General features: G+C 65.4%; 60 protein-coding genes, 1 tRNA gene and 1 riboswitch (1 of these 62 only partly in view). Of the genes, 33 read left to right on the forward strand and 28 right to left on the reverse strand.

Annotated features, from left to right (window positions below; all coding sequences use genetic code 11):
* The 8 genes from ATI53_RS01335 to ATI53_RS01370 form a co-directional block, all read right to left on the reverse strand.
* Positions 1-202: transposase (locus ATI53_RS01335; RefSeq protein ID WP_249033394.1), on the reverse strand; the 202-nt coding region annotated here is incomplete at its 3' end.
* Between the two features lie 364 nt (positions 203-566).
* The gene (locus ATI53_RS01340) at positions 567-1,331 is read right to left on the reverse strand and encodes an ABC transporter ATP-binding protein (RefSeq protein ID WP_009506784.1); all 765 of its coding nucleotides are present in this window, start codon (positions 1,329-1,331) and stop codon (positions 567-569) included.
* Complete coding sequence (locus ATI53_RS01345) at positions 1,328-2,185, reverse strand: ABC transporter ATP-binding protein (RefSeq protein WP_111549653.1); 858 nt, start codon at positions 2,183-2,185, stop codon at positions 1,328-1,330. Before ATI53_RS01345 ends, ATI53_RS01340 begins: the two co-directional genes overlap by 4 nt.
* A gap of 55 nt (positions 2,186-2,240) precedes the next feature.
* Positions 2,241-3,152: an ABC transporter permease gene (locus ATI53_RS01350; RefSeq protein WP_009506782.1), complete on the reverse strand. Its 912-nt coding sequence runs from the start codon at positions 3,150-3,152 to the stop codon at positions 2,241-2,243.
* Complete coding sequence (locus ATI53_RS01355) at positions 3,149-4,210, reverse strand: ABC transporter permease (RefSeq protein WP_111549562.1); 1,062 nt, start codon at positions 4,208-4,210, stop codon at positions 3,149-3,151. The genes ATI53_RS01350 and ATI53_RS01355 overlap by 4 nt, the downstream gene beginning before the upstream one ends.
* A gap of 55 nt (positions 4,211-4,265) precedes the next feature.
* Positions 4,266-5,870, reverse strand: a complete 1,605-nt coding sequence (locus ATI53_RS01360; RefSeq protein WP_009506780.1) for an ABC transporter substrate-binding protein — start codon at positions 5,868-5,870, stop codon at positions 4,266-4,268.
* A gap of 57 nt (positions 5,871-5,927) precedes the next feature.
* Positions 5,928-6,983 carry a dipeptidase gene (locus ATI53_RS01365; RefSeq protein ID WP_205912120.1) on the reverse strand — a complete coding sequence of 352 codons (1,056 nt, stop codon included), beginning with the start codon at positions 6,981-6,983 and terminating at the stop codon, positions 5,928-5,930.
* Between the two features lie 65 nt (positions 6,984-7,048).
* Positions 7,049-8,461 carry a hypothetical protein gene (locus ATI53_RS01370; protein WP_009506778.1) on the reverse strand — a complete coding sequence of 471 codons (1,413 nt, stop codon included), beginning with the start codon at positions 8,459-8,461 and terminating at the stop codon, positions 7,049-7,051.
* A 313-nt stretch (positions 8,462-8,774) separates the two neighbouring features.
* On the opposite strand from ATI53_RS01370, the gene phnC reads away from it, so the two are divergent.
* The 5 genes from phnC to ATI53_RS01395 all read left to right on the forward strand — a co-directional run bounded on the left by phnC (position 8,775) and on the right by ATI53_RS01395 (position 13,875).
* Positions 8,775-9,599 (forward strand): phosphonate ABC transporter ATP-binding protein, encoded by an 825-nt coding sequence (gene phnC / locus ATI53_RS01375; RefSeq protein ID WP_111549563.1) that lies wholly within the window; start codon positions 8,775-8,777, stop codon positions 9,597-9,599.
* A 24-nt stretch (positions 9,600-9,623) separates the two neighbouring features.
* Positions 9,624-10,523: a phosphonate ABC transporter substrate-binding protein gene (phnD, locus tag ATI53_RS01380; protein WP_009506776.1), complete on the forward strand. Its 900-nt coding sequence runs from the start codon at positions 9,624-9,626 to the stop codon at positions 10,521-10,523.
* A gap of 73 nt (positions 10,524-10,596) precedes the next feature.
* Complete coding sequence (gene phnE, locus ATI53_RS01385; protein ID WP_111549564.1) at positions 10,597-11,466, forward strand: phosphonate ABC transporter, permease protein PhnE; 870 nt, start codon at positions 10,597-10,599, stop codon at positions 11,464-11,466.
* On the forward strand, positions 11,463-12,761 hold the full coding sequence (gene phnE, locus ATI53_RS01390) for a phosphonate ABC transporter, permease protein PhnE (RefSeq protein ID WP_009506774.1): 1,299 nt from the start codon (positions 11,463-11,465) through the stop codon (positions 12,759-12,761). Before phnE (ATI53_RS01385) ends, phnE (ATI53_RS01390) begins: the two co-directional genes overlap by 4 nt.
* A gap of 229 nt (positions 12,762-12,990) precedes the next feature.
* The gene (locus ATI53_RS01395; RefSeq protein ID WP_009506773.1) at positions 12,991-13,875 is read left to right on the forward strand and encodes an SHOCT domain-containing protein; all 885 of its coding nucleotides are present in this window, start codon (positions 12,991-12,993) and stop codon (positions 13,873-13,875) included.
* Positions 13,876-13,916: 41 nt separating this feature from the next.
* Here ATI53_RS01395 and ATI53_RS01400 read toward each other — a convergent pair whose 3' ends face one another.
* Complete coding sequence (locus ATI53_RS01400) at positions 13,917-15,098, reverse strand: alpha-D-ribose 1-methylphosphonate 5-triphosphate diphosphatase (RefSeq protein ID WP_111549565.1); 1,182 nt, start codon at positions 15,096-15,098, stop codon at positions 13,917-13,919.
* A gap of 75 nt (positions 15,099-15,173) precedes the next feature.
* A complete protein-coding gene (gene phnF / locus ATI53_RS01405) occupies positions 15,174-15,893 on the reverse strand; it encodes a phosphonate metabolism transcriptional regulator PhnF (RefSeq protein WP_009506771.1) in 720 nt (239 codons plus the stop codon).
* Positions 15,894-16,018: 125 nt separating this feature from the next.
* Here phnF and phnG point away from each other — a divergent pair, with 125 nt between their 5' ends.
* From phnG to ATI53_RS01420, 3 genes are read left to right on the forward strand one after another with little or no spacing between them, the layout of a single operon-like run.
* Positions 16,019-16,453, forward strand: coding sequence for a phosphonate C-P lyase system protein PhnG (gene phnG, locus ATI53_RS01410; RefSeq protein WP_009506770.1), 435 nt, complete (start codon positions 16,019-16,021; stop codon positions 16,451-16,453).
* Complete coding sequence (phnH, locus tag ATI53_RS01415) at positions 16,453-17,022, forward strand: phosphonate C-P lyase system protein PhnH (RefSeq protein WP_009506769.1); 570 nt, start codon at positions 16,453-16,455, stop codon at positions 17,020-17,022. The genes phnG and phnH overlap by 1 nt, the downstream gene beginning before the upstream one ends.
* Positions 17,022-18,110: a carbon-phosphorus lyase complex subunit gene (locus ATI53_RS01420; protein WP_009506768.1), complete on the forward strand. Its 1,089-nt coding sequence runs from the start codon at positions 17,022-17,024 to the stop codon at positions 18,108-18,110. Before phnH ends, ATI53_RS01420 begins: the two co-directional genes overlap by 1 nt.
* Before the next feature lie 2 nt (positions 18,111-18,112).
* Here ATI53_RS01420 and ATI53_RS01425 read toward each other — a convergent pair whose 3' ends face one another.
* Positions 18,113-18,295: a hypothetical protein gene (locus ATI53_RS01425; RefSeq protein WP_111549566.1), complete on the reverse strand. Its 183-nt coding sequence runs from the start codon at positions 18,293-18,295 to the stop codon at positions 18,113-18,115.
* 59 nt (positions 18,296-18,354) lie between these two features.
* Between ATI53_RS01425 and ATI53_RS01430 the strand changes: the two genes are divergently transcribed.
* The 4 genes from ATI53_RS01430 (at position 18,355) to phnN (ending at position 21,278) form a co-directional block, all read left to right on the forward strand.
* Entirely contained in the window at positions 18,355-19,227 is an 873-nt protein-coding gene (locus ATI53_RS01430; protein WP_111549567.1) for an alpha-D-ribose 1-methylphosphonate 5-phosphate C-P-lyase PhnJ, read from the forward strand.
* Positions 19,224-19,994 (forward strand): phosphonate C-P lyase system protein PhnK, encoded by a 771-nt coding sequence (gene phnK, locus ATI53_RS01435; RefSeq protein ID WP_111549568.1) that lies wholly within the window; start codon positions 19,224-19,226, stop codon positions 19,992-19,994. The genes ATI53_RS01430 and phnK overlap by 4 nt, the downstream gene beginning before the upstream one ends.
* A gap of 64 nt (positions 19,995-20,058) precedes the next feature.
* Positions 20,059-20,742 carry a phosphonate C-P lyase system protein PhnL gene (phnL, locus tag ATI53_RS01440; RefSeq protein ID WP_034453477.1) on the forward strand — a complete coding sequence of 228 codons (684 nt, stop codon included), beginning with the start codon at positions 20,059-20,061 and terminating at the stop codon, positions 20,740-20,742.
* Positions 20,739-21,278, forward strand: a complete 540-nt coding sequence (gene phnN / locus ATI53_RS01445; RefSeq protein ID WP_009506763.1) for a phosphonate metabolism protein/1,5-bisphosphokinase (PRPP-forming) PhnN — start codon at positions 20,739-20,741, stop codon at positions 21,276-21,278. The genes phnL and phnN overlap by 4 nt, the downstream gene beginning before the upstream one ends.
* Here phnN and ATI53_RS01450 read toward each other — a convergent pair.
* Positions 21,260-21,955, reverse strand: a complete 696-nt coding sequence (locus tag ATI53_RS01450; RefSeq protein ID WP_111549569.1) for a DUF1045 domain-containing protein — start codon at positions 21,953-21,955, stop codon at positions 21,260-21,262. The two genes, phnN and ATI53_RS01450, sit on opposite strands and share 19 nt — an antisense overlap.
* A 44-nt stretch (positions 21,956-21,999) precedes the next feature.
* Between ATI53_RS01450 and ATI53_RS01455 the strand changes: the two genes are divergently transcribed.
* Positions 22,000-23,175 carry an alpha-D-ribose 1-methylphosphonate 5-triphosphate diphosphatase gene (locus tag ATI53_RS01455; protein WP_009506761.1) on the forward strand — a complete coding sequence of 392 codons (1,176 nt, stop codon included), beginning with the start codon at positions 22,000-22,002 and terminating at the stop codon, positions 23,173-23,175.
* A 226-nt stretch (positions 23,176-23,401) separates the two neighbouring features.
* Here ATI53_RS01455 and hisH read toward each other — a convergent pair whose 3' ends face one another.
* The 4 genes from hisH to fabA form a co-directional block, all read right to left on the reverse strand.
* Positions 23,402-24,037, reverse strand: coding sequence for an imidazole glycerol phosphate synthase subunit HisH (gene hisH, locus ATI53_RS01460; RefSeq protein ID WP_111549570.1), 636 nt, complete (start codon positions 24,035-24,037; stop codon positions 23,402-23,404).
* 14 nt (positions 24,038-24,051) lie between these two features.
* Positions 24,052-24,843 carry an enoyl-ACP reductase FabI gene (locus tag ATI53_RS01465; RefSeq protein WP_009506759.1) on the reverse strand — a complete coding sequence of 264 codons (792 nt, stop codon included), beginning with the start codon at positions 24,841-24,843 and terminating at the stop codon, positions 24,052-24,054.
* A gap of 22 nt (positions 24,844-24,865) precedes the next feature.
* Positions 24,866-26,095 (reverse strand): beta-ketoacyl-ACP synthase I, encoded by a 1,230-nt coding sequence (fabB, locus tag ATI53_RS01470; protein ID WP_111549571.1) that lies wholly within the window; start codon positions 26,093-26,095, stop codon positions 24,866-24,868.
* A 354-nt stretch (positions 26,096-26,449) separates the two neighbouring features.
* Positions 26,450-26,959: a bifunctional 3-hydroxydecanoyl-ACP dehydratase/trans-2-decenoyl-ACP isomerase gene (gene fabA / locus ATI53_RS01475; RefSeq protein ID WP_111549572.1), complete on the reverse strand. Its 510-nt coding sequence runs from the start codon at positions 26,957-26,959 to the stop codon at positions 26,450-26,452.
* A gap of 215 nt (positions 26,960-27,174) precedes the next feature.
* Here fabA and irrA point away from each other — a divergent pair, with 215 nt between their 5' ends.
* Together irrA and ATI53_RS01485 are read left to right on the forward strand one after the other, a co-directional pair.
* Positions 27,175-27,594, forward strand: a complete 420-nt coding sequence (gene irrA, locus ATI53_RS01480; protein ID WP_009506756.1) for an iron response transcriptional regulator IrrA — start codon at positions 27,175-27,177, stop codon at positions 27,592-27,594.
* Between the two features lie 69 nt (positions 27,595-27,663).
* Positions 27,664-28,350: an FAD-binding oxidoreductase gene (locus ATI53_RS01485; RefSeq protein WP_111549573.1), complete on the forward strand. Its 687-nt coding sequence runs from the start codon at positions 27,664-27,666 to the stop codon at positions 28,348-28,350.
* A gap of 33 nt (positions 28,351-28,383) precedes the next feature.
* Here the strand turns inward: ATI53_RS01485 and ATI53_RS01490 are convergent, their stop codons facing one another.
* Positions 28,384-29,274 carry a hypothetical protein gene (locus ATI53_RS01490; RefSeq protein ID WP_111549574.1) on the reverse strand — a complete coding sequence of 297 codons (891 nt, stop codon included), beginning with the start codon at positions 29,272-29,274 and terminating at the stop codon, positions 28,384-28,386.
* A 153-nt stretch (positions 29,275-29,427) separates the two neighbouring features.
* Here ATI53_RS01490 and miaB point away from each other — a divergent pair, with 153 nt between their 5' ends.
* The 4 genes from miaB (at position 29,428) to ATI53_RS01510 (ending at position 33,021) form a co-directional block, all read left to right on the forward strand.
* Positions 29,428-30,735, forward strand: coding sequence for a tRNA (N6-isopentenyl adenosine(37)-C2)-methylthiotransferase MiaB (miaB, locus tag ATI53_RS01495; RefSeq protein ID WP_009506753.1), 1,308 nt, complete (start codon positions 29,428-29,430; stop codon positions 30,733-30,735).
* Between the two features lie 298 nt (positions 30,736-31,033).
* On the forward strand, positions 31,034-31,567 hold the full coding sequence (locus ATI53_RS01500; protein ID WP_009506752.1) for an OmpA family protein: 534 nt from the start codon (positions 31,034-31,036) through the stop codon (positions 31,565-31,567).
* 11 nt (positions 31,568-31,578) lie between these two features.
* Positions 31,579-31,887, forward strand: coding sequence for a hypothetical protein (locus tag ATI53_RS01505; protein ID WP_009506751.1), 309 nt, complete (start codon positions 31,579-31,581; stop codon positions 31,885-31,887).
* A gap of 153 nt (positions 31,888-32,040) precedes the next feature.
* Positions 32,041-33,021, forward strand: coding sequence for a PhoH family protein (locus ATI53_RS01510; RefSeq protein WP_009506750.1), 981 nt, complete (start codon positions 32,041-32,043; stop codon positions 33,019-33,021).
* A 54-nt stretch (positions 33,022-33,075) separates the two neighbouring features.
* On the opposite strand, the gene ATI53_RS01515 is transcribed toward ATI53_RS01510, so the two are convergent.
* A complete protein-coding gene (locus ATI53_RS01515; RefSeq protein WP_170134507.1) occupies positions 33,076-33,456 on the reverse strand; it encodes a hypothetical protein in 381 nt (126 codons plus the stop codon).
* A 60-nt stretch (positions 33,457-33,516) separates the two neighbouring features.
* Entirely contained in the window at positions 33,517-33,687 is a 171-nt protein-coding gene (locus tag ATI53_RS23140; RefSeq protein WP_170134508.1) for a hypothetical protein, read from the reverse strand.
* A gap of 306 nt (positions 33,688-33,993) precedes the next feature.
* Between ATI53_RS23140 and ybeY the strand changes: the two genes are divergently transcribed.
* The 8 genes from ybeY (at position 33,994) to ATI53_RS01560 (ending at position 42,313) form a co-directional block, all read left to right on the forward strand.
* Positions 33,994-34,479, forward strand: coding sequence for an rRNA maturation RNase YbeY (gene ybeY, locus ATI53_RS01525; RefSeq protein ID WP_009506747.1), 486 nt, complete (start codon positions 33,994-33,996; stop codon positions 34,477-34,479).
* Between the two features lie 60 nt (positions 34,480-34,539).
* Positions 34,540-35,508 (forward strand): hemolysin family protein, encoded by a 969-nt coding sequence (locus ATI53_RS01530; RefSeq protein WP_009506746.1) that lies wholly within the window; start codon positions 34,540-34,542, stop codon positions 35,506-35,508.
* Positions 35,501-37,033, forward strand: coding sequence for an apolipoprotein N-acyltransferase (gene lnt, locus ATI53_RS01535; RefSeq protein ID WP_111549578.1), 1,533 nt, complete (start codon positions 35,501-35,503; stop codon positions 37,031-37,033). The genes ATI53_RS01530 and lnt overlap by 8 nt, the downstream gene beginning before the upstream one ends.
* Before the next feature lie 37 nt (positions 37,034-37,070).
* A riboswitch (SAM-SAH riboswitch) is annotated at positions 37,071-37,119 on the forward strand.
* 3 nt (positions 37,120-37,122) lie between these two features.
* Entirely contained in the window at positions 37,123-38,301 is a 1,179-nt protein-coding gene (gene metK, locus ATI53_RS01540; protein ID WP_009506744.1) for a methionine adenosyltransferase, read from the forward strand.
* Positions 38,302-38,398: 97 nt separating this feature from the next.
* A complete protein-coding gene (gene trmB / locus ATI53_RS01545) occupies positions 38,399-39,112 on the forward strand; it encodes a tRNA (guanine(46)-N(7))-methyltransferase TrmB (protein ID WP_009506743.1) in 714 nt (237 codons plus the stop codon).
* 162 nt (positions 39,113-39,274) lie between these two features.
* Positions 39,275-40,621 carry a 3-phosphoshikimate 1-carboxyvinyltransferase gene (gene aroA, locus ATI53_RS01550; RefSeq protein ID WP_111549579.1) on the forward strand — a complete coding sequence of 449 codons (1,347 nt, stop codon included), beginning with the start codon at positions 39,275-39,277 and terminating at the stop codon, positions 40,619-40,621.
* Between the two features lie 82 nt (positions 40,622-40,703).
* Positions 40,704-41,324: a (d)CMP kinase gene (locus ATI53_RS01555; protein WP_009506741.1), complete on the forward strand. Its 621-nt coding sequence runs from the start codon at positions 40,704-40,706 to the stop codon at positions 41,322-41,324.
* Positions 41,321-42,313 carry an aldo/keto reductase gene (locus ATI53_RS01560; RefSeq protein WP_111549580.1) on the forward strand — a complete coding sequence of 331 codons (993 nt, stop codon included), beginning with the start codon at positions 41,321-41,323 and terminating at the stop codon, positions 42,311-42,313. The genes ATI53_RS01555 and ATI53_RS01560 overlap by 4 nt, the downstream gene beginning before the upstream one ends.
* 34 nt (positions 42,314-42,347) lie before the next feature.
* Here ATI53_RS01560 and mdoH read toward each other — a convergent pair whose 3' ends face one another.
* From mdoH to ATI53_RS01570, 3 genes are read right to left on the reverse strand one after another with little or no spacing between them, the layout of a single operon-like run.
* Positions 42,348-44,126 carry a glucans biosynthesis glucosyltransferase MdoH gene (gene mdoH / locus ATI53_RS01565; RefSeq protein ID WP_009506739.1) on the reverse strand — a complete coding sequence of 593 codons (1,779 nt, stop codon included), beginning with the start codon at positions 44,124-44,126 and terminating at the stop codon, positions 42,348-42,350.
* Positions 44,127-44,128: 2 nt separating this feature from the next.
* On the reverse strand, positions 44,129-44,299 hold the full coding sequence (locus ATI53_RS23145; protein ID WP_170134509.1) for a hypothetical protein: 171 nt from the start codon (positions 44,297-44,299) through the stop codon (positions 44,129-44,131).
* Positions 44,296-45,882, reverse strand: a complete 1,587-nt coding sequence (locus tag ATI53_RS01570) for an OpgD/OpgG family glucan biosynthesis protein (protein WP_034453444.1) — start codon at positions 45,880-45,882, stop codon at positions 44,296-44,298. The genes ATI53_RS23145 and ATI53_RS01570 overlap by 4 nt, the downstream gene beginning before the upstream one ends.
* Before the next feature lie 537 nt (positions 45,883-46,419).
* Here ATI53_RS01570 and rpsA point away from each other — a divergent pair.
* From rpsA to ATI53_RS24320, 5 genes are all read left to right on the forward strand, one after another.
* Positions 46,420-48,096, forward strand: coding sequence for a 30S ribosomal protein S1 (rpsA, locus tag ATI53_RS01575; RefSeq protein ID WP_009506736.1), 1,677 nt, complete (start codon positions 46,420-46,422; stop codon positions 48,094-48,096).
* Between the two features lie 315 nt (positions 48,097-48,411).
* Positions 48,412-48,693 (forward strand): integration host factor subunit beta, encoded by a 282-nt coding sequence (ihfB, locus tag ATI53_RS01580; RefSeq protein WP_009506735.1) that lies wholly within the window; start codon positions 48,412-48,414, stop codon positions 48,691-48,693.
* Positions 48,694-48,702: 9 nt separating this feature from the next.
* Positions 48,703-49,053, forward strand: coding sequence for a LapA family protein (locus tag ATI53_RS01585; protein ID WP_009506734.1), 351 nt, complete (start codon positions 48,703-48,705; stop codon positions 49,051-49,053).
* Positions 49,054-49,141: 88 nt separating this feature from the next.
* Positions 49,142-49,810 (forward strand): phosphoribosylanthranilate isomerase, encoded by a 669-nt coding sequence (locus ATI53_RS01590; RefSeq protein ID WP_009506733.1) that lies wholly within the window; start codon positions 49,142-49,144, stop codon positions 49,808-49,810.
* A 195-nt stretch (positions 49,811-50,005) separates the two neighbouring features.
* Positions 50,006-50,368 (forward strand): transglutaminase-like domain-containing protein, encoded by a 363-nt coding sequence (locus ATI53_RS24320; protein ID WP_111549581.1) that lies wholly within the window; start codon positions 50,006-50,008, stop codon positions 50,366-50,368.
* On the opposite strand, the gene ykgO is transcribed toward ATI53_RS24320, so the two are convergent.
* Together ykgO and ATI53_RS01605 are read right to left on the reverse strand one after the other, a co-directional pair.
* Complete coding sequence (ykgO, locus tag ATI53_RS01600; protein ID WP_007792261.1) at positions 50,349-50,474, reverse strand: type B 50S ribosomal protein L36; 126 nt, start codon at positions 50,472-50,474, stop codon at positions 50,349-50,351. The genes ATI53_RS24320 and ykgO overlap by 20 nt on opposite strands.
* A 115-nt stretch (positions 50,475-50,589) precedes the next feature.
* A tRNA-Val gene (locus tag ATI53_RS01605) sits at positions 50,590-50,664 on the reverse strand.
* Positions 50,665-50,876: 212 nt separating this feature from the next.
* On the opposite strand from ATI53_RS01605, the gene ATI53_RS01610 reads away from it, so the two are divergent.
* Positions 50,877-51,743 carry an N-formylglutamate amidohydrolase gene (locus tag ATI53_RS01610; RefSeq protein ID WP_009506729.1) on the forward strand — a complete coding sequence of 289 codons (867 nt, stop codon included), beginning with the start codon at positions 50,877-50,879 and terminating at the stop codon, positions 51,741-51,743.
* A 4-nt stretch (positions 51,744-51,747) separates the two neighbouring features.
* Here ATI53_RS01610 and lpxK read toward each other — a convergent pair whose 3' ends face one another.
* The 4 genes in view from lpxK to ATI53_RS01630 are tightly spaced (at most 55 nt apart) and all read right to left on the reverse strand, a layout consistent with a single transcriptional unit that may run on beyond the window.
* Entirely contained in the window at positions 51,748-52,734 is a 987-nt protein-coding gene (gene lpxK / locus ATI53_RS01615) for a tetraacyldisaccharide 4'-kinase (protein WP_111549582.1), read from the reverse strand.
* The gene (locus tag ATI53_RS01620; RefSeq protein ID WP_111549583.1) at positions 52,734-54,008 is read right to left on the reverse strand and encodes a 3-deoxy-D-manno-octulosonic acid transferase; all 1,275 of its coding nucleotides are present in this window, start codon (positions 54,006-54,008) and stop codon (positions 52,734-52,736) included. Before ATI53_RS01620 ends, lpxK begins: the two co-directional genes overlap by 1 nt.
* A 5-nt stretch (positions 54,009-54,013) precedes the next feature.
* Entirely contained in the window at positions 54,014-54,256 is a 243-nt protein-coding gene (locus ATI53_RS01625) for a DUF4170 domain-containing protein (RefSeq protein ID WP_009506723.1), read from the reverse strand.
* A gap of 55 nt (positions 54,257-54,311) precedes the next feature.
* Positions 54,312-54,480, reverse strand: the 3' portion of a protein-coding gene (locus tag ATI53_RS01630) for an inositol monophosphatase family protein (RefSeq protein ID WP_009506721.1). The gene runs 629 nt beyond the window's last position; the window shows 169 of its 798 coding nt (coding positions 630-798); its start codon lies beyond the right edge, outside the window; its stop codon occupies positions 54,312-54,314.

Here is a 54,480-nt window from a genome sequence, read left to right on the forward strand (position 1 = left end):
CCAAGTCGGGCGCCATCTTCACTGGCACGAACGCCGGACCGCTCTGGGTCGCGAACTCACCGTTCCGATACTGTCGCCGCCAGACGGTCAGCAGCGAACGGCAGATGCCATGCCGCCGCGCTGTCGCTGAGACCTGCCGATGTCCCCCAAGGCTTTCTCGACCACCCTGATCTTGTCGGCATAGCTCCAGTGCCGACGACACGACGCATCCTCGGTGGACAGGATCTCGATCCGGGGTGTGACCGTAAGGTCGACCATAACGCCGGACTTATCATCGCCTCCAGCGCCCCGTCAGACGGCCCCCGCCGGAGGGATACGATCATGGGCAGTGGATCACTGTGTAGGTGCGTGCAAAGCCAGCCCGAAACATCGTCGGGTATCTTCATGCCGCGCTGCCGTTTTTTGTTGCTGCCGGCATGATCTCATTACGGTGAAGCGGCGCAATGCGACCGGCAGGGTGGCCAAAAGCGCGAAGCGGGGCGCGACAAGTCTGACGCGGCCCATACTGGTCGGCGCAGGGGTTGCGGCAGGCGTGGGCCGCAAATGCCCGGTCGCTGTCCTGCGTGTCAGGGGCGATCCTGCCGTATCGCGCGCACCGAACTGTCCAGAAGGTGTTGCGTATAGGGGTGGGCCGCGTTCAAGGTACGCATCTGCGCGACATCCAGAAGCTCGACGATCCGGCCGTGCTGCATCACGGCGATGCGGTCGCACATATGGCCAATGACACCCAGATCATGGCTGACCATCAGGTAGGTCAGCCGCCGTTTGGCGCGCAGATCCGACAGCAGGTTCAGGATTTCGGCCTGAACCGACACGTCCAGCGCCGAGGTCGGTTCGTCCAGCAGCAGGATGCGCGGTTCGGGGGCAAGCGCGCGCGCGATGGCGACTCGCTGACGCTGTCCGCCCGACAGCTGATGCGGGTAGCGAAAGCGGAACCCCTTGCCAAGGCCGACGTCGTCCAGAAGCCGGTCTATGCGGCTGTTGATGTCGGAAAACCCGTGCAGTTTCAGCACTTCGCCAAGAACGCGGTCGACGGTGTGGCGCGGGTGCAGCGAGGCGTAGGGGTCCTGAAACACCATCTGCACCTGCTTGTAGAAATCGCGTTTGCGGCTGCGCCCCAGCGGTTCGCCTGCGACGCTCATGTCTCCGGACCAGCTGTCGATCAGCCCGGCAATGGCGCGCAGCACGGTGGATTTCCCGGAACCGGATTCGCCTACAAGTCCGAAGCTTTCGCCGGTCGCGACCGAGAAGGTCGCGGATTTCACTGCATCCACCCGTTCGGCGCCAAGGCCGAACCAGACGCTAAGATCGTTGAGGTCGATGGCGGTCATGTCAGGGCGCTTACCGAAGGGGCCTCGGCCCAGGCGGGATCGCGCTTCAGCACGTCCAGCCGGGGGCGGGGGTGTTCAAGATCGGGGACCGAATTCAGCAGCCCCCTCGTGTACGGGTGTTGCGCTTCGTGCAGGCGCCCGGCCTGACAGACCTCGACCACGCGGCCAGCATACATGATGAGGATGCGGTCGCAGAAGTTGGACACAAGGTTCAGGTCGTGGCTGATAAAGATCAGCCCCATGCCACGATCGGTGACCAGCTTGTCCAGGATTTCAAGCACCTGTAGCTGAACACTGACGTCCAGTGCCGAGGTCGGCTCGTCCGCGATCAGGATTTCCGGGTCGGGGATCAGCATCATGGCGATCATGATGCGCTGGCCCATGCCGCCCGACACTTCGTGCGGGTACAGGTCCATGACGCGGTCGGGACCGCGGATGGCCACGGCGTCGAGCATTTCGATGGCGCGGGTTTTCGCGTCGCGTCGCGAGATCTTTTCATGCGCCAGCAGTGCCTCGGTGATCTGCTGGCCGACGGACATGACCGGGTTCAGCGAAAACTTGGGGTCCTGCATGATCATCGACGCGTGGCGGCCCCGGATCTGGCGCATCTGTCTTTCCGAGGCGGTCAGCAGGTTGGTGCCGCCCATCTGCATCCGGTCGGCGGTGATCTGGCCCGGTTTTCGAATGAGCTTCAGAATCGCGCGCCCGGTCATGGATTTACCCGACCCCGATTCGCCCACGATCCCCAGCCGTTCGCGGCGCAGGCTGAACGAGATGCCGCGCACGGCGTCGAAATGGCCCTGCCGGGTGGGAAAGCGCACGCGCAGGTTTTCGATATCCAGAAGATTGGTCATGGTGTCGGTCATGGTGTGGGGCAGGGGCAGTGCCCGTCAAACGAGGTGGCGGCGGTCATTTTCCGGCTTCCTTGGGGTCAAGCACGTCGCGAAGCCCGTCTCCGAGCAGGTTGAAGGCCAGTGAGATGGTAAAGATGGCAAGTCCCGGGATGGTCGCCACCCACCAGTAATCAAGGATGTATTTGCGCCCCTCGGACACCATGGCCCCCCATTCGGGGCTGGGCGGCTGCGCGCCAAGCCCCAGAAAGCCAAGGCCGGCGGCGGTCAGGATGATGCCGGCCATGTCCAGCGTCACGCGGATCACCAGCGACGAGATGCACAGCGGCCAGACATGTCGCATGATGATACGGATCGGCCCCGCGCCTTGCAGCTTGATCGCGTGGATGAAGTCAGAGTTGCGGATGGTCAGCGTTTCGGCCCGCGCGATGCGGGCATAGGGCGGCCAGGCGGTGAGCGAAATCGCCAGCACGGCGTTTTCGATGCCCGCGCCAAGGGCTGCGACAAAGGCCAGCGCAAGGATCAGCCGGGGAAAGGCAAGAAAGATGTCGGTAAAGCGCATCAGCACCACATCCAGCACGCCGCCCGCGTAGCCCGCGACGGTGCCGATGATCAGCCCCAGCAGCGGGGCGACCACCGCCACCAGTGCGACGATATACAGCGAAATGCGCGCGCCATAGACCAGCCGGGACCAGATGTCGCGCCCAAGACTGTCGGTGCCAAAGACGTGTCCCTGTTCGCCGGGCGCCAGCAGGCGGGCGCCAAGGTCCTGGGCGAACGGGCTTTGCGTGGCCAGCAGGGGCGCACATAGCGCGGCCAGGATCACCACCACCAACACGATCAGGCCCAGCATCGCCAACGTGTTGCCGCGCAGCTTCAGCCAGCCGCTGTACCAGGCGGCGGCGGTGGCCTGACGGCGCGATTGCGGGGCGTCGGTCAGCAGCCAGGCGCGCAGGGAGGTCTGGGTCATTTCGCCCTCGGATCGAAGAAGCGGTAAAGCAGGTCGGAAAAGATGTTCAGCCCGACAAAGATGCTGCCGATCACCACGGTGCCGCCCAGCACGGAATTCATGTCGTTGGCAAGCAGCGAGGTGGTGATGTATTGCCCGATACCGGGCCAGGCAAAGATGATCTCGGTCAGCACCGACCCTTCCAGCAGGTTGGCATAGGCCAGCGCGATCACGGTGACGAGCTGGATGCGGATATTGCGAAAGGCGTGGCGCCAGACCACATCCCATTCGCTCAGCCCCTTGACCCGCGCGGTGGTGATGTATTCGGCGCTCAGCTGTTCCAGCATGAAACTGCGGGTCATGCGGCTGATATAGGCCAGGCTGAAATACCCCAGCAGCGAGGCGGGCAGGACGATGTGTGAAAACGCGTCCTTGAACACCGTCCAGTCACCCGCGATCAGCGCATCCACCAGCAGCAGCCCGGTGCGTTCGGGCACGATCCCCTGATAGAAAACGCCCAAGCGCCCCGGCCCCTCGACCCAGCCAAGGATGCCGTAGAACACCAGCAATCCCACCAGCCCCATCCAGAAGATCGGCATCGAATAGCCCACCAGCCCCACCAGCCGCGCCAGCTGGTCGATCCAGCTGTCGCGATACACGGCCGCAAGAACACCCAGCGGCACACCGATGAACACCCCGATCAGCGTGCCCAGCGTGGCCAGTTCCAGCGTGGCGGGGAAGACGCGCTTGATATCTTCGGACACAAGTTGCCCGGTGCGGATCGAGCGACCGAAATCGCCGTGCAGCACGTCGTTCACATAGATGAGGAATTGCTGCAACAGCGGCTTGTCGAGGCCGAGTTCAAGAAAGACGGCGTCGTATTGCGCTTGCGTGGCGCGTTCGCCGATCACCGCCAGCACAGGGTCGATGGGGATCACCCGCCCGATCATGAAGGTGACGAACAGCAGGCCCAGCAGCGTGACAGCGATGGTCAGCAGCGTGCCAAGCAGCTTTCGCGGCCAGCGCGGCGCGAAGCGTGAGCGCCGGGCGTATGGCGCGGGGGCGTTATCCTGGGACAAGGGGGTTCCGGTCTTTGAGAAAGGGGGCGGGCGCCGTCGCCCGCCCCGGTCAGGCTTACTTGGTCACGACCCAGTAGGATGCGGCGGTGGTGGCTCCGCCCGAGATGAAGTTCTCGACGCTGTCCTGCATGGCGTGCTGTTCGATCTGCTGGAACATGATGCCAAAGGGCGACACCTGCTGATGGGTCTTTTGCAGGTCGATATACATCCCGGCGCGCGTGTCGGTGTCGTTTTCGACAACGGCGGCAAGGGCTTCCTGCGTCATCTCGGGGATGTCCCAGGCGTTGCGCCAGGCAAGATAGCCGGTGTTGCCCGACTCATCGCTGTTGTCGGGGTTGACCGCGAAGGTGCCCGCGTTGGTGTTGGGGTCGGGGTAATCCGGGCCCCAGGCGCCAAGATAGATGTCATGTTCGCGCGCACGGTAACGGTCCAGCGTCTGTGCCCCGGTGCCGACGGTCAGCGTCACGTCGCAACCCAGCTGGCCCCAGGTGTTTTGCAGCGACTGGGCGATGTCTATGCGGTCCTGCGCGTCGCGCACGCTGATGACGATGGGGCCGCAATCGGGGTGGTCCGATTCGGCCAGCGCCGCCCTGGCCTTGTCCATGTCGTAGGTGAACGGCTTTTCGGTCAGCGCGCCAAGGAAGGTCAGCGGCAGGAAGGCCTGATGCACGGTGTATTGCCCGTTCAGAAAGCTGTCGGCCATGCCCTGGTAATCCACCGACCATTTCAGCGCCTCAAGCACCTTGGGATCGCTCAGCATGTCCTTTTTCTGGTTGGCGGACCAATACATCAGTCGGCCCTTGAGCTCGTCCACGACCTTGAGCCCGTCGGTTTCCTTGACCGACGCGATGTCTTCGGGGGACAGGTTGCGTGCGATGTCGATGTCGCCGCGTTCCAGTTGCAGCCGCTGCGTGGCGGATTCCTGGATGTGCTGGACGATGACCCGCTCCATCGCCGGCTTATCGCCGCCGTAGTTCGGGTTCAGATCCATCAGAACGGATTCGTCGGGCTTCCAGTCGACGACCTTGTAGGGGCCGGACCCGGCGGTGTTGGTGCGCAGCCATGCCGAACCCATGTCGCCGTCGGTCTCGTTTTCCATCACGGTCGCCATGTCGACGATGCCGCCGATCGTGGCCGCCAGACAGTTCAGAACGAAGGAAACGGCGTATTTCTGGTCAAGCGTGATGACCAGCGTCTTGTCATCGACCGCCTTGATGGTTTCTTCGGCGTTGTCGGGGGTAAAGCCGAATTGCGTCAGGATGAAGCTTGGGGTCTTGTCCAGCTTTACCGCGCGTTGCAGCGAAAAGGCGGCATCCTGGGCCGTCACCGGGTTGCCAGAGGCAAAGACGTGGCCTTCGGCCATGGTAAAGGTGATGGTGGTGCCGTCTTCGGACACTTCCCAGCTTTCGGCCAGTTCCGGCTGAAAGCCCGCGTCCAGATCGAGCGGATCGAAGTTCACCAGCTTTTCATAGACGTTGCGCGACACGTCGGCGCCGGCGAATTCAAAGCTTTCGGCCGGATCGAAGGTCTTGATGTCGTCGATGCGGTTGGCGATCACCAGCATGTTGGGCGGGGTTTCCGCCATCGCGGGCAGGGCGACGCCGCCCATCAGGGTGGCGAGCAGCGCGGCGGTGCGCAGACTGCGGTTTGTCTTGGTCATGTGATACTCCCGGTTGGTTATGCGGTGCCGGTTTTCCGGCTTGTCGGTTTGGTTGTCCTAGACGCTCCAGGTCTTGCGAAGCACGCGCAACCAGTTGCGGTAGCACAGTTTTTCCATCGTCTCGGCGCCGATGCCGTGATCGGTCATCGCCGCGCGAAGCGCAGGAAGCCCGGCGCAGCTGCCGATGTCCCTGGGCACCAGGGCGCCGTCGAAATCGGACCCAAAGCCCACACGGTCCTCGCCCAGAATTTTGACCAGATGGTCAAGATGTTGCATCATGACGTCAAGCGAAAAGTCGCTGTCCATCTGCCCGTCCGGGCGCAGAAAGGCGGATGCGAAATTAATGCCCACCATTCCATCGCTTTGCGCGATCATCTCAAGCTGGCGGTCGGTCAGGTTGCGCGCATGCGGCGACACGGCGTAGGCGTTGGAATGGGTGGCGACCAGCGGCGCGTCGGTGATCGCGGCAACGTCGTCCATGCCCTTTTCATTCAGGTGGCTGAGGTCGATCATGATGTTCAGCTTGTTGCATTCCGCCACCAGCCGTTTGCCATGATCGGTCAGCCCCGGCCCGATATCGCCGGTCGACGGGAACCGGAACGGCACGCCATGGCCAAAGATCGTGGGGCGCGACCACACCGGCCCGAGCGAACGCAGCCCGCGCGCGTGCATCCGGTGCAGCACCTCGAAGTCGGGGTCGATGGCCTCGGCGCCCTCGATGTGCATGATCGCGGCCATCTTGGGGCCGTGGATGGCGGTTTCCAGTTCGGCAACGGTGCCGCAGATGGTCAGGGCACCGGCGTCCTGCATCGCCTCCAGCGCGGCGGCACCTTCCAGTGTGACCTTCAGCGCCTCGGGCTGGGCGATCATCGCGGGCAGGGGCATGTCGTAGCTGGGCTTTGACATCTCTTCGGCCTGGAGGCCCGCGCCCATGGGCGAGGGCACATAGATCGCAAAGAACCCGCCGCCCAGTCCGCCCGCCTGAGCGCGCGGCAGGTCGATATGCCCGTCCGGCAGGCCGGCGGTCACGCCTTCGGGCGTGGCGGTGCCGCGCAGCAGTCGCAGGATCAGATCGTTGTGGCCGTCGAAGATTGGCGGAGAGGTCAGCGGCATCGGGGCGGTCCTTTGCGTCGTGATCCGCGAAGACTGCGCGCCAAGTCGTTCGCCTGCAAGCGGTTTCAGCCGAACAGGTAGGCGTAGGCCAGCACCCAGAGCGGAACGGCAGCCAGAAGGACCAGCATGTAGGCACCGTTCCAGATTACGCCGACATGGCGTGCCGACACGTCGCCAAAGGCCCCGATCAGCAGCGTGGTCGCGGTAAAGGGCGAACTGACCCCCCCCAGCGCCCAGCCCGCGGTGATCGCGGTAACAAGCGCCGCGGGCGAAATGCCAAGCTCGGCCGTGGAGGGCAGCAGCGGCGCGATCAACGTGACGACGATGATCGGGTTCATCGCGAATTGCCCCAGCAACGGGATGATCCAGACAAGGCCCACCAGCACCACCCAGGTCGGCAGGTCTTCGGGGTGAAACCCGCTGGCCTTGACCAGCGGAGCCAGCAGCGGCGCGCCCACGGTGCCGATGTAGCCCGCCATCGTCAGCAGCAGGACCTCGGATCTATAGGCGGGCATTTCGCGAAAGGCATAATCGCGCAGGCGGATGCGCAGGGGCAGCCTGCCCTGGCGCACCTGCATCACGGTCCAGGCCAGCGCCATGACCGGGGCGATCACCAGCACCAGCGCGATGATCCGCAGCCCCGTCAGCCAGCCCAGCACAGCGGTGCTGACGACCAGGATGGCCAGCAGCCAGGCCAGCGGCTTGAGCTTGGCCCAGTTGTTGTCGGGGCGCCCGCGCGGCGGCGGGGTGGTGGTGAGCCTCGGCTTGAACAGCGTGTCGATGCCCCAGCCAACAAAGGCCATCAGCAAGGCCGTGCCAAGGGCGGGCAGGATGATCCCGGCCCAGGTTGCGCCGGGGATCAGCGCGGTGGTGATGGCGACGGAAAAGCCCAGGGGCGACCAGGGCAGCGACGTGACGAACCCGCGCTGGATCGCCAGCAGCATCCGGCGGCGGCGATGACCGCGGATTTCGGCGTCGGGTTCTTCGCGGGCGGCGGCTGTGGCAAGGCTGCCCAGCAAGGTGATAGAGCCGTAGTTGAGCAGCAGGGCGAATGCGGTGCCGCCAAGGGTCAGCGCCAGATATCGCCGCCCCGGCGGCTGGCGGGCCAGAAAAGACCCCGCCTCGCGGATCTCGGGCGACGGTTCGGCGGCGCTGCGCAACGTGGCCAGCGCGGTGAAGAAGGCGGCGATGAAAGTGCCCGACACCATCGCCCGCGCCACGATCTCTTGCCAGTCGGGCACCCGCCAGATGAGCATGGCGGTCAGCGCGACGGCCACCACCACGAACCCCTTGCGACCGGGCCGCACGGTCGGAAACAGCACGGCGACCAGCACGGTCCACAGCGCAAAGGTCAGCGGGTCGGCCAGACTCGTGTGGCCCCATTCGCGCAGCGTCACCAGCGCGGTCACGGCGATCAGCAAAAGCCCGATCAGCTTGTGCAGGACGGGAGTGGGGGCGGACTGTGGCAGGGTCGTCATGACGCTGGGGCGCTCTCGGCTCTTGGGGCTGGCCTGCCGGTGTGGCCCGTCGGTAAGGCCTGCCGGCGCGGCCCGCAGGTGCGGCTTGGTGGCGGGCCGGCCGGTCGGGCCGCCCTGTTGATCGGTCAGTGTTGGGGCCTTGTAAGCACCATTCACCGCAATCCGCAATCCGCCTGCCCGCCGCCGCCCGCCGGTCCGCCCCTGTGCTGTCACAAAAGCTTTGCGAGTGGTTCATCGGGTCGTTTCAAAACCGTCACAGCCTTGCGACGGTGCGGTCGCTAAACCCCGCTGGGGACAGACATCCGGGGGACATATGCTCGTCGTCGACAAGTTGACCAGGCGCTTTGGCGCGAACACGGCCGTGGACAGCGCGAGCTTTTCCGTCGATCGCCCGATGATGATCGGCATCATCGGGGCATCCGGCGCGGGGAAATCGACTTTCTTGCGCATGATGAACCGGCTGACCGACGCGTCCGAAGGGGTGCTGCGCTTTGAGGGGCGCGACGTGCTGACCCTGAAAGGGCGCGACAAACGGCGCTGGCAATCAAACTGCGCAATGATCTTTCAGCAGTTCAACCTGGTGCCGCGCATGGACGTGGTGTCCAACGTGCTGCACGGCGCGCTGGCCCGCCGGCCCGTCATCGGCACGCTGTTCAACCTTTACCCAAGGGATGACATCCACCGCGCCATCGACATCCTGGACCGGCTGGGCATCGCGGGCCACGCGGCGAAACGGGCCGAGGCGCTGTCGGGCGGCCAGCAACAGCGCGTCGCCATTGCCCGCGCGCTCATGCAGGACCCCAAGGTCATTCTGGCGGATGAACCCATCGCCAGCCTCGATCCGATGAACGCGCAGATCGTGATGGAGGCGCTGCGCCGCATCCATGACGAAGACGGCCGCATGGTCATCGCGAATCTGCACACCCTTGATACCGCCCGGCGTTATTGCGACCGGGTGATCGGAATGCGGCTTGGGCGGATCGTCTTTGACGGCACGCCCGAGCAGCTGACCACCGGCGTTGCCCGCGACATCTATGGCGCGGGGGCGGATTTTTCCGAAGACGCCACCTCTACCGAAATCCGCGATCCCGCGGCCGTCGCCCGGACAGAGATCCGGCAGGCCAGGGTTTCGGTCTGATCCCAGCCCAACGAAGGACATCTCATGAAACATCTCATCGCTGCCGCGCTGGCCTCGACCGCGCTTGTCTCTGCCGCCTCGGCGCAGGATATCACCGAATTCCGCCTTGGCATCCTTGGCGGCGAAAACGCCCAGGACCGTCTGGCCAAGCAGCAGTGCTATGCCGAAAAGATCGCCGCCGCGCTGGGTGTCGAGGTCAAGATCTTTACCCCGGCCGATTATAACGGCGTGATGCAGGGCCTGCTGGGCGGCACCATCGACGCGGCATGGATGGGCGCCTCGTCCTATGCCGGCGCATACATGGCCGATCCCGAAGCGGTCGAGCCGGTGCTGGTCAAGCAGAACGAGGACGGCTCGATCGGCTATTATTCCATCGGTTTCGCGCGCGTTGACAGCGGCATTACCGATGTTGCCGATCTTGAAGGCAAGAAATTCGGCTTCGGCGATCCGAACTCGACCTCGGGCTACCTGATTCCATCCATCGAGATCGCCGAAGAAGGCTATTCGATGCAGCCGGGCGCGTTCTTTGGCGATGTGGTGTTCACCGGCGGCCACGAGCAGACCATCGTTGCGGTCAACAACGGCGACGTCGACGCGGGCGTCACCTGGGCCGACGGGCTGGGCGCGTGGGAAGATGGCTACAACTCGGGCGCGCTGCGCCGCGCCGTGGATGCGGGCCTGGTCGACATGAACGACCTGGTGCAGATCTGGCAGTCCAAGGAAATCCCCGAAGGTCCGTTCGTGCTGCGCAAGGCACTGCCCCAGTCAGTCAAGGACACCGTGACCGAGCTGACCGCCAACCTGTGGGAAGAAGACCCCGATTGCGCCTATGGCGTGGCGGGGGGCGACGCCAGGGATTTCATCCCGGTCACACACAAGCAGTATGACTCCATCGTCGCGGCGCGTCAGTCCAAAATCAACTGATCCGTCTGCTGACGGGGGCCCGCCGCGCGGGCCCCTTTTCACGTCTGCCACACGCCTGCGAAAGCCCTGCCACATGACCGATACTTCCGCCGACACCGCCGCGATCCGCGACGGGTACATGCAACAGGCCCGCCGCAAGCGGCTGTATGGCGGCATCATCCTGCTGGTGTTCGTGGCGCTGATGGCGTCGGGGTTCAGGCTGGCGGATGATCGCAACGCCGGGGGCTTTTGGTCCGGGCTGCCCAATGTGTTCGATTTTCCCGCCGATGTGATCGCCGATACCTGGCCCAAGCTGAATCAGCTGCCCGGTCACATGGCCTATTTCTTCCCCGCGCTGATGGAAACGATCAACATCGCCGCCGTTTCCACGCTGATCGGGGCGGGCTTTGCGATGGTCCTGTCGATGCTGTCGACGCGGGGCCTTGCGCGCTGGCCGCGCCTGATCCCGGTGTTTCGCCGCGCCATGGACATCATGCGCGCGGTGCCCGAGATCGTCATCGCGCTGGTGTTGATATTTGTGCTCGGCGGCGGGCCGATGCCCGCGATGATCGCCATCGCCTTTCACACGGCGGGCGCGCTGGGCAAGCTGTTTTCCGAGGTCAACGAGAACGCCGATCTGAAGCCGGTCGAGGGGCTGCAATCGGTCGGCGCGACCTGGCTGCAACGCATGTGGCTGGGCGTGGTGCCGCAGGTGTCGCCCAACTATCTCAGCTATGCGTTGCTGCGGTTCGAGATCAACATCCGCGCCTCGGCGATCCTTGGCTTTGTCGGGGCGGGGGGCATCGGCTACGAGCTGCGCAACGCCATGTCCTGGGGCAAGGGCCGGTTCGACGAGGCGGCGGCGATTTTCCTGCTGCTGTTCATCACCATCGTGATCTTTGACCAGCTGTCATCGCATGTCCGCAACCTGATGATCGCGAAAAGGGAGAGGGGCCGGGCATGACCGACGCCGCGCTTTACGCCGAGGCGGATCGCCTCTTTGCCCGCAAGAAGCTGTTGGCCTTCGGCCTGCCCGCCGTGGTGCTGATCTATCTGGCCTATATCTTCTTCGCTTTCGACATTCCCGGCCTGGCCGAGCGCGCCCGGCTCGACAATGCCCGCACGCTGCTGTCGGACATCTGGAGCTACAAGACCCGCGTCGCCCAAGACAACCGCACCGGCACGGTCGAGGTCGCCATCGAGGGCGAACGCAAGGGCGAATACGCCCCCGGCACCGAACCCGATTGGGTGCGGATCGCCGGGACAGGCACCCGAATCGACCTCGGCGACGGCCATATCGTGAGTTTCGCCCCCACGGGCGGGTTCACCTATGCCATGCCGGGCCGCGATCCCATCGTGGCGCGTCTTGATGGGCGCAGCGTCGTGTCCAACGTCACCGACGCGCCGGACTGGATTTCCGCGTCGCGCACGCGCTTTCAGGTCGAAACCTCGCACGGGCGCGTGTCGCTGACCCGCAACCGCACCGAGCTGTTCCGCTATTTTCCCGGCTGGGAGCTGTTCTTCTTTACCCTCGACAGCCCCTACCACGGCGCCTCGGTATCGCAGCTTTTCGGAGATCGTATCGACCCCGCGCGCGCCAACCTGTCCGGCGCGTGGCACGATTTCTGGAACAACGCGATGTGGCGGCATTCCGACGTGGCGTGGGCGCTGTTCGAAACCGTGCTGATGGCGTTTCTTGGCACCTTTGGCGCGGCGTTCATCGCGCTGCCGCTGGCGTTCCTGGCGGCGAAGAACTTCACGCCGCTTGGCGCGCTGCGGTTCGGGGCGCGGCGGTGCTTTGACTTTCTCCGCGGGATCGACGGGCTGATCTGGACCATCGTGCTGTCCCGCGCCTTTGGGCCGGGGCCGATGACCGGTGCGCTGGCGATCCTGCTGACCGACACCGGCAGCTTTGGCAAACTGTTCAGCGAGGCGCTGGAAAACGTCGACGGCAAGCAGATCGAAGGGCTGACCTCGACCGGGGCGCGCCCTGTCCAGCGGTATCGCTTTGGCGTGATCCCGCAGATCATTCCGGTGCTGGTCAGCCAGGTGCTGTATTATCTGGAATCAAACACCCGCAGCGCGACCATCATCGGTGCGATCACCGGAGGCGGCATCGGGTTGTTGCTGACCCAGGCGATGATTACTCAGAAGGATTGGGAAGAGGTGAGCTATTACATCATTCTAATCGTGCTGATGGTGATGGCGATGGACAGCCTGTCGGGCTGGCTGCGCCGCAAGCTGATCCGGGGCGTGTGACGGTCAGCCAGATCGACGGGGCATGTCGCCCGGGTCAGGGCGGGGATCAGCGCCAATTCCTGTGCGATTGCCCGTTTTCGCGGCGCCTGAAGCGCGAGGTTTTGTGGAATGATGCAGCTGAAAATCCATCTGCGTGAACACGCTGAAACATAGATCTGCCGTGGTGGTTGCCCTTGTGTCAACGTGTTAGGGCGGGCCGACTCATCTTATACGACAGGAATCAGGCGCCATGACAAGGCTCACTCAGGACGGGGCTCAGGCTGTCTCGGAAATCGCGGCACGCTATGGCGTGTCCATGGATGCGGCGGAAACGCTGGTCGCCGCGCTCGCCAATGGCGGGGGCACCCAGGCGCAGTTCAGCCATAACGAACTGGGCGGCATGGGCCAGTGGTCGATGGGCGGCATGACCATGGTCGGCGACATGTTCAACAACGGGCTGAAGGCCACGGTCGATGGGCTGTGCACCGAGCTTTCGAACCTGATGAGCCGGATGCAGGTGTTCAAGCCCGCGCCCTACCAGCAGCAGATGGGCAGCCAGAGCCAGTCGCAATCCAGCGGCGGCGGGTCGAGCCTGTTTGTCCAGGGCGGGTCTTTCGCGCCCCAGTGGCCGGCCGAGCTGGGCCACCCCTCGTCCACCGGCGCGCAGAACAACCTGCGCTACGCGGTGTTCCCGCAGACGCGCCGCCTTGCCATCGACTTTGGCGGGCGGATCGAAGCGTATGACACCGGCGATCACATGATTTCGGGCGTGTCGCAGCAGCAAAGCGGTGACATGTCGCTGACCTTTACCAGCCAGTACGGCACGGTGCGCGTGGCCGATCTGCCGCGCGTGCAGCTGGCCGGCGATGCGCCCCGGCTGCAGGCCGAGCCAGCGCCGCAGCCGTCCTGCGATGAACCGCAGCTGCCCGCCCGCCAGCCCGAACCTGAACCCGAATACCAGCAGCCCGCGCCAGACCAGCCCGCGCCAGTCCAGACGACGGCTCCCGCGCAACCGGGAAGCAGCGCCGACGATGTGATCGGCCTGATCCTCAAGCTTGCGGATCTGCGCGACAGCGGCATCCTGTCGGTCGAGGAATTCGAGGCCAAGAAGCAGGAGCTGCTGTCCCGCCTGTGATTGTTCGGGCGCGGCCGCCAAGGCCATAGGGCCGCCCGGCGTTATTCCGCCGCCAGCATGGGGCCCGGAAACGCACCAACCAGCCGCGCCCCGGCCTCGCCCGCAAGAAACGCCAGCCGACCGCCGCTGACAGTGGCCTCGATCTCGCGGGTGGTCCCGTTCACGACGACGAAATCGGCCCGCATCCCGTGATTCAGGCGGCCCCGGTCGGCCAGCCCCATGATCTCGGCGGGGACTCGACTTATCATGTCCCAGGCACCGGGCAGCGCACGCACCCCCTTGTCGACCAGCACCCAGGCGGCTTCGGCCAGGCAGGGGTAGTGGTAATCGGACACCAGCGCATCGCACAGCCCCTGCGCCACCAGATGCAGCGCCGAAACGCCGCCCGATTGCGACCCGCCGCGCACCACGTTTGGCGCTCCCATCAACACCGGATCGTTGCAGGCCCGGGCCAGCCGGGCGGCCCCCGCCGACGTGGGAAATTCCGCGATGCGGGCCCCGATGATGCGATAGTATTCGCGGGTCTCGGCGTCGGGATCGTCATGACTGCCGTAGCGCACGCCGAATTCGTCGAATGCCTCGGCCAGCGCGCACAGATGGCGCGGCACCTCGCGTCCGCGCGCCTGCGCCGTTTCCAGCATCGCGACAAAGCCCGCCAGGTCGTAGCCCGCGTCGGCCGCCCATTGCGCCACCCTGTGCGGTGCGCTTTGGGCCAGCGCCAGCGTTTCGGGCAGGTGGTTGTTGAACACGACGTAATCCACCCGATGGCGCCGCACCGCCGCGAGCAGCCGCTGGCGCGTATCGGGCATATGGGTTTCACAGCGGATCTGGATGCGCAGATCGGTCAGCGCGCGGGGCCGGTAATCGGCCAGGGCCGTCATCACCGATTCGGCGAAGTCGGGGCTGCGCAGGCCGCCCTCCCAGCTCCAGCACTGGGCAAGCCATGCGGTGGTGACGCCATGCGCCGCCGCTTCGCGGTCGGTCGATCGCAGCCCGGCCATCACCGGCATTGGCGCACCGGGGCGCGGCGCGATATGGCGTTCGAACGCGTCGCCATGCAGGTCGACGATGCCCGGCAGGATCAGGTAGCCCGACATGTCCACCGGAGGCAGCGGGCCCTTGGTGATCAGGCCGTCCTCGATCACCAGCGACCGGCGTTGAAGTTCGCCGTCCCTGAGGATCGTCGCGCCGGTCAGGCGCAAGGGGGGAAGATAGCCCGTCATGCTCGGATCGCCCTGTTTTGATCCGATCTAGCAGGGCTGTTTGTCACCCGCATGACGCAGGGGTGAAAACCATGTTCAACCGGGCGATGTGTCGCCCACGATCAGCGTGATGCGATCGCCTGCGAACCAGGTCAGCCCGTATTCCACCGGGCGCCCGCCTGGGGCGTGGTTGACGCTTTCGCTGCGCAGCAAGGGCGCGCCATCGCGCAGGCCAAGGTGCAGCGCCTGGGTGGGCGACGCGATCACCGCGCTCAGCCGCGTGCTGATGCGGGTGTAATCGGGAATGCCGTTGCTGCGCAGCGCCTCGGTGATCGACGCGGTCTGTTCCAGGGTCACGGCAAGGTCGGGCAGGAGGTCGGTGGGAAAGCAGCTGATGAAATGGGCGATGGGAACGTCTTCGGCCAGCGACAGCCCCTCGTAGACGATGACCGGCGCTCCGGGGTGCAGCGCCAGCGCAGTGGCCTCTTCGGGGCTGGACGGGCGGGTTTCGATGCGCAGGCTGCGCCGCCCGGGCAGCCGCCCCGAGGCGCGGATATTCTGCGCGAACCGCACCTTGCCCCCGATGGGGTAATCGAGCGGCGCCGAGGTCACGAACACGCCCGCGCCGCGCTTGCTGTGCACGACGGCGCGCGCGGCCATGTCGCCAAGCGCGCGGCGCGCGGTGTGGCGATTGACGCCAAAGCGGCGCGAAAGCTCGGCCTCGGTCGGCAGCTTGTCGCCGGGGCGATACAGGCCGCGCGCGATTTCGCCTTCCAGCTCTGTGGCGATGGATTTCCAGACCGGCACGCGGGGCATCGTGGCTCTCCTGTCACTGAAACTTCACGCGGGGCAGCTTGTGTGCTGGGGCGAATCGCGTATGATTTGTCTAGTTGTATAGAATGCTAGACAAGTCGGCAAGGTTGTCCAGGATTGGAGCGAACATGACGGAACACGCAGAACGACAGGGCTGGATGGGGCTGCTGGCCCGCGCTCCGGCGGCGCGGCTTGCCGCGCTGATGGGCGACGCGCCCGGCTTTGACTGGCTGCGTGCGCCCGAGGTCGGCGGCGTGATGGTGCGCGGCCGGGCCGGGGGCACCGGCGCGCCGTTCAACCTGGGCGAAATGACCGTGACCCGCTGCGCGCTGCGGCTGGCCACCGGCGAGGTCGGCCATGCCTGCGTGCGGGGGCGCGACAAGACCCACGCCAGGCAGGCGGCGTTGGTGGATGCGCTGATGCAGGGACCGCGGGCGGCGGGGGTGCGCGCGGGTGTTCTCGACCCGTTGGCGGCTGAGGAAGCCGCACGCCGCCACGCCCGCGCGGCAAAGGCGGCGGCGACCAAGGTCGAGTTCTTTACCATGGTCAGAGGAGAGGCCTGATGCAAACCGACGCCCTCACCGGAGGATTCGGCGACGCGCCGGTGCAGGCCGCCCGCGCCTTTCGCGCCGCACTTGAGGCGATGGCCCGCCCCGGCACGCTGCACGAGGTGACGGGGGCCGAAGCGCCCGCGCCGGTGGGCGCGGCGGCGGCGGTGCTGTTGCTGACGCTGTGCGACGCGCAGACGCCGCTTTACCTTGCGCCCGGCCATGACGTTGCGGCGGTGCGCGACTGGATCGCGTTTCACGTCGGAGCGCCGATCGTGGCGGCCGAAGATGCCGCCGTCGTGCTGGGCCGGTGGCAGGCGCTGGCCCCGCTCGACCGCTACCGCATCGGCACGCCGGATTATCCCGACCGGTCGGTGCTGTTGATCGGAGAAGTCGACGCGCTGAGCGCGCAGGGTGCCCGGCTGACCGGACCGGGCATCGAAACCCACGCCCACCTGTCGCTGCCCGAAATCGAGGTGTTTCGCGCCAACGCCGCGCTGTTCCCGCTGGGCTGGGATTGCTTTTTCACCTGCGGCACGCGGTTGGCCGCGCTGCCCCGCAGCACCAAAGTGGAGCCAAGCTGATGTACGTTGCCGTAAAGGGCGGGGAGCGGGCCATCGACGCCGCGCATGACTGGCTGGCCGAGGAGCGGCGGGGCGACCCTGCGATCCCCGAACTGAGCCTGGCCCAGATCCGCGAACAGATGAGCCTTGCAGTGAACCGGGTGATGACCGAAGGCTCGCTTTACGATCCCGATCTTGCCGCGCTGGCGATCAAACAGGCGCGCGGCGACCTGATCGAGGCGATCTTTCTGATCCGCGCCTATCGCACCACGCTGCCCCGCATCGGCCATTCGCGCCCCGTGGACACCGGCGCAATGCGTTGCGACCGCCGTATCAGCGCGACGTTCAAGGATGCGCCCGGCGGCCAGGTGCTGGGGCCGACCTTTGATTACACCCACCGTTTGCTGGATTTCGCGCTGGCGGCCGAGGGCGAGGCCCCGCTGGCGCGACAGGCAGAGCCGGGGCCGGAAACCGTGCCGCGCATTCTGGATTTCCTTGGGCGGGACGGGCTGATCCAGGAGGAACCCGACGGCGACGCCACGCCCCCTGACCTGACCCGTGAGCCGCTGGAGTTTCCCGCCGATCGCGCGCTGCGTCTGCAATCGCTGACCCGCAGCGACGAAGGTTTCGTGTTGGGCATGGCCTATTCCTCCCAGCGGGGTTACGGACGCAACCACCCGTTCGTGGGCGAATTGCGCATCGGCGCCGTCGAGGTGATGATGGGCATCCCCGAGCTGGGGTTCGACGTCTGCATCGGCGACATCACCCTGACCGAATGCGAAACCGTGAACCAGTTTACCGGATCGAAGACCGAACCGGCGCAGTTCACCCGCGGCTACGGGCTGGTGTTTGGCCAGACCGAGCGCAAGGCGATCTCCATGGCGCTGGTCGACCGGGCGCTGCGCTGGGAAGAGCTGGGTGAGGAAAACGTCGGAGCGCCTGTGCAGGACGCGGAATTCGTGCTCGCCCATGGGGACAACATTCAGGCGACGGGGTTTCTGGAACACATCAAGCTGCCCCACTACGTCGATTTCCAGTCCGAACTGGAACTGGTGCGCAAGATGCGGCGCGGGGCCAGAGCGGCGCAGATGCAGGAGGCGGCGGAATGAGCCTAGTCGCCGCCGTCCCCTCCGTTACAGGGACCGCCGGGGTCACCCGGATCCCCGCCCGTGTCCGGACCATCGCCGCGGAAATGGCCGAACGCCCGCGCGATCAGAAAACCCGCCACCGCGAGAAAGCACAGGGTTTGCACAAGGTTTTCGTCCACGAGGACGATCGGGTCGAGCGGGGTCATGCAATGGGCTCCGTTACAGGGGCGGCCACCGCAGTCTTTCACAAAATCGGGGCGGCGCAATGACCCTTCACGATCAGAACTACAATTTCGGCTATCTGGATGAACAAACCAAGCGGATGGTCCGGCGCGCGTTGCTCAAGGCGCTGGCGATCCCGGGCTATCAGGTGCCGTTCGCCAGCCGCGAAATGCCGATGCCCTACGGCTGGGGCACCGGGGGGGTGCAGGTCACGGCGGCTTGCCTGACGCCGGAAGACACGCTGAAGGTCATCGACCAGGGCGCGGATGACACCACCAATGCGGTGTCGATCCGCAAGTTCTTTCAGCGCACGGCGGGGGTCGCGGTGACGGAGCACACCGAACAGGCCTCATTGATCCAGACCCGCCACCGCATCCCCGAAACGCCCCTGACCGAAGGCCAGATCCTTGTCTATCAGGTGCCGATCCCCGAACCTCTGCGGTTTCTGGAACCGCGCGAAACCGAAACGCGCCGCATGCACGCGCTGGAAGATTACGGGCTGATGTATGTGAAGCTATACGAAGACATCGCCCATAATGGCGAAATTTCGACAGCCTACGCCTATCCCGTCAAGGTCGAGGGGCGCTACGTCATGGACCCGTCGCCGATCCCGAGGTTCGACAACCCCAAGCTGGAAAGCGCTGCGATCCAGCTGTTCGGGGCGGGGCGCGAACAGCGCATCTATGCACTGCCACCCTATTGCCAGGTCGTCAGTCTTGATTTCGAAGATCATCCGTTCGAGGCCAGCAAGGCGGATCACGACTGTGATCTGTGCGGCTGCGCGACGAGCTATCTGGACGAGATCATCGTCGATGACGCGGGCGGGCGGATGTTCATCTGCTCGGACACCGATTTTTGCGCGGGACGACAGGCGGCCGGGCACATTGGCCGCCTTTCGGGAAAGGACACCGCATGACCCCGCTGTTGCAGGTAAAGGGCGTCACGAAACATTACGGCGCACGGCTGGGCTGCGGTGACGTCAGTCTCGACCTTTATCCCGGCGAGGTGATGGGCATCGTCGGCGAATCCGGCTCGGGCAAGTCGACGCTGCTGAGCTGCCTTGCGGGCCATCTGATGCCGGATGCGGGCGAGGTGATCTATGACACCCGCGCACAGGGGCCGCGTGACGTGCTGGGCATGTCCGAGCCTGAACGGCGGATGCTCGGGCGCACCGACTGGGCCTTTGTCCATCAGAACCCGCGCGATGGTTTGCGCATGGGCGTCAGTGCGGGCGCCAACGTGGGCGAGCGACTGATGGCCGTGGGCGCGCGCCATTACGGGCAGATCCGCGAGCAGGCGGTGGACTGGCTGGGCCGGGTGGAAATTGCGGCGGACCGGATCGACGATCGCCCGCGTGCCTTTTCCGGAGGCATGCAGCAGCGCTTGCAGATCGCGCGCAACCTGGTGACCGGGCCACGGCTGGTGTTCATGGACGAACCCACGGGGGGCCTTGACGTCAGTGTGCAGGCACGGTTGCTGGATCTGCTGCGCGGTCTTGTGCGCGAGATGGGGCTGAGCGCCATCGTCGTTACCCACGATCTGGCGGTCGTGCGGCTGCTGGCGGATCGGCTGATGGTGATGAAGGACGGCGCGGTGGTTGAAACCGGCCTTACCGATCAGGTGCTGGACGATCCTCAGCATGGCTATACGCAGCTGCTTGTTTCCAGCGTGTTGCAGGTTTGATGGGTCTGTACCGGGGGGCTTTCCGCCCCCCGGACCCCCCAGAGAGTTTAAGGGCAAGATGAAGATGATACAGGTTTCGGACGTCTCGAAAAGTTTCGTGCTGCACAACCAGGGCGGCGCGGTGATTCCGGTCATGGCGGGGGCATCGCTGTCGGTCGCGCCTGGCGAATGCGTGGCGCTGGTTGGCAATTCCGGGGCCGGGAAATCCACGTTGATGCGGATGATCTGGGGCAATTACCTGTGCGGCTCGGGCTCAATTGTGGTGGGCGGTGTGGACGTGTCGCGCGCCGCTCCGCGCGAGGTGCTGCGGATGCGCCGCGAGGTGCTGGGCTATGTCAGTCAGTTCCTGCGCGTGGTGCCCCGCGTGCCGACGCTGGAGGTGGTGGCCGAGCCCGCGCTGGCCGCGGGGGGGGGGCGCGCCGCAGCGCTGGACAAGGCGCGGGCATTGCTTGCGCGGCTGAACGTGCCCGAGCCGTTGTGGGCGTTGTCGCCGACCACGTTTTCGGGGGGCGAACAGCAGCGGGTGAACATCGCGCGGGGCTTTGTTCATGAGGTTCCCGCGATGCTGCTGGACGAGCCGACGGCGTCGCTGGATGCCACAAATCGCGGGGTGGTTCTTGACCTGATACTGGAGGCCAAGGCGCGCGGCGCGGCCATTGTCGGGATCTTTCACGACGAGGCTGGGCGGGCGGCGGTCTGCGACCGGGAAATCGATGTCAGCCGCTTTGCCCCGGCAGAGTGCGCATGAGCGGGCAGTTGTTCGCGGTGGTCGGGCCGTCCGGAGTTGGCAAGGACACGCTGATGGCCCAGGCCTGCGCGCGGCTGCCGGGGCTGGTCTGTGTGCGCCGGGTGATCACGCGCGATGCGGCGGCCGGTGGCGAGGCATTCGATTCGGTAAGCGAGCGGGTCTTTGCGGACATGGCCGCGCGCGGGGATTTCGCGCTGCACTGGCGCGCGCACGGGCTGCGTTATGGCATTCCGGTTGCGGGCCTTGGGCCGCTGGCGCGGGGCGAACGCCTGTTGTGTAACCTGTCACGCGGAGTGCTGCGCGAGGCCGCCGCCACCTTTCCGGCGCTAATGGTGCTGCATGTCACGGCGCGCGCCGATGTGCTTGGAGCGCGCTTGGCGGCACGGGGGCGTGAAAGCACGGATGAAATCGCGCATCGGCTGGCGCGGACGGCGGCGCTGCCAGACGGGCTGAATGTCGTATACATCGACAATTCCGGCCCGCTTGAGGACGGGGTCGCCGCCATGGTCCGGGCGCTTCAGTCTGTCAGCGCATAGCGGTGCAGCAGATGGAACCAGCCATCGGATGCTTCGCCGAACAGACTGAGCGCATCGACGCGGAAAGGGGCCGGCAGCAGCGGCGCCAGCACCGGCGCCAGCGCCGCCCTGGTCTGTTCGGCCTGCTCTGGCGACAACCGGCCTGTCAGCGTGAGGTGAAAGCGGAAATCCTGCATCACATAGGGATACCCCCAGCGATCCAGATTGACCTCTTGCGAGGGGCTGAGCCGGGCATTGCGGCGACGGGCAAGTTCGGCTGCGGTGGGCGGGGCGCGGTGGCGGTCCAGCGCACGCACGGTTTCAGCGGCAAGCTCAGACAGCCGCTCGGTGTCGCCTGTCGGGGTCAGCGCGAGGAACGCGCCGAGCCGGGTCAGCGCGAGTCCCGGCATTTGGGCGGGCGCGAGCCGTGCGGCCAGAGCGGCAAGATCCCGTTCAAGGGCTGCGCGCGTCCCGGTCAGTCGGAATGGCGGCTTGAGGGTAGCGTGAAAGCCATATTTGCGCGGGGTCTGCGTGATCTCGGTCAGGGGGCGGGGGAGGCCGGGAATATCGGGATGTGGGCTGGGCCGGCCCAGGGCCGCGTCCCAGCCAAGCCAGCTTGCGCAGAAATCCGCAAACGGACCTGGGGCCGGGGCGTAGTAGACGGCGAAACGTGTGTATTCTGGCATGGCTTCGGGCATACGCACGTCATGTCACGGGCAGATGACGACAGGAAGGGCAGAAGATGGGCAAGATGAACGTGGGCCACAAAATGTCGCCGGGCGAGATCATATTCGCCAACGCGCAGCTGGTGCTGGAGGGCGAGGTGATCCGGGGCGCGGTCCGGGTGCGCGACGGACGCATCGCGGCGGTGGATCAGGGCGGGGGGGTGCCTTCTGGCGCGGTGGAGTGCGACGGCGATCTGCTGATCCCGGGCCTGATCGAGCTGCACACCGACAATCTGGAGCGTCACATCCAGCCGCGCCCCAAGGTCGACTGGCCGCATCTGGCGGCGATCCTGGCGCATGATGCCGAACTGGCCGGCGTCGGGATCACCACCGTGTTCGATGCGATGCGGGTGGGGTCGGTCATCTCGGATGGTCGGACGGATTACCGCAAATACGCGCGTCCCGTCGCGTCCGAGGTGATGGCGGCGCGAAACGCGGGGATGCTCAAGATCAGCCACCTGCTGCACCTGCGGGCCGAGGTCTGTTCGGAGACGCTGCTGGAAGAGCTGGACGAATTCACCAACGCCGACCGCGTTGGAATCCTGTCGATCATGGACCACACGCCGGGGCAGCGCCAGTTTCGTGACCTGAGCAAGCTCAAGCAATATGTTTGCGGCAAGCACGGCATGTCCGAGGCGCAGTTCGCTGAACATGTGGCGGGTCTGACTGCGATCCACGCGCGTTTGGGGGCGGCGCATGAAACCGGCGCCGTGGCCGCCGCGCGCCGGCTTGGAGCGGTGCTGGCAAGCCACGACGACACGCTTTCGCAACACGTTGCCGCCAGTGCCGGGCATGGCGTGCAACTGGCCGAGTTTCCAACCACCCCCGAGGCGGCGCAAGCCTGCCACGATCATGGTATCGCTGTAATGATGGGGGCGCCGAACCTGATCCGGGGCGGGTCTCATTCCGGCAATGTTGCGGCGTCGGAGCTGGCCGAGGCGGGGCTGCTTGATATCCTCAGCTCGGATTATGTGCCCTCGGCGCTGATGACGGGGGCATTCCGCCTGGCAGAGCTGTGGGACGATCTTCCGCGCGCGCTGTCCACGGTGACGGCGGCACCAGCCCGCGCGACGGGACTGGATGACCGGGGATGCATCGCTCCGGGTTTGCTCGCGGATCTGGTGCGGGTGCGCCTCATCGACGGTGCGCCGGTGGTGCGCGGAGTCTGGAGCCACGGGCGACAGGTGGGGTGACGGGCGACAGGTGGGGTGACGGGCGACAGGTGGGGTGACGCCGCGCGCGCCCCGTTGCATCCGCCGCGCGAGGCCAGGGCGCGGAGGGGCGCTGCCCCCGCCCTGCGGGCCCCCCCGGAGTTTATCCGGCAAGATGAAGGACAAGCGCCGCGCCCGTCTTCATCTTGCCAAATAAACTCCCGCCGGAGGCAGGCCGTCCCGTGCAGCCGGGCGCGATGCCCTGCGATCAGGGTTTCCAGCCGAGGAAATTCGCGATCATCCGCAGCCCGGTTGCGGCGCTTTTTTCCGGATGGAATTGCAGCCCGATGACGGTATCCCGGGCGACGATGGCGGTGACGTCGCCGGCGTAGTCCACATGGGCGACGCGTTGGGCGGGGTCGGTCATGTCCATCTGGTAGGAATGCACGAAATAGGCGTGATCGCCGGTGCTGACTCCGCTCAGAACCGGGTGGGCGGCATCGAGCACCAGATCGTTCCACCCCATGTGTGGCACCTTGAAGGCCGGCTCCGAAGGGACGATGCGCCGCACTTCTCCGTCGATCCAGCCAAGGCCGTCGGTTTCCTGATATTCGTACCCCTTGCGGGCCAGCAGTTGCATTCCGACGCAGATCCCCAGAAAGGGCACGGCGCGGGTTTCGACCGCCTCGACCATCGCCTGGAAACAGCCCGACTGGCGCAACGCGGCGGCACAGGCCGGAAAGGCGCCATCCCCCGGCAGCACGATGCGGTCGGCGTGCGCGACGGTTTCGGGGTCGGTGGTCACGACGACCTTGCCCGCGCCGGTTTCCGCCGCCATGCGCTGAAACGCCTTTTCAGCCGAATGCAGATTGCCGCTTTCGTAGTCGATGATGGCCGTCAGCATCGCGGGGCTCCGGTTCAGAGGTTTTCGTATTGCGGCATGCCGAGCACATGAAAGCCGCCGTCCACATGGATGATTTCGCCCGTGGTGCAGGCGCCGTGGTCGGACACCAGGTAAACGGCCGTGCCGCCAACGGCCTCCAGCGTGGCATTGGCGCGCAGGGGCGCGTTCATGTCGGTGTGCTTGTAGGTCTTGCGCGCGCCGCCGATGGCGGCCCCCGCCAGCGTTTTCATCGGACCCGGAGAGATCGCATTCACCCGGATGCGATCACGCCCAAGGTCGTTGGCCAAATAGCGGGTTGCTGACTCCAGCGCCGCCTTTGCCACGCCCATGACGTTGTAGTTGGGCACGACGCGCTGCGATCCCTCATAGGTCAGGGTAATCATCGTGCCGCCGCCCTCGACCATCAGCGGATGCGCGCGGCGGGCCACCTCGATGAAGCTGTAGCACGAAATGTCGAGCGAATTCCGGAAGTTCGCGCGCGAGGTATCGAGGATGCGCCCAGTCAGCTCGGACTTGTCGGAAAAGGCGATGGCATGGACGACGAAGTCGATGCTCGGCCAGCGTACAGCCAGATCCGCAAAGGCCTTGTCCAGCGAGTCATCGTCGGTCACATCGACATCGACCATGAAATCCGAACCTACGCTTGCCGCCAGCGGCGCAAGCCGTTTGCCGAACGCGTCGCCCTGATAGGTAAAGGCCAGTTCAGCCCCCGCCGCGTGCAGCGCCCGCGCGATCCCCCAGGCAATCGACCGGTCGTTGGCCACGCCCATGACAAGCCCGCGCTTGCCCTTCAGAATCTCTGACATGTGATGCGATCCGTTGTTCTTGTCATTCTTGGAAACGGCTGAGCAGCATCGACCCGTTGGTCCCGCCAAAGCCGAAGGAGTTAGTCATCACAGTGTCCAGCCCCGCGTTTTCAACCAGCGAAGTGGCAATTTCCGCAGGGTCCAGCGCGGGGTCCAGCGTTTCGACGTTGATCGACGGGATGATGAAATCATGGTGCAGCGCGAGCAGGCAATAGATCGCCTCTTGCGCGCCGGTGGCGCCCTGGCTGTGGCCGGTCATCGACTTGGTCGACGAGACTGGGGGCGTGCTGCCCGCGCCAAAGACACGACGCACCGCTTCGATTTCGCCCACGTCACCGACCGGGGTCGAGGTGCCGTGCGCGTTGATGTAGCTGACCTTGCGATCCTCGGGCAGCGATTGCAGCGCCAGCCGCATGGCGCGCTCGCCGCCTTCGCCGGAGGGGGCAACCATGTCGTGGCCGTCGGAGGTGGCGGCGAAACCGGTGATCTCGGCATAGATCTTGGCGCCGCGGGCCTTGGCGTGTTCCAGATCTTCGAGCACGAGGATGCCGCCGCCCGCCGAGATGACGAAGCCGTCGCGCCCGGCGTCGAAGGCGCGCGAGGCCTTGTCCGGGGTATCATTGTATTTCGACGACATTGCGCCCATCGCGTCAAAGAGGCAGGACAGGGTCCAGTCAAGTTCCTCGCCGCCGCCCGCGAACATCACATCCTGTTTGCCCATCATGATCTGTTCCGACGCGCTGCCGATGCAATGCAGCGAGGTCGAACAGGCCGAGGTGATGGAATAGTTGATGCCCTTGATCCGATGCGCGGTCGACAGGTTGGCGCTGACGGTCGAGCACATCGCCTTGGGCACGGCAAACGGCCCGACGCGCTTGGTGCTGCCGGTCTTGAGCACGGTCTGCTGTGCGGTCAGCAGCGCCGAGGTCGACGGCCCGCCAGAGCCTGCGATGAGGCCGGTGCGCGCGTTGACGATATCGCTTTCCTCAAGCCCGCTGTCGGCGATGGCCTGCGTCATGGCGATATGGGCATAGGCGGCGCCCGGACCCATGAAGCGCAAAGTACGCTTGTCGACATGCGCCGCCGGATCGAGGTTGATCGCCCCGGCGATCTGGCTGCGGAATCCGTGTTCCTGCATCTGCGCGTTGGCGGTGATGCCGGAGCGGCCCGCCTTGAGCGAGGCGAGAACCTCTTCGGCGTTGTTGCCGATGGATGATACGATGCCCAGTCCGGTGACGACGACGCGGCGCATGTGGCCTCCCTTGCATTGGTTGGGGGCTATGTAGGGCAAGGAACGGGGGGGACGCAAGGCGAGGATGCCCGCGCGATCACGACGGCGCCGCCGCCGGATGGGCGTGCGACGCGGTTACGGCGAGTCGTTCAGCCGGGGAGAACCCCGAATGAGCGCCGGAGGGGGCGCCGCCCCCGCCCGTCGGGCCCCCGGCGTTTGGCCGGCAAGATGAAGGCAGAGCGCCGCGCCTGGTCTTCATCTTGCCAGATAAACTCCCGCCGGAGGCAGGCCGACCGGTTCCACCGGGGGCAGGGGGGTGGGCGGCGCGCTGCCGCTTCGTCCGCAAACGCCCCCGTCGTCGAGCGTCACCGACGATCAGTTTCCGCTGAGCGCCACTTTCATATCCTTGACCTGATAGATCACCTCGCCATCCGCCTCGACGATGCCATCGGCGACGCCCATTGTCAGGCGGCGGGTCTGGATCGCCTTGGTGAAGTCGATCTTGTAGGTCAGCAGCTTGCGGTCGGGACGCACCATACCGGTCAGCTTCACCTCGCCGACGCCAAGCGCGTAGCCACGCCCCTGCCAGCCGCGCCAGCCAAGGTTGAACCCGGTCAGCTGCCACAGCCCATCCAGACCAAGGCAGCCGGGCATGATCGGGTTGCCCGGAAAGTGGCACTTGAAAAACCACAGATCCGGCGTGATGTCGAATTCCGCCAGCACATGGCCCTTGCCGTGCGCACCGCCATCGGCGGAGATATCGGTGATGCGGTCCATCATCAGCATCGGCGGTTCCGGAAGCTGCGCGTTGCCCGGCCCGAAAAGTTCGCCGCGGGCGCATTTCAGAAGGTCGTCTCTGGCGAAGCTGGTGGGGTATTCGGCCATGCTGTTGAGAGCCTCTCATCCTTGAAAATCTGATCGTGCCCCCACTATCATCGGGCTGGCGCAGCTTGCAACCCTGCCGGCCGGCGCGCGCGCGGCGCAGGCCACCGGGACCAAAATCGGGTTTCGAATTGAAATCGTCTGTGCATCTTTGCTATATATCACCATATTGGGTTGAATTCCGGTTCGACGAACACGCGAGCAGGCAGGCGAGACAGATGACAGCACAGGCCACGGAACGAGGCGCAGAGTGGCTGGGGCAGGCCGGGCTGCGCCCCACACGTCAGCGGGTGGCGCTGGCGGCACTTCTGGTTGGCGACGGGCGCAACCGTCATGTCACGGCGGAAAGCCTTTTTGCCGCGTCCAAGGAACACGGGGAAAGCGTATCGCTGGCCACGGTCTACAACACGCTGCGCGCGTTTTGCGACGCCGGGCTGATGCAGGAAGTCACCGTCGATGGCAACCGCAGCTATTTCGACACCAACACCCGTGAGCATCCGCATTTTTTCTGGGAAGACGAGGGTCATCTGACCGACGCGCCGTCGGACCAGCTGGTGATCACGCAGCTGCCAGATGCGCCCGATGGGGCCGAGATCGCGTCGGTCGACGTGGTCATCCGCCTGCGCCGCAAGGGCTGACGCGCGGGTTTTCGAGCAGGGAACCGGGGTCCGGGTCACGTTGTTGTTTCCGCAACAGGAGGCAACGCCATGACCACCAAGTTGACCATACGCACCGTCGAACAGGTCACCCACGACACGCAGAAGATCACATTCGACAAGCCCGAAGGCTTTGATTTCGAGCCGGGGCAGGCCGCCCACATCGCGCTTGACCGGGACGGCTGGCGCGACACATGGAAATCCTTCACCATGACCTCGCTGCCGGGCAAGGACGGGGTCGAGTTCGTCATCAAGAGCTATCCCGAAGACGCCGAGGGCCACGATGGCGTGACCGCGCGGATTGCCGACCTGAAGCCCGGCGATACGATGATCTACAAGGATGTGTGGGGTGCAATCGACGACGAAGGTGACGGCGTTTTCATCGCCGGCGGCGCCGGGGTGACACCGTTCATTGCCATTCTGCGCAAGAAGCTGGAAAAGACCGGCACGCTGGACGGCAACACCCTTATCTTTTCCAACAAGTCCGAGCGCGACATCATCCTGCGCGATGATTTCGACAAGATGCCGGGGTTGAAGACGGTCTACCTTGTCACCGACGAGCCCGACAGCCCCTTGTACCGCGGACAGATCGACGCGGCGCTGCTGAAGCAACATGTCTCGCCCGACAGGGACACCTGTTATGTGTGCGGCCCGTCCCCGATGCTGGACGATATTTCCGCCGATCTGAAATCGTTCGGCGTGCCCGAGGATCGAATCGTGACGGAGCAGTTCGACTGACGCAGGCCGGCGGCGACGCGGTCCGGTCGCCGATCAGAACCATTGGCCGGGTTCCATCAGCCCCAGATCCATCAGTTGCCGTGACCGCCATTCGAACGGCACCGAGTTGCGCCAGCGGAAACTGCGGATGCCGCCGGTGCTGCCGGGATTGCGTTTCAGCGCCTTGGCGGTCCTGAACGACATCAGCGCGGCGGTCAGGTTGTTGTGCCAGGGACAGGCGTAGGTGTTGTATTCCTCGTCGTCAAAGGTGTGGTCGTCGCGCAGGCGCAGACCGGTCTTGGCGCGAAACAACGCGATGCGGTCTATCCTGCGACGGGTGGCGGGGACATGTTCCTCGTACCGCCAGCGCAGCCCGCCGAAGAAATCCAGCTGCCGCTCCTTGGGGCTTTTGCGCGTCGGGTCAGGCCGGGCCTGCGCGTAATAGCCCGACCGGTCGAGGAACGCGTCGTCCAGCGACACCGCGTCGGGACAGCGCGTCAGGTCGCCCGCATAAAGGTCGACCACATAGGTCAGCATCGCATCGCGCCGTTCTTCGGTGTGAAAGGCCAGCATTTCCGCCACGGTTCGGGTCTCACAAAACGGGTAGAACAGGTATTCCGCGTTGTAGCAGTAATACATCCACAGGCCGGGGCGTACATTGCTGACGGCGGCGATGGCATTGGGCACGGCGGTGCCGGACGCAAGGCTGTAGTCGATCCGATGGACGCGCGCCGCCACATCGCGCGCCAGCGAAAAATGCGCGGGGGCAAACGCCAGCACGGGGCGAAACCCGCAATGCAGGTGGTGGCGCAGCGTGGTGTCGATCTCGGTCTCATCCTCGCAGAACACCAGGGCGACGGGGCCGGGGCCAAGACCGGATCCGGCCCGTCGCAGGAAATCGCCCAGCCCGGTGTAGTGTCGCGAATGTCCCCCCGAATATTCCATGGCACGCCTTTCTGCGGATCTTGCATGAAGACTCTGTCAATTTCCATCGCTGCGCAAGCCGTCGGCCCCCATCGCCGGGGCACTGTGCCCTTTCCTCAGGCCCGGTTTTGCGTTATCCGCCGCGACTTGTACCGCGCGACCACAGAGGGCCCCATGTCCGAAGCCAAGAAGCTCTTTATCAAGACCTACGGTTGTCAGATGAATGTCTACGACAGCGAACGCATGGCCGAGGCCATGGGCGGGCAGGGCTATGTCGCGACCGACAGCCCCGACGACGCGGACATGATTTTGTTGAACACCTGCCATATCCGCGAAAAGGCCGCCGAAAAGGTTTATTCGGAACTGGGGCGCTACAAGGGGCTGAAAGCGGATCGCCCGGACCTTAAGATCGGGGTGGCAGGCTGCGTCGCCCAGGCCGAAGGGGCCGAAATCATGCGCCGCCAGCCGCTGGTCGATCTGGTGGTCGGGCCGCAAAGCTATCATCGTCTGCCGGATCTGCTGGCGCGCACCCAGGGCGGTGCCAAGGCGCTGGACACGGATTTCCCCGAAGAGGACAAGTTCGAGCATCTGACGGCGCGCCCCAAGGCCAGGCGCGGGCCGACCGCGTTTCTGACGGTGCAGGAAGGTTGCGACAAGTTCTGCGCGTTTTGCGTGGTGCCTTATACGCGCGGGGCCGAGGTGTCGCGCCCTGCCGATCGCGTGATGGCCGAGGCGCGCGATCTGGTCGAGCGCGGCGTGCGCGAAATCACCCTGCTGGGGCAGAACGTCAATGCCTATCACGGGCACGACGGCGGGCTGGCCGGGCTGATCCACGATCTGGCCCGGATCGACGGGCTGGCGCGCATTCGTTTCACCACCTCGCACCCCAACGACATGGATGACGCGCTGATCGACGCGCATGGGACGTGCGACAAGCTGATGCCCTATCTGCACTTGCCGGTGCAATCCGGGTCCGACCGCATTCTCAAGCGGATGAACCGCCAGCACAGCGCCGAGTCTTATCTGCGGCTGATCGAGCGGCTGCGCGCGGTGCGCCCCGATCTGCACATGTCGGGCGATTTCATCGTCGGTTTTCCCGAAGAGACCGAGGCCGATTTTCGCGACACGCTGGCGCTGATCGAGACGGTGCACTACGGGTCCGCCTTTTCGTTCAAGTATTCCGAACGCCCCGGCACCCCTGCCGCCGAACGCCCCCAGGTGCCCGAAGCGGACAAGGATGACCGGTTGCAGCGGCTTCAGGCCCTGCTGACCCGCCAGCAGCGCAGCCTGCAAGATGCCATGGTCGGGCGCGAGGTCGGCGTGCTGTTCGAAAAGGCCGGACGCATGGCCGGGCAGATGGTCGGCAAGTCCGATCACCTGCATGCGGTTCACGTCGCGGCCGAAGGCATCGCGCCGGGCGATCTGCGACGGGTGCGCATCGTGGAGAGCGGGCCGAATTCGCTGCGAGGCGAATTGATCTGACAGCCCGGACAATTGCAATTTTCGCTCATACGTCACGCCATGGATACAATCATTTTACGGCGGGTTGTTTGATGCGGGATTAACCACAATATATGGTGGTTTTCGCTTCACAGGTCCGATTTCTCTGCTAATGTCTTGGATTATAGTCATTTGCTCCGTGTGCCCGATTCAGATTTGGCTGCGGGGCGCTGGGGGAAACTTTCAGATAGGAACGAAGGCTGTGGTAAATCGCATTTCCAAGGCCCTCCGAGGCGCAGCCGGCGCAATCGCGCTGGCAGGTGTCGCAGCCGTTGGGGCCATGGGCCCTTCCGCTGCTGGTGAGGATGGTTTCAACGATCCGGTCATTTCGACGCAGAATTCCCGGACCATTCGGGGTGAGCGCTACATTCCAGGTATCAATATTTCGCCCGACGGCTGCGAAATCTGGGTGATGGATGATGGTGTCGAAGGCTACGCGGTGTCGCGCGTAACCCCCGACGGGCGGCCGGTCTGCCGCGATGTGAACGTCTGCGGCACGCTGAACACCGATCAGTATTTTGCCACCGACAGCTACAGGATTTCGCCGCAGGGTCGCGCCAACCTGCAAAGCTTTTTCCGCAATGGCACCGCGTTCGGCTATATCATCACCGGGCACACCGACGCCCGCGCCAGCATCGAATACAACCGCACGCTCAGCTATAACCGGGCCAATGCGGTGGCGGCGGTGGCCCAGTCGACCGGCGCCCGCATCATCGACGTGCGGGGCTACGGTGAGGATTTCCCGGTCGCGACCAACACGACGGCTCTTGGCATGTCCAAGAACCGTCGCGTCGAAATCCTGTGCGTGCGCTGAGGAGAAACCCGATGACATATCGTAAACTTACGCTTCTTGCAGGCGTCGCCCTCTCGCTCGCGGCCTGTGCGCCCGTGGGGCCCGACAAAAGCCGCGACCGGCAAACCATCGACAGCGGCGACCTGTCCCAGATGCGCTGGGGCGTCTGGGTCGACCCCGACGGGTGCGACAACTGGATCGCCGACGATGGCGTCGAAGGCTATCTTGCCCGGCGCCTGGACAAATACGGCAAGCCGATCTGCTCGGGCGTCGCCCCGCCGACGGTCGCCACCGGCAAGTTCAAACAGGGTTCGACCAGCGTGATCGGCGATCCGCTCTGATCCTGGTGGGCGAAACATATGACACAGCAGACCGCGCCGGTGCCCACCGCGCGGTCTTTTTACTTGCCGTGCGGGGCCGGGGATGCGGACAGGCTTGCCCGAGACCGCTTCCCTTGGCACCATGAACGCCCAACACAGGCGCAGGAGACATGCGTGAGCACAGGCACCTTGACCGAAGCCATCCTTGAATTTCCCGACAACCGTCTTCTCATAGACCTTTGCGGCGAATTTGATCGCAATCTCACCGACATAGAGGCGCGTACCGGGATCCAGATCCTGCGCCGGGGCAACCAATTGGCGCTGCACGGGCCCGAAGAATCACAGGCCGCCGCGCGCGAGGTGCTGAACGCGCTGTATCAGCGCCTTGAGCAGGGGCGGCCGGTGGGGCGCGACGACATCGACCGCGAATTCCGTCTGCATCCCGAGGCCGATGAAAGCCCGGCCAATCAGCTGGAGATGTTCGACGGCGGCAAGGTCGAAATCAAGACCCGCAAGAAGCTGATCGAACCGCGCACCGATGCGCAAAAGGCCTATGTCCGGTCGCTGTATCAGAACGAGCTGTGCTTTGGCATTGGGCCTGCGGGCACCGGCAAGACCTATCTTGCCGTCGCGGTGGGTGTGAACATGCTGATTACCGGCGCCGTCGACAAGATCATCCTGTGCCGCCCCGCTGTCGAGGCGGGCGAACGGCTGGGCTTTCTGCCTGGCACGCAGGAAGAAAAGGTCGATCCCTACATGCAGCCGCTTTACGATGCGCTGAACGACTTTCTGCCCGGCAAGCAGCTGGCGAAGATGCGTGAGGAAAAGATCGTCGAAATCGCGCCGCTGGCGTTCATGCGCGGGCGCACCCTGTCGAACGCTTTCGTCGTGCTGGACGAGGCGCAGAACGCCACCACCATGCAGATGAAGATGTTCCTGACGCGGCTGGGCGAAGGCTCGCGCATGACGATCACCGGGGACCGCACCCAGATCGACCTGCCGCGCGGCGTGCCGTCAGGGCTTCAGGATGCCGAGCGTCTGTTGAAGACCATCGACAAGATCGGCTTCAACTACTTCACCTCTGCCGATGTGGTCCGTCACCCGCTGGTGGCGGCGATCATCGAGGCCTATGAAAAGGACGTCGATGGCGCATGATCGTCGGCAGGCGCGCCAGGTGCCATCCGGCGCGCCCCGCATCCCGACTGATCGTCAGCCCGCCTTGCGCCAACGCGCCACCGCAAAGCCGCCGAGCCCCCCAAGCAGCAAGGGCAGCGATGTGGGCAGGCGCACTGTCGCCGCTTCTTCGGTGATACCGGCATAGCGCACATAGTCCTGAGAATAGTTGTAAAGGCCGAACGCTCCGGGGGTGAACGCCACGCCGCCATTGTCGGCGATGCTATAGCTCAGTTCGGTCGTTCCGTTCACCGCCACTTCGATAAGCGACGCGGTGTAGGACAGCGCGAAATTGTAGCTCGTGTTGTCCGCCCAGCCGGTTGCGCCAAGATTGGTTCCGCGCGCGACCTCGTCGATCACCCCGGTGTGTGCCCAGAAATCCAGACTTGCCGGGGCCGTTTCGGCGCTGCCGGTCACATAGCTGAGCGTGAGGCCGGCAAGGGCGCTGCTCTGGTCGTTCTGCTTGCAGTCGATCAGTCAGAAATCCGCCGCTGCGCTGTCCAGATCGCCATTGTCATATCCCAGAACGAACCCGACAAAATCGTCGTCCCTGGCGGTTTCGACCGCGATGGAGCCCAAAGGCACCTTGCCAAGATCGTTGGCGACCGGGTCGAAGAAAACCGGCGGGCTGCCGTTTCTGGTTTGCAAAACGCTGTCTCTATCCGGGCTTTGAACGCTCCAGGTTCCGGCGCCGGAACTGCCCGCAAGGCCGTTTTCGATCCAGCCGCTCAGATCCACGGTGGCGGCAAGGCCGCATGTGGGTAAAAACGCGACTGTCGCCGCGGCGATATATATATGTTTTCGTGTCCAGCGTTTCCGTTAAAGTTCCTGTCAAGACATGCAACCTGGCATCAGGGTGCCGCGAATCGCGGTTTCGCGCAAGAATGTCATGGCAGCGAGGGCCGATCCGTGCATATGCCTGCGCGCCCGTGGCGGGGCAGGACAGAGGGGCGCATGACAACCGACATCATCATCGAAGACGACCGCTGGTCGGCGCTTGGGCTGGACTTGCTGGCAGAAACCGCCGCCTGCGCCGCGTTGCGCCATCTGGGGCTGGACCCCGAAGGCTTTGAAATCGCGGTGCTTGCCTGTGACGATGCGCGCATTGCCGTGCTCAACGGCGATTTCCGCGACAAGCCGACCCCCACGAATGTGTTGTCCTGGCCATCCATAGACCGCACCCCCGACTCCCTGCCGCAGGGCGACGCCGACATGCCCCACGAGCTTGGCGACATCGCCATCGCCTGGGACACCTGTGCGCGGGAAGCCGCCGAGGCGGGCAAGAGCGTCGCGGATCACGTCACGCATCTTGTGATTCACGCGACCTTGCATCTATTGGGCTACGATCACATCAACGACCACGATGCGACGGTCATGGAAACGACAGAAACGGAAATACTTGGCAATCTGGGCCTTGCAGACCCATATTCGCAGGACTGACCGGCCAAACGGCATCATACGGACCAAGGGGGCCACGGCCTCGACAACGGAAAAGGACAGATGGGCGACAGCGACGCATCGTCTACGGCAGCGCACAGCGCGCGGTCGGGTAGACATTCGGAACAGTACCAGGATCGGGGCGAAGGCATCTTTCGCCGCATCTTCGGGGGTTTGAAATCTGACGGCGACGCGCCGGACGACACCAGCACGACCGGGTCGGCGCCCTTGGCGCAGCCAAGCCCGAGCATGCTGAACCTGCGCAACATGCGGGTCGAGGATGTGTCGATTCCCAAGGCGGACATCGTCGCGGTTCCCGATACCATCACCAAGCAGGAACTGGTGCAGGTCTTTCGCGAAAGCGGCATGACGCGCCTGCCGGTTTACTCGGGCACGCTCGACACGCCTGTCGGCATGGCGCACCTCAAGGATTTCGCGCTGCGCTACGGTTTCAACGGCTCGGACGATGAATTCGACCTGGCCAGGATGCTGCGCCCGCTGGTATTCGTGCCGCCCTCGATGCCGATCGGCGTGCTGCTGACCAAGATGCAGACGGAACGGCGGCACATGGCACTGGTGATCGACGAATACGGCGGGGTCGACGGGTTGCTGACCATCGAGGATCTGATCGAACAGGTGATCGGCGAAATCGAGGATGAGCATGACATCGACGAGGGCCGCAATTTCTTTCGCGAAGGCTCGGGCAGCTGGCTGGCGCTGGCGAAGACCCCGCTGGAGGAATTCGAAGAGGCGACCGGGCTGGGGCTGACCGAAGGCGAAGAGATCAACGAGGAAGAGATCGACACGCTGGGCGGGCTTGTCTTCATGCTTGCGGGGCATGTGCCCGCGCGGGGCGAGGTCGTGCCTCATCCGGGCGGTTTCGATTTCGAGGTGGTGGATGCCGATCCGCGCCGCATCAAGCGTCTGCGGGTTCTGCCCCACGCCATGGCGGCGGGGGCGGCGGGCAAGCCCGCGGCCAGTCTTCCGGCGCGTGTCGCGCTTGCGCCGCCCCCGGAGGATCTGCGTGGCTGATACGCGTAGTCGCGCCGGTGCGGGGGCGTTGCCCGCGTGGGCCAGGCTGCCGCTTGCCATCGCAAGCGGTGCGATTCTGGGTCTGGGGCAGGCCCCATGGGACCTGCCGTGGCTCGCGCTGGCGGGGCTTGTCGGCGCGGTGGCGATGTTTGCCTCGGCCCGCTCTTTGAAGGGCGCGCTGGGGGCGGGCTGGGGTGTGGGGCTGGGGTATTTCGGCCTGGTGCTGGGCTGGGTTATCGAACCGTTTCAGGTTGACGCCGCGACCACGGGCTGGATGGCGCCTTTTGCGCTGTTCTTTCTGGCGGCGGGGCTGGCGCTGTTCTGGGGCGTCGCGTTCTGGGGCGCCGCCCATGCCCCTCTTCGGCGACGCCCGTTTGCGCTGGCGGTGTGCTGGGCGGCGGCCGAATTTGCCCGATCCTATGTGTTCACAGGCTTTTCCTGGGCGCTGGTCGGCGCGTTCTGGCTGGAAACCCCGGCCATCCAATGGAGCGCGGTGATCGGTCCGCACGGCCTGAATGTCGTGACTGTCGGTCTTGGGGCGCTGATTGTGGGCGCGTTGCGTGCGCGGCGTCCCTTGGTGCCGGGTCTTGCAGCGGTTGCGCTGCTGGGGGCGTTGATCGGAGGCGGCATGGCGCTGACCCCTCCGCTTCAGGACCTGACGGGGCGGCCGGTGGTCCGTCTTGTGCAGCCCAACGCGGCGCAGCACGAGAAATGGGATCGTGCCCATATGCAGCGGTTCTTTGACCGCCAGGTCGAATTCACTGCCGAACCGGCGCAGAACGGCCTGTCGCGTCCCGCGCTGATCGTCTGGCCCGAAACAGCCGTGCCGACGTTGCTGAACAACGCCGACGAACTGCTGGGCGTTGTCACCGATGCTGCGCTGCCCGCCAAGGTCGCGCTGGGAATCCAGCGCGAAGACGACGGGCGTTACTACAATTCCCTGGTTATTGCGGGGCTGGGGCCGCGTATCGAGGCGATCTATGACAAGCACCACCTTGTCCCTTTCGGCGAATACATGCCCGCGCCGGGGCTGTTTCGTCACATCGGGATCGGCGGGCTGGCGCAGCGCGCGGCGTCTGGCTATGCGGCGGGGCCGGGCCCACGGATGGTGGACCTTGGCGGCGACATCGGTCTGGCGCTGCCGCTGATCTGCTATGAGGCGGTGTTCCCCCAGGATACCCGCGTGGCGCCCCTGCGCCCGGCGCTGTTGTTGCAGGTCACCAACGATGCCTGGTTCGGCAGCTTTTCCGGACCTTACCAGCATCTGGCGCAGGCGCGGATGCGCGCCATCGAACAGGGGCTGCCGTTGGTGCGTGCGGCCAACACCGGCGTGTCGGCGGTGATCGACGGGGCCGGCCGGGTGCTGGACAGCCTGCCGTTGGGCGAGGCGGGATTCCTGGACGGCCCGCTGCCGCCGCCGTTGCGCGTCACGCCCTATAGCCGCGTGGGGGATCTGCCCGCGCTGGCGGGGCTTTTTCTGCTGGGGCTGGCCGCTTTCCTGCGCCGCCGTTGCGTTTCGTATTGACGGTGCTTTAACGAAGTCCTAGCTCTCATGCGTCATATCCTCGTCACAACGGCTTCCTGGCGTGACGACCGGTACCTAATGGAGCGCTTATGTCCCGACAAAACTACATCTTCACCTCGGAATCGGTGTCCGAGGGGCATCCTGACAAGGTCTGCGACCGCATCTCGGATGCCATCCTTGATGCCCTGATCGCCGAGGATCCGCTGGCGCGGGTTGCCTGCGAAACCTTCGCCACCACCAATCGCGTGATCATCGGCGGCGAGGTCGGGCTGACCGACAAGGACCGGCTGCACGACTGTGTGGCGCGAATCCCCGACATCGCGCGCGCCTGTATCCGCGACATCGGTTATGAGCAGGACAAGTTTCACTGGGAAACGGTCGAGATCACCAACCTGCTGCACGAACAGTCGGCGCATATCGCCCAAGGTGTCACCGGCGAGCGCGGCGACGAAGGAGCGGGCGATCAGGGCATCATGTTCGGCTACGCCACCAACGAGACGCCCGAAATGATGCCGGCGCCGATCCTGTATTCCCACGCGGTGCTTAAACGTCTGGCGGAAGCGCGCAAATCCGGGGAACAGGCGATGCTGGGGCCGGATGCGAAATCGCAGTTTTCGGTGCGCTACGAAGGCGGCAAGCCGGTGGGGGTCAGCTCGGTGGTGCTGTCGCACCAGCATCTGGACGCCTCGCTGAGCTCGGCGGATGTGCGCGCGATCGTCGAACCCTACATTCGCGAGGTCCTGCCTGATGGCTGGCTGACCGACGCCACCGACTGGTGGGTCAATCCGACCGGCACCTTTGTGATCGGCGGGCCGGATGGCGACGCGGGGCTGACCGGGCGCAAGATCATTGTGGACACCTATGGCGGTGCGGCGCCGCATGGGGGGGGCGCGTTTTCGGGCAAGGACCCGACCAAGGTGGACCGCTCGGCCGCCTATGCGTCGCGCTATCTGGCCAAGAACATCGTGGCGGCGGGGCTGGCGGAACGCTGCACGGTGCAGCTGTCCTATGCCATCGGCGTGGCGCGCCCGCTGTCGATCTATGTGGAATCCCACGGCACCGGCAGGGTGGGCGAAGCCGCGATCGAGGCGGCGATTCCGCAGATCATGGATCTGACGCCGCGCGGCATCCGCACCCATCTGGACCTGAACAAGCCGATTTATGAACGCACGGCGTCCTATGGGCATTTCGGACGGGCGCCCGAGGCGGACGGCGGTTTTTCCTGGGAACGCTGCGATCTTGGCGAGGCGCTGAAGCGCGCTCTTTGAACCGGGGCGGCAAAATTTTTATCTAAAAATTTTGCCGCTGTCGCGCGGGGCGGTGACGTCTTGCCCCGCGCCCGGCGCCGCGTTACATGCCGCGTCCATGACCACGTCAAACAAGCACCCCGACGCCCCCTGGCGAAATTTCTACGGCCGCGTGAAGGGCAAGACCCTGAAGGCGTCGCAGGAAACCTATCTGAATGAGGATCTTGCGCAATTGTCGCCCGGTCCGGTCGATTGGGACGTCAACCCGGACCGGGCGCCGCTGGATGTGGCGGCGCTGTTCGAGGGTTTGCCGGTATGGCTTGAGATCGGGTTTGGCGGTGGGGAACATATGGTCCATCAAGCCTCGGTTCATCCTGAGGCGGGGATCATCGGGTGTGAGCCTTATATCAACGGTGTGGCGATGCTGCTGGGCAAGATCCGGCGTGCGGGCGTGGGCAATGTCCGGGTGCATCCGGGAGATGTGCGCAATCTGTTCGACGTGCTGCCCGATGCTTGCCTTGACAGGGCGTTCCTGCTGTATCCCGACCCCTGGCCGAAGAAGCGCCATCACCGGCGCCGGTTCGTGACGCCGGAGCATCTTGATCCGCTGGCGCGGGTGCTGAAGCCCGGTGCGATTTTTCGCGTGGCCACAGATATTCCCGATTATGTGCGACAGGCGCTGGTCGAGGTGCAAAAGGCGGGATTCGAGTGGCTGGCAGAGCGGCCCGGCGACTGGCGCGCGCCCTGGGAGGACTGGTATTCCACCCGCTACGAGCAAAAGGCGCTGCGCGAGGGGCGGGTGCCGCACTACCTGACGTTCCGCCGGGTGTGACGGGGCAGAGGGGGGCCAGCCCCCCGCCTGCGGCTCCCCCCGGAGTTTATCGGGCAAGATGAAGGGGCGCGCGCCGCGATGGGGTGGCGAGGGAGCGGGCCGTGATGGACGGGCGCGCTCCGCGCTGCTAAGGGCGGCGTGAGCGATAACGGAGAAGGTGTCATGTCAGGTCACGGGGAAGCGATACCGATGATTGCGCGCAGGTCTTCGGGGCTGCGCGGTGAGGCGCATGTTCCGGGGGACAAGTCGATTTCTCACCGCTCGCTGATCCTCGGGGCGATGGCGGTGGGAGAGACGCGGGTGACCGGGTTGCTTGAGGGGCAGGACGTGCTGGACACGGCCTCGGCGATGCGTGCGTTTGGCGCTGATGTCGAGAAGCGTGGCGAGACCTGGCATGTGCAGGGCGTTGGCGTCGGCGGGTTTTGCGAGCCCGGGCAGGTGATCGACTGCGGCAATTCGGGCACCGGGGTGCGTCTGGTCATGGGGGCGATGGCCACGACGGCGATCACCGCGACCTTTACGGGGGATGCCAGCCTGAACAAGCGCCCGATGGCGCGTGTGACGGACCCTTTGGCGTTGTTCGGTGCTCAGGCGCATGGGCGTTCCGGCGGGCGTTTGCCGATGACCGTCATCGGCGCGCGCGATCCGTTGCCGGTGCGCTATGCCACTCCGGTGCCTTCAGCGCAGGTGAAGTCCGCGGTGCTGTTGGCGGGGCTGAACGCCCCCGGCGAGACCGTGGTCATCGAGCGTGAGGCGACGCGGGACCATACCGAGCGGATGCTGACCGGCTTTGGCGCGGTGATTGAAACGCAGGACAGGGCTGAGGGCCGCGTGATCGTATTGCACGGGCAGCCCGAACTGAGCCCGCAGACCATCGTCGTGCCGCGCGATCCGTCCTCGGCGGCGTTTCCGGTCTGTGCCGCGATCATCACCGAAGGCTCGGATGTTGTGGTGCCCAATATCGGGCTGAATCCGACGCGGGCAGGCCTGTTCTTTACGCTTCGGGACATGGGCGCGGACCTGACGTTTGAGAACATGCGCGAAGAGGGCGGCGAGCCGGTGGCGGATCTGCGGGCGAAATTCTCGCCCGATCTGGTGGGCATCGAGGTGCCGCCCGAGCGGGCCGCCAGCATGATCGACGAATATCCGGTCTTGTCGGTGGTGGCTGCGTTTGCGCGCGGCACGACCCACATGCCCGGCGTCAGGGAATTGCGCGTCAAGGAAAGCGACCGGATCGACGCCATGGCCAGGGGTCTGCGCGCGAATGGTGTGGATGTCGACGAGGGCGAGGATTGGTGGACCGTGTACGGGCGTGGCCATGGCAATGTGCGCGGCGGCGCGGTCACGGTCAGCCATCTGGACCATCGCATCGCCATGTCGTTCCTTGTGCTGGGTCTTGCGACGCAGGACCCGGTGCGGGTCGACGACGGTGGACCGATTGCCACGTCCTTTCCGACCTTCGAGCCGCTGATGACGGCGCTGGGGGCGGATATTGCGCGCGAGACGTGAAACCTCGCGGCGGCCTCGGGGTTGAAGCACAGGGCGCGGCTGGTCATAACCGGGGCCGAATGAGCTGAGAAAAGGTGCCGACATGGGCTTTACCATTGCCATCGACGGGCCTGCGGCCTCGGGGAAGGGGACGATCAGCAAGGCGGTCGCGCGGCATTACGACTTTGGCCATCTGGACACCGGGTTGCTGTATCGCGCGGTGGGCCGCCGGATGCTGGACGGGCAAGAGCCGGTCGCCGCCGCCAAGGCGCTGCTGGCCGAAGACCTTGCTGCGGACGGGCTGCGCATCCCCGAGGTGGCGCAGGCCGCCAGCAAGGTCGCCGTGATCCCCGAGGTGCGCGCCGCTCTGGTGGATTTCCAGCGCGCCTATGCGCGCCGCGCGGGGGGGGCGGTGCTGGACGGGCGTGATATCGGCACCGTGATTTGTCCGGATGCCGAGGCAAAGCTGTTTATCACCGCCAGCGCCGAAGTCCGCGCCCGGCGCCGTTACGATGAACTATGCGCAAACGGCGTGCAGACCGATTACCAGACGGTGCTGGCCGACACGCGCGAGCGCGATCATCGCGATTCAAGCCGGGCCGATGCGCCTTTGCTTGCGGCGGGCGATGCGGTCGTGCTGGATACGTCCGACATGGATATTGGCGCGGCGGTGTCTGCTGCCATCGCCGCGGTGGATGCCGCTTACGCAAGGACGCACGGATGAAGACCAGAATGATCGGGGGGGCCGAGGTGTCGGCTCTTGGGATTGGCGCGATGTCGTTTTCGGATTTCTACGGCGAGACCTGCGAGGCGGACTCGCACGCGGTCCTGGACCGGGCGCGCGAGGTGGGGGTGACCCACATCGACACCTCCAACATCTATGGGGCGGGCCGGTCGGAAACGGTGATCGGCACCTGGCTGGCGGCCAATTCCGGCGCCCGCGATACGGTGCATATCGCTACCAAGGCTGGCATCTCCAGCGATGCGCACGGAAACCGCGTCATCGACAATGCGCCGGACTACATGGAGGCGCAGCTTGACGCCTCGCTCAGGCGGTTGGGCACCGATCACGTCGATCTGTTCTATGCGCATCGCCATCAGGCCGATCTGCCCCCCGAAGAGGTGGCCGGAACGCTGGGCCGTCTGGTTGAAAAGGGCAAATGCCGCGCAATCGGGTTTTCGGAAATCGCGCCGTCGACGCTGCGGCGTGCGGCGTCCGAACATCCTGTAGGCGCCGTGCAGTCGGAATATTCGCTTCAGACCCGCGCGCCCGAGCTGGGGCTGATCCAGACCTGCGCCGAGCTGGGCACTGCGCTGGTGGCGTTTTCGCCGGTGGGGCGGTCGTTGCTGACCGACAGCCCCATCCCGCGCGCGCGGATCGAAACCAATCCGTTTCTGTCGGTCAACCCGCGCTTCACCTTGCCGAACCACGATTTCAACCTTGCGGCGCTGGCGCCGTTTCGGGCGCTGGCCGCGCAGATGGGGCTGAGCACCGCTGCGCTTGCCATCGCCTGGGGGCTGCACAAGGGCGATCATGTGGTGTCGATACCGGGCACCCGGTCGGTCGGCCATTTCGATGAGCTGGTTGCGGGGGCCAACACCGATCTGACGCCGCAGGATATGGCGCGGATCGAACAGATATTGCCGGTGGGCTGGTGCCACGGCGACCGCTACGCGTCGAACCAGTGGGTCGGTCCGCAGAATTACTGTTGACCGGCGCCCCGGCCGGGGGCGCCACATGCTGCTTTCAGGACGCGGGCTGCATCGCCGGTTCGGGTTCCGGTGTCTCTGTGTTGCCGGGTATGGTCCAGCGGCTGTGGATGTCGCGATAGGTCCGGACGACAGCGGGGGGGTGGAATTCTTCGGGAACGATGAACATCGACCGGCCACCGGACCGCGAACTGAACGCGATCAGCCAGGGTGCGGCGATCATCGGCAGGGCCACCGGCAGCAGCCACAGCGTCAGGCCGGGTGCGAGAAAGTAGACCGAGGCAAGAATGATGCCGCCGGTGATGACGATCCACCAACTTGCGGCGACGCCTTCGCGTACGCCGAGGCGGCCTTCGCCCCGGGCGTTCGCGGGCCAGCCCCCGTCCTGACCCGACAGAACCTGAAGCACCGCGCGGCTTTGGAACATCAGCATCACCGGCGCGATGGCCGAGGTCAGCAGGATCTCGGTCAGCACCGAGCGCAGCGCGCCCGGCGTACCACCGAACCCCCGCGCACGCCCCGTGGCCGAGGCCTGCCACAGGATCGCGACCTTCGGCAGAATCAGCAGGCCGACGATGCCAAAGAACAGCGCCGTGATCTCGCGCGAGCGATCAGACGGGAACACCGGGTAAAGCTGGTGCATGTCGGGGAAATAATCCGGTTCGGGCGCAAGCACGGTGCCCGCGACGGTCGCCACCAGAAACGCCGCCCAGAGCAGCGACACCAGATAGCTGAAGATCCCCTGCACGAACACATACCGGCTCCACAGGGCAAAGCCCGGCGCGGTCAGCAGGCGGATATGTTGCAGGTTGCCCTGGCACCAGCGGCGGTCGCGGCGGGCGTATGACAGCAGGTTCTCGGGGCCCTCTTCGAAGGACCCGTCGATGTCCTGTTCCACCTTGACGGTCCAGCCTGCGCGCGCCAGCAGTGCCGCCTCGACGTAGTCATGGCTGAGGATATGCCCGCCGAACGGGGGTTTGCCGCCCAGTTCGGGCAGACCGCAGCTTTGCACGAAGGCATGCACCCGCACGATGGCGTTGTGCCCCCAGAACGGGCCGGTCCGGCCTTGCAGCCGGGCAAGCCCGCGGGTGAAAACCGGCCCGTGAAAGACCGATGCGAATTGCATGGCACGCCCGAAAAAGCTGTGAGCGCCGACGACCTTGGGGAGGGTTTGCAACAGGCCGAGCCTGGGATCGGCCTGCATCCGGGCGATCATCTCGCGGATGGCGCTGCCTTCCATCAGGCTGTCGGCATCGAGGATCACTGCAAATTCATAAGCGCCGCCGTTGCTGCGGAAGAAGTCCTCGATGTTGCCCGCCTTGCGGCCCCGGTTGTCGGTGCGGCGGCGATAAAAGATCCGGCCCTCGCCGCCGGTCTCCCGCAACAGCCTGGCAAAGGTCACGCGTTCCACCGCGGCAAGCGTTTCGTCGCGGGTGTCGGACAGGATGGCGATGTCGGTGGCAACTCCGGCTGCGGACACCGAACGGTCCATGGCGGCAACGCGGGCGAAGGTGGCGACCGGGTCTTCATTGCAGATCGGGACAAGCACGACCGTGCGCGGCTGTGTCCCGGTGATCTGCGGCGCGGGCGCGGTGGCCTGCCGCCCGACCAGCCCGTTGATCCCCAGCACCGCCCCCCAGGCCAGCCAGCCCGTGGTGACGAGAATGAGCACGGCGCGCGCGACATCCCACACCTGCACGCCATCCTGTATCGACGCCTCAAGCGTAAGCCAGGTCGCGACGACAGCGGCAAGGACGGTCAGGGCCAACGCGATGGCGCGGGCCGCGGCGGTGGCGAGATCGACGCGTGCGCCCATGCTCAGGCGCTCTGTCGGGTCAGCAGCATCCATAGGGCGGCAAGGGGCGACACCCGCGCCGCGCTGCGTTCGAGCACCTGCTGGGGCATGTCCAGAGGCGCCGGCGCCGGCGCCCAGCTTTCGGGAGCGGGGGCAAGGATCTGATCGTGCGAAGTTCGGGCGTGCATGGTCATTGTCTCATCCATTGAAAGAGCCAGGTTTCCGACAGGACTTGTCCGAAGCCTTCGATCCTGGCGGTCATTTCCATCGAGGTGCCGGGCTCGGTGACTGCTTCGATCACCAGACGCCAGACGCCATCTTCGTCTGTCTTCGAAAGCACCACTTCGGAAATCTCGCCCCGTGCGACGCTTGTTACCGGCACAACCGCTGCATCGGGCGGAAGTTCCGACAGCGCGCCACCTGCGAAATCGATGACGAATTTCCGCCGATCGTGCCGGGTCTCGACCCCGGCGACACCGCCCTCACCCACGCGCGAGCGCAGCACGCGTGCCCGATTGACGTCACCGTCGCCCTCTGGCGACATGCCCCAGTGCAGCCGGTAGGAAAATTCCATCGTGCCGCCGGCCTTGGCCGGGGCCTTTGGAATCCAGAACGACACGATGTTGTCGTTGGTTTCGGTCTTGGTGGGGATTTCCAGCAGCCGCACGGTTCCGTCGCCCCAGTCGCCCAGCGGTTCGACGATCAGCGACGGGCGCCGCTCGTAATGCGATTCCGCGTCAAGATATTGGTCAAAGCTGCGCTCGCGCTGCACAAGCCCGAAGGAACGCGGGCTTTGCATCCCCAGATAAGAACTCGCCAGCCGGGGCGGGTTGGACAACGGGCGGAAATGGGTTTCCGACCGGCCTGAATTCAGCACCAGCGCGTCAGTGTCGTGAACGGCGGGGCGGAAATCGTTGAAATCGCCCGGATCGGCGCCCCCGAACAGGTACATCGACGTGAGCGGCGCAATGCCAAGCTGTTCGATGTCGTTGCGAAAGAACAGCCGCGCGGTCACGTCGGCCACCGTGGTCAGCCCCGGCGCGATGACAAAGCGATAGGCGCCGGTCACAGACTCGCTTTGCAGCGCCGCATAAAGCGTGATCGTCGATGCTCCGGGGGCGGGGCGTTCGATGTAAAATTCGGTAAAGCGGGGAAACTCCTCTTCGCCCGACAGACCGGTGTTCACCGCCAGCCCGCGCGCGGACAGCCCGTAGCGGTTGTGGCGTCCCAGCAGGCGGAAATAGCTCGCCCCAAGAAAGGCGCCGACCTCGTCGAACAGGTCGGCGCGGTTGAAAGGCGCCATCAGCCGGAAACCGGCGACGCCCGGCAGTACAAGCCCCTGCGGCAGCTCGGTCTTGACGTCTCCGTAGTTGAAATCGGCGGTCGAAAAGACCATCGGGCGCGACACGCCGTCGACCAGCTCAAAAAGGTGCACCGGCTCGCGGAACAGCCAGCCGAGGTGAAAGGCGTTCATGCGAAACTGGCGTGCTTCGTCGTCGGCCCAGCGCAGGTGATCGGGGCGAAACCGGATGCGGTTGAAATCGTCATAGTCGATTTTGGTCAGCGGGCCTTCGATTTCTTCGCGCGGGGCGGGGTCTTTGGCGGCAAGGCCACGCATACGCTCGGTCAGCGCGTCAAAGGTAAAGGGCGATCCCTCGTCCTGCGCTTGCGCGCGTCCCGCGCCCAAAAGGGCAGGGACGGTGGCAGAGCAGAGCAATGCCGCCAGAACATGGCGGCGGGACGGGCGAACGGCGGGTCGGCAACGCGTGGCTGGCACAGAGCACTCCTGGCAGAATCGGCGTGAAAATTTTGGGGCCTGACGGCGGAATATCAAGCAGACGCGCAACCGGGTTGCGAGGTTCCGCGCAACGCTGCGATTGCATAAGCGGATTCGGGGCGCGCTGTGCGTTTCGGCCATCGAGGAACAGACATTAGGCGGGTAATCGCCTGTTTTCCGGGCGAATCTCTGCCCGGCCCGGACATCGCCGGCGCGCGCATCTGACACTATTTTTCGGCGCTGGCAAGATCCCGCCGATGTCCGACACAGGGCGCGCGACCCGGTTCAGGCTTGCACGCGGGCGTGGGGTGGGCTATGCCGCGCGCGTCGAGACAGGCAGCATAGCCCGCAGGCATCATGAGCAGGGTCGGATCACACCGGCCCTCTTTGTCATATGCAAACGCTTTCGCAGGGCCTTGGTCCGGGGGGCAATGCCACGATCGACCAAGCCGTCCCGCTTCGGCGGATAGGAAACCGAAGACCGGCGGAGACAACCGCCTGGCCAGTATAAACCGATGAAAAGGAAACGACTGCCACATGGCTAATACGACCATGGAGGAATTCGAGGCCCTCCTTAACGAAAGCCTCGAAATGGACACACCGGACGAAGGTTCGGTTGTCAAAGGCAAGGTCATCGCGATCGAAGCGGGCCAGGCCATCATCGACGTCGGCTACAAGATGGAAGGCCGCGTCGATCTGAAGGAATTCGCAAATCCCGGTGAAACGCCCGAGATCGGCGTCGGCGACGTGGTCGAGGTTTACCTCCGCTCCGCCGAAAACGCCCGTGGCGAAGCCGTGATCAGCCGCGAGATGGCCCGCCGCGAAGAAGCGTGGGACCGTCTTGAAAAGGCATACGCAGACGACGCGCGCGTCGAAGGTGCGATCTTTGGCCGCGTCAAGGGTGGCTTTACCGTCGACCTCGGCGGCGCCGTGGCATTCCTGCCCGGCTCTCAGGTCGATGTGCGCCCGGTGCGCGACGCAGGCCCGCTCATGGGTCTCAAGCAGCCGTTCCAGATCCTCAAGATGGACCGCCGCCGTGGCAACATCGTTGTCTCGCGCCGTGCAATCCTTGAAGAATCGCGTGCCGAACAGCGTGCCGAAGTCATCGCCAACCTGACCGAAGGTCAGACGGTCGACGGCGTGGTCAAGAACATCACCGAATATGGTGCGTTCGTTGACCTCGGTGGCGTAGACGGCCTGCTGCACGTCACCGACATGGCGTGGCGCCGCGTCAACCACCCGTCCGAGATCCTGGCGATCGGCGAGACCGTCAAGGTCCAGGTCATCAAGATCAACAAGGAAACCCACCGTATCAGCCTGGGCATGAAGCAGCTTCAGGAAGATCCGTGGGATCTGGTGGCCGCCAAGTACCCGCTGGGCTCTGTCCATGCCGGCCGCGTGACCAATATCACCGATTACGGCGCATTCGTCGAGCTGGAGCCGGGTGTCGAAGGTCTGGTTCACGTCTCGGAAATGTCCTGGACCAAGAAGAACGTGCACCCCGGCAAGATCGTGTCGACCAGCCAGGAAGTCGACGTCATGGTGCTGGAAATCGACCCGGCCAAGCGCCGCGTGTCGCTTGGTCTCAAGCAGACCATGCGCAACCCGTGGGAAGTGTTTGCAGAAACCCATCCCGAGGGCACGCAGGTCGAAGGCGAAGTCAAGAACATCACCGAATTCGGTCTGTTCATCGGTCTCGACGGCGAAATCGACGGCATGGTGCACCTTTCGGACCTTTCGTGGGACCAGCGTGGCGAAGAAGCCATTCAGGAATACCGCAAGGGCGACGTGGTGCAGGCTGTGGTCACCGAAGTGGATACCGACAAAGAGCGGATCTCGCTGTCGATCAAGGCGCTGGGTGGCGACAAGTTCGCCGAAGCGGCTGGCGGCGTGAAGCGCGGTTCGATCGTGACGGTGACCGTGACGGCGATCGAGGACGGCGGCATCGAAGTGGAATATGAGGGCATGAAATCCTTCATCCGCCGCTCCGACCTGTCGCGTGACCGTGCCGAGCAGCGCCCCGAGCGGTTCTCGGTCGGCGATCATCTCGATGTGCGCGTGACCAATGTCGACATGAAGACCCGCCGTCTGGGTCTGTCGATCAAGGCGCGCGAGATCGCGGAAGAAAAAGAAGCCGTGGAACAGTACGGTTCGTCGGACTCCGGGGCATCGCTTGGCGATATTCTGGGCGCCGCGCTCAAGGGCGACAACTGATAAAGATCAGGTTTCTGATCGACGGGAAGGGGGCCTTCGGGCCCCTTTCTTGTCTTCGGGGCGGAGGGTTGCGCACCCCGGCGGCGCCGGTCTTTGGCCGGCCGTTCGGGCGAATCGCCGCGGGACCGCTGCCTTGGGCCGCGGCAGGATCGGCGCATCGGGGCCAGCGGGTTGGCGCCTATCCTCAGCTCGTCAGCACCAAACCGCTGCCTGGGAATGCTTTTCTCCGTGATCGCCCGGTTTCCGTTTGGCTCCTTTTGTGCAAGTGTCGTAAGACGGAAAGGCGCGGGAAGGCGCCTGTGAGGGGATGGTGAGATGATCAGATCGGAATTGATCCAGAAGATCGCGGAAGAGAACCCGCATCTCTACCAGCGGGACGTCGAGAGGATCGTGAATACGATCTTCGAAGAAATCACCGACGCCATGGCTGCGGGCAACCGGGTCGAGCTGCGCGGTTTCGGGGCCTTTTCGGTAAAGCAGCGCGATGCGCGTCTTGGGCGGAACCCAAGAACCGGCGAGGCGGTTGAGGTCGAGGAAAAGCATGTGCCCTTCTTCAAGACGGGCAAGCTTTTGCGTGATCGGCTGAACGGAAAGTAAGAACAGAACATGCGTTATATTCGCTATGCGTTTCTCGCGGTGCTTGCCGTGGTACTTGTGGCCATCGCGATGGCGAACCGCTCTTTGGTCGAGCTGCAATTGCTGACGGACGAACTGGCGTCGCTGTTGCGATTCCAGTTGGGGATCAGTGTGCCGGTTTTTCTGGTGTTCTTTGGCGGCATCGTTTTTGGCCTGCTCATCGGATTCATCTGGGAATGGTTGCGCGAGCACAAGCATCGTGCCGAAGCCCGGCACCGCAAGGCGCAAGTGCGCAAGCTTGAGCATGAGCTGAGGAAAACCCAGGCCGAGCGCGATCAGGGCAAGGACGAGGTTCTGGCGATCCTGGACCGAAGCGCCTGATCCGGCGCGGGAACGGGGGCGCGGCCCTCATCGCCGGGCGGCGATTCCCGCGCGATATTCGATGACATAAAAAGCAGGGGGGCGCGAAATGGGCGCGGTGTCCTTCAAGATCTGTGGATTGCGCAGTGTTGCGGATGTGGCTGCGGTGGCGCGGGCCGGCGCGCGCTATGCGGGTTTCGTGTTCTTTTCCAAGAGCCCGCGTCACGTCAGCGTGTCCGACGCGCGGAGGCTGGCGCTGGCGGCGCCGGTGGGGCTTGCCAAGGTCGGGCTTGTGGTCGATCCGACCGATGCGCTGCTGGATGAAATCCTGGGGTCGGTGCCCCTGGACATCTTGCAGTTGCACGGGGACGAAAGCGCCGGGCGCGTCGCGCAACTGCGCGCGCGCTACGGCCTGCCAGTGATGAAGGCGGTCGGTGTCCGGACCGAAGACGATCTGTCGGCCCTTGCCGAATACGGGCGGGTGGCCGACCAGATTCTGGTCGATGCCAAGCCTGCGCCCGGTGCCGATTTGCCGGGCGGGAACGGGCTTGCCTTTGACTGGCGCCTGATTGCCGGACGCCGCTGGCCCTGCCCGTGGATGTTGGCCGGCGGTCTGACGCCGGCCAATGTGGGCCGTGCCATCGAAATGACGGGGGCCCGTCAGGTCGACGTATCTTCGGGGGTCGAATCGGCGCCCGGCGTCAAGGATGCGGCGCTTGTCGCCCGGTTCGCCGAGGCGGTGCGTGCGGGCGCGGAGGTGCCTGTGCCCCGGTTTTGAGCGGGACGGGCGGTGTTGCCGCCTGCCGGGCCGTTTCTGGGGCGTGCGGTGGCCATGCCTGTGCAGCGCTATGCGGATCAAGCCCGGCCCGACAGGTGCGCAGGGACGGGCGTGCGCAAACTCCTGACGAGACAATGGCTCGGGCGTGCCGGGACCGGGCGGTGCTTTTCCTGAACTGCTGACGGCGTCTGGGGGATACCGGGGCGCTTGACGAGCGGCTATCGGGCGCAGGCCGAAAGCGTCGATGGCCGGCGCCATCTGCACGACTGGCCCGAAGTCTGGAGTCCGGGTACGGGATGGCAGGGCTTTGACCCGATGCATGGCATACGCGTCACCGACGGCCATGCGGTGCATGCGCCGCCCCACCCAGCAAAAGAAGATGCCGGTCGAGGGGGTATTACAGTCCTGCGACCGGGTCCCGGCTGGTTTGCTGCATCGAAATCATCATGCCGGAACCGCGCGGGCGGCGCACCCCGGAGGTGCAAAAGCAAAAGACCGCCCGGTAAGGGGCGGCCTTTGAAGACGTGTGCGATACGGCTCAGCCCTGGCGGGCTTTGAACCGGCGCTGGGTCTTGTTAATCACATAGACGCGGCCCTTGCGACGCACAACGCGGCAGTCGCGATGGCGCTTCTTGAGCGAGCGGAGCGAGTTTGCGACCTTCATCTGGGTCTCTCCTCATTTCGCGGCGCGCGAGCGCCAATGGTTGCCGTCTGCCCCCTGCGCCGATGCGGGAAATTTCCCGATGATCGGCCGCCACGGAGCGGTTTCTGTCAGGTCATGGTGGGCGGTACTGGGATCGAACCAGTGGCCCCTACGATGTCAACGTAGTGCTCTACCGCTGAGCTAACCGCCCGTTATGACCCTTGCGCCAGTCTGTTCGTGCCCCGGAAAGCGACGGGGCCGGACAATCATGCGCCGGTAGCGGGTCCTATAAGTGGAGTCGGAAGTGGTGGCAAGGGCTTTTGTCCGCTTGATTTCAGGTTTCCCGTTCCTGCGCGCCAAACCCGAAAAGAGGCTATTGGAGCACGGCGAATTCACGCTAGACTGCCCTGAAAGGAGGACGGTTTGCCGAAGGTTCCCTATCATCTCGATCTGCCGGACGTCATCACCTCATGCGTGGTTTTTTCGTCGCCGCATTCGGGCCGCGATTATCCCTGGAGCTTTTTGCGCACGACCGTTCTGGACGAACATTCGATCCGCAGTTCCGAGGACGCCTTTGTGGACCGGCTGTTCGATTGCGCCCCCCAGTTCGGCGCGCCGTTGCTGCGGGCCAATGCGCCGCGCGCGTTCGTCGATCTTAATCGCGCCGCGGATGAATTCGACCCGGCCCTGATCGAGGGGATTGGCCGGGGCGGGCACAATCCGCGTGTCGCCAGCGGCCTTGGGGTCGTGCCGCGCGTGGTGTCGAACGGCCGTGCGATCTATCGGGGCAAGCTGACCCTGGCCGAGGCGACACGTCGTATCCAGCACTACTGGCAACCCTATCACGCCCAGTTGCGCGCCTTGCTGGACGGGGCGCATACCAGCTTTGGCGAATCGGTGCTGATTGATTGCCATTCCATGCCGCACGAAGCCGTCGACGCGGTGGCGCGCAATTCTGCGCGGCGCCCCGAGATCGTGATCGGCGACCGCTTCGGCGCCTCTGCCGCACCCGAGATCGTGGCGCGGATCGACGCGGCCTTTGTGTCGGCGGGGCTGTCGGTGGTGCGCAACACGCCGTTTGCGGGGGCGTATGTGACGCAGGCCTATGGCCACCCGTCGCGCCGTCAGCACGCCATTCAGATCGAAATCGACCGCTCGATCTATATGGACGAGACCGAGATCCGCCCCAATGCCAATTACCACGCGTTTCGCCGCCTTCTGCGCGGCGTGGTAGCCGATATCGCGGCCATCGGGCATCGCGAACAGGACCTGCCCCTCGCCGCGGAATAGCCGCTTACAGCACGCGGTCCAGCGCCGCGTCCAGCGCGGCGGTTTCGGGGACCGACAACCGCACCGGCAGGCTGAGCACCTTGGACCGAAAGCTGTCGGGCAGGCGCACTGCGTCCTTTTCCGTGGTCACCAGCTGCGCGCCCAGCCTGGCCGCATCCGCATCAAGGCGTGACAGCAGCGCGGCGGTATATGGCTGATGATCGTCCAGCGCATGGGTCGCGCGCAGATCTGCGCCCAGGCTTTTCAGCGTCGCAAAGAATTTCTCGGGGTGGCCGATGCCGGCAAAGGCCAGCGCGGCCAGACCGTTCCAATCCATGCCGGTCTGAAGCGGGACCAGTTGTCCGCGCAGGTGGGGCAGGGCGATGTGGTCCCCCCAGAGCGCCGCAAAGCGCCCCTGCGCGTCATCCGGACCGATGGACAGCAGCAGGTCGGCGCGGGCCAGCCCGGTCGCGACCGGCTCGCGCAGCGGGCCTGCGGGCAGGCAGCGCCCGTTGCCGAACCCGCGGGCGGCATCCACCACGACGATCGACAGATCCTTGCGCAGGCCGGGGTTCTGAAATCCGTCATCCATGACGATGACCTCGGCGCCATCGGCAACGGCGGCGCGGGCGGCGGCGGTGCGGTCGCGCCCGATCCAGACCGGGGTAAAGGCGGCCAGCAGCAGCGGCTCGTCCCCGACATCGGCGGCGGTGTGCTGGCGCGGATCGACGCGGGTCGGGCCGGCCAGCGCACCGCCATGGCCGCGCGACACCACATGAACCGGCCTGCCACGCGCCGTCAGCCGTTCGATCAGCGCGATGACCGTGGGGGTCTTGCCGGTGCCGCCCGCGTTGATGTTGCCGACGCAGATCACCGGCACGGTCAGGCGGGCGCCGGGTTGTGCGATGCGCCAGGCGCTGGCGCGGGCGGTCAGCGCGCCCAGAGGGGCCAGCAGGCGCGCGGCGGGGGTCGGGGCATCCGGCCCGCTGTACCAAAACGCGGGAGGGCGCATCAGGCCGCGTCTCCGTCCGGGGCAGCGTGCGTTTCGGCGGGCGTGTCGATCCAGCCGCAGATCGCCGTCAGCAGTGCGTCGGTCAGCGCCGCACCCTGGCTGACGACATCCCAGCCGGCATGGGCCATGGCGGCGGCGCGGTCGGGGGCGACAAGATGCGAGACCGCCGTGGCAAGCGTGTCGGAATCGCGCACGATGCGGGCGGCGCCCGCCTCGGCCAGCCGGGAATAGGACGCCAGATGGCGCCCGACGTTCGGGCCGTACAGCAGGGCGGTGCCATGCGCGGCGGCCTCCAGCGGGTCTTCGCCGCCCGAACCGGGACGCAGCGATCCGCCAAGGAAACTGACGGGCGCCAGCCGGTACCAAAGCCCAAGTTCCGAGGCATCCTCGGTCAACAGAACCTGGGTGTTTTCATCGGGCATGTCGCCGTCGTCCCAGCTTCCCACCCGCAAGTCCGACTGGCGCACAAGCGCGGCAACTGCCTTGCCGTCCTCGCGCGTGGCGGGCACCAGAAACAGCAGCAGCCGGTGCGTCAGGCGTGTCGCCCGTTGATGCGCGCGCAGCACGTCTCCCGCCTCGGATGCGCGCACGCGGGCGGCCAGCCAGCTTGGCCGGCCGGCAAGGATCTGCGCCATTTCCTCGTGCAGTTCTCGGCGGTAGCTCAGCGGTGGCGCGGTGTCGGTCAGCGCCCCGGCCTGCCGCAGATCGACATCGGCCAGGCCATGGCGGCGCAGCCGGCGGTGCGCGGCGTCGTCCTGGGCATAGATCCTGTCGAACAGCGCAAGGGTGGCGGCGGTGCAGTCGGGCATCCAGATCGGCGCCGGCACCTGCCAGGCATCCGAGGCGGTGGCGATGCAGGCCAGCCGCGTGCCGGTTTCACGCAGTTTGCACAGCAGCGCGGGGGGCAGGCGCTCGCCGGTCCACACGCCGACCGCGGGGCGCCAGTGGGCGGCAAAGGCCTGGGCCTCGGCAACGGTGTCGGGCGGCAGCGGCTGGCCCAGAACGCCATCGGGCCAGGCGAGATCGCCGGTGCGTGCGCTGGCGGACCAGGTCAGCAGCACCGAAATGTCGGGGCGGTGCATGCGCAGCCGCGCGGCAATGCCCGATAGTGTGCGCACCGTGCCCCGATTGTGGGCATGCATCCATGCAAGGGGTCCGTCCGGGCGCGGGGGAAGGGGGGCCGCCGTGGCCGGGCGGCCCCGCGCGGTCGCGAGATAGGCGGTCAGCGCAAAGGGCCTGCGTTCCGGCCGGGTGGGATCAGCGGACTGCGGCAAGGCGGTCAGCCGAGTTCCTCGGTCGGCGATACCTCGGCCTCTTCGTCGCGCAGCCGGTGCAGGTGGGCGATGAAATAGCGCATGTGCGCGTTGTCGACGGTTTTCTGCGCCTCGGCCTTCCAGGCGTCATGCGCGGTGGCGTAATCGGGAAAGATGCCGACGATGTGCAGGTCGTCGACGTTCTTGAAGACGTTCTTTTCAGGGGTGACGAGCTCGCCGCCGAAGACAAGGTGAAGTCGCTGAACCATGCCGGGTGTCCTTTCAGCCGGGAATGGGCGCAACCTACGGGGATGCTGGGCAAGGTCAAGCGCCCTGCGGGGGAGGCTTGCGGCTCAGCCGGGACAGAAGGTCGGAATGCAGCATAGGGTTGGCCGCGACGATGCCGTCATGGCGCGGCTCGGGCGCGTTGAACCGGATCGCAGCGCCGTGGCGGTCGGTCATCCGCGCGCCGGCCTCGGACAGCAGCAGCGCG

It is taken from the genome of Salipiger aestuarii (genome assembly GCF_003259905.1).
Classification (GTDB): Bacteria; Pseudomonadota; Alphaproteobacteria; order Rhodobacterales; family Rhodobacteraceae; genus Salipiger; species Salipiger aestuarii.

Excerpts from the sequence above, each read along its gene's own strand:
- ATI53_RS01585 (WP_009506734.1), top strand. The coding sequence starts at position 48,703 with ATGCGTTATATTCGCTATGCGTTTCTCGCGGTGCTTGCCGTGGTACTT.
- ihfB (WP_009506735.1), top strand. The coding sequence starts at position 48,412 with ATGATCAGATCGGAATTGATCCAGAAGATCGCGGAAGAGAACCCGCAT.
- aroA (WP_111549579.1), top strand. The coding sequence starts at position 39,275 with ATGTCAGGTCACGGGGAAGCGATACCGATGATTGCGCGCAGGTCTTCG.
- phnN (WP_009506763.1), top strand. The coding sequence starts at position 20,739 with ATGAGCGGGCAGTTGTTCGCGGTGGTCGGGCCGTCCGGAGTTGGCAAG.
- ATI53_RS01370 (WP_009506778.1), bottom strand. The coding sequence starts at position 8,461 with ATGACGACCCTGCCACAGTCCGCCCCCACTCCCGTCCTGCACAAGCTG.
- ATI53_RS01465 (WP_009506759.1), bottom strand. The coding sequence starts at position 24,843 with ATGTCAGAGATTCTGAAGGGCAAGCGCGGGCTTGTCATGGGCGTGGCC.
- trmB (WP_009506743.1), top strand. The coding sequence starts at position 38,399 with ATGACCACGTCAAACAAGCACCCCGACGCCCCCTGGCGAAATTTCTAC.
- phnE (WP_111549564.1), top strand. The coding sequence starts at position 10,597 with ATGACCGATACTTCCGCCGACACCGCCGCGATCCGCGACGGGTACATG.
- ATI53_RS23145 (WP_170134509.1), bottom strand. The coding sequence starts at position 44,299 with ATGACCATGCACGCCCGAACTTCGCACGATCAGATCCTTGCCCCCGCT.
- ATI53_RS01555 (WP_009506741.1), top strand. The coding sequence starts at position 40,704 with ATGGGCTTTACCATTGCCATCGACGGGCCTGCGGCCTCGGGGAAGGGG.
- miaB (WP_009506753.1), top strand. The coding sequence starts at position 29,428 with ATGTCCGAAGCCAAGAAGCTCTTTATCAAGACCTACGGTTGTCAGATG.
- ATI53_RS01450 (WP_111549569.1), bottom strand. The coding sequence starts at position 21,955 with ATGCCCGAAGCCATGCCAGAATACACACGTTTCGCCGTCTACTACGCC.
- hisH (WP_111549570.1), bottom strand. The coding sequence starts at position 24,037 with ATGCTGACGGCCATCATCGACTACGAAAGCGGCAATCTGCATTCGGCT.
- phnD (WP_009506776.1), top strand. The coding sequence starts at position 9,624 with ATGAAACATCTCATCGCTGCCGCGCTGGCCTCGACCGCGCTTGTCTCT.
- phnC (WP_111549563.1), top strand. The coding sequence starts at position 8,775 with ATGCTCGTCGTCGACAAGTTGACCAGGCGCTTTGGCGCGAACACGGCC.
- phnE (WP_009506774.1), top strand. The coding sequence starts at position 11,463 with ATGACCGACGCCGCGCTTTACGCCGAGGCGGATCGCCTCTTTGCCCGC.
- ATI53_RS01400 (WP_111549565.1), bottom strand. The coding sequence starts at position 15,098 with ATGACGGGCTATCTTCCCCCCTTGCGCCTGACCGGCGCGACGATCCTC.
- ATI53_RS01350 (WP_009506782.1), bottom strand. The coding sequence starts at position 3,152 with ATGACCCAGACCTCCCTGCGCGCCTGGCTGCTGACCGACGCCCCGCAA.
- ATI53_RS01430 (WP_111549567.1), top strand. The coding sequence starts at position 18,355 with ATGACCCTTCACGATCAGAACTACAATTTCGGCTATCTGGATGAACAA.
- ATI53_RS01360 (WP_009506780.1), bottom strand. The coding sequence starts at position 5,870 with ATGACCAAGACAAACCGCAGTCTGCGCACCGCCGCGCTGCTCGCCACC.
- ATI53_RS01395 (WP_009506773.1), top strand. The coding sequence starts at position 12,991 with ATGACAAGGCTCACTCAGGACGGGGCTCAGGCTGTCTCGGAAATCGCG.
- ATI53_RS01425 (WP_111549566.1), bottom strand. The coding sequence starts at position 18,295 with ATGACCCCGCTCGACCCGATCGTCCTCGTGGACGAAAACCTTGTGCAA.
- fabB (WP_111549571.1), bottom strand. The coding sequence starts at position 26,095 with ATGCGCCGCGTCGTCGTCACCGGACTGGGCATCGTATCATCCATCGGC.
- ATI53_RS01560 (WP_111549580.1), top strand. The coding sequence starts at position 41,321 with ATGAAGACCAGAATGATCGGGGGGGCCGAGGTGTCGGCTCTTGGGATT.
- lpxK (WP_111549582.1), bottom strand. The coding sequence starts at position 52,734 with ATGCGCCCTCCCGCGTTTTGGTACAGCGGGCCGGATGCCCCGACCCCC.
- phnL (WP_034453477.1), top strand. The coding sequence starts at position 20,059 with ATGATACAGGTTTCGGACGTCTCGAAAAGTTTCGTGCTGCACAACCAG.
- irrA (WP_009506756.1), top strand. The coding sequence starts at position 27,175 with ATGACAGCACAGGCCACGGAACGAGGCGCAGAGTGGCTGGGGCAGGCC.
- ATI53_RS01500 (WP_009506752.1), top strand. The coding sequence starts at position 31,034 with ATGGGCCCTTCCGCTGCTGGTGAGGATGGTTTCAACGATCCGGTCATT.
- ATI53_RS01345 (WP_111549653.1), bottom strand. The coding sequence starts at position 2,185 with ATGACCAATCTTCTGGATATCGAAAACCTGCGCGTGCGCTTTCCCACC.
- rpsA (WP_009506736.1), top strand. The coding sequence starts at position 46,420 with ATGGCTAATACGACCATGGAGGAATTCGAGGCCCTCCTTAACGAAAGC.
- phnG (WP_009506770.1), top strand. The coding sequence starts at position 16,019 with ATGACGGAACACGCAGAACGACAGGGCTGGATGGGGCTGCTGGCCCGC.
- mdoH (WP_009506739.1), bottom strand. The coding sequence starts at position 44,126 with ATGGGCGCACGCGTCGATCTCGCCACCGCCGCGGCCCGCGCCATCGCG.
- phnH (WP_009506769.1), top strand. The coding sequence starts at position 16,453 with ATGCAAACCGACGCCCTCACCGGAGGATTCGGCGACGCGCCGGTGCAG.
- ykgO (WP_007792261.1), bottom strand. The coding sequence starts at position 50,474 with ATGAAGGTCGCAAACTCGCTCCGCTCGCTCAAGAAGCGCCATCGCGAC.
- phnF (WP_009506771.1), bottom strand. The coding sequence starts at position 15,893 with ATGCCCCGCGTGCCGGTCTGGAAATCCATCGCCACAGAGCTGGAAGGC.
- metK (WP_009506744.1), top strand. The coding sequence starts at position 37,123 with ATGTCCCGACAAAACTACATCTTCACCTCGGAATCGGTGTCCGAGGGG.
- phnK (WP_111549568.1), top strand. The coding sequence starts at position 19,224 with ATGACCCCGCTGTTGCAGGTAAAGGGCGTCACGAAACATTACGGCGCA.
- ATI53_RS01530 (WP_009506746.1), top strand. The coding sequence starts at position 34,540 with ATGGGCGACAGCGACGCATCGTCTACGGCAGCGCACAGCGCGCGGTCG.
- ATI53_RS01485 (WP_111549573.1), top strand. The coding sequence starts at position 27,664 with ATGACCACCAAGTTGACCATACGCACCGTCGAACAGGTCACCCACGAC.
- ATI53_RS01420 (WP_009506768.1), top strand. The coding sequence starts at position 17,022 with ATGTACGTTGCCGTAAAGGGCGGGGAGCGGGCCATCGACGCCGCGCAT.
- ATI53_RS01625 (WP_009506723.1), bottom strand. The coding sequence starts at position 54,256 with ATGGTTCAGCGACTTCACCTTGTCTTCGGCGGCGAGCTCGTCACCCCT.
- ATI53_RS01340 (WP_009506784.1), bottom strand. The coding sequence starts at position 1,331 with ATGACCGCCATCGACCTCAACGATCTTAGCGTCTGGTTCGGCCTTGGC.
- ATI53_RS01455 (WP_009506761.1), top strand. The coding sequence starts at position 22,000 with ATGGGCAAGATGAACGTGGGCCACAAAATGTCGCCGGGCGAGATCATA.
- fabA (WP_111549572.1), bottom strand. The coding sequence starts at position 26,959 with ATGGCCGAATACCCCACCAGCTTCGCCAGAGACGACCTTCTGAAATGC.
- ATI53_RS01490 (WP_111549574.1), bottom strand. The coding sequence starts at position 29,274 with ATGGAATATTCGGGGGGACATTCGCGACACTACACCGGGCTGGGCGAT.
- ATI53_RS01505 (WP_009506751.1), top strand. The coding sequence starts at position 31,579 with ATGACATATCGTAAACTTACGCTTCTTGCAGGCGTCGCCCTCTCGCTC.
- ATI53_RS01590 (WP_009506733.1), top strand. The coding sequence starts at position 49,142 with ATGGGCGCGGTGTCCTTCAAGATCTGTGGATTGCGCAGTGTTGCGGAT.
- ybeY (WP_009506747.1), top strand. The coding sequence starts at position 33,994 with ATGACAACCGACATCATCATCGAAGACGACCGCTGGTCGGCGCTTGGG.
- ATI53_RS01365 (WP_205912120.1), bottom strand. The coding sequence starts at position 6,983 with ATGCCGCTGACCTCTCCGCCAATCTTCGACGGCCACAACGATCTGATC.